Below are 54905 nucleotides of genomic sequence, written 5' to 3' on the forward strand. Positions count from 1 at the left end.
ATGGGATCTGCCCTTGGGGTTGGTAAAACGGGTCAAGCAGCAGCAGCACTCTTGAAAGAACAACCTGAAAAATTTGCCCAAGCCCTGATTCTGCAATTGTTGCCAGGTACACAAGGTTTGTACGGTTTCGTTATTGGGATCTTGATCTGGTTGCAAATTAAGCCAGATATGCCACTTGAAACAGGGGTTGCATACTTCTTTACAGCTCTTCCAGTAGCGATCGTTGGTTATTTCTCAGCAAAACACCAAGGAAATGTTGCGACAGCAGGGATGCAAATCTTGGCTAAACGCCCTGAAGACATGATGAAAGGGGTTATCCTTGCGGCCATGGTTGAAACTTATGCCATCTTGGCCTTCGTTGTGTCCTTCCTATTGACCCTACGCGTCGGCTAAGAACTAGCTTTGATGAATTCGTCTCGCGAGACGAAAAACAAAAGACGCATGCAATAGGAGAAATAACGAATGGATGAACAAACCCAATTAAAGGATTCGATCTTGGCCCAAGCCCACGAAAAAGGGCGTAAACTCTTAGAAGAGGCCAAGGAAACCATCCTAAAAGAAGAGACGGCGCAAGAAGATCGTTTGATCCAAGATAAACTCAATCAACGTGCTGAGCAGCTCAAGCGGATTCAACGTCAATTGCAACGTGAAACCCAACAAATCGAAAATAAAAAACGCCAATCAACCCTTGTCACCAAGCAACGAGTCTTAAAGGATCTCTTTTCAGATGCTTATGAAGCAATGGCGGCTTGGCCCCTTGACAAGGAAATGCAGTTTGTAGATGCGATTTTAGACCGCTATCAAGGGCAAGTTGTGACTCTGACCTTTGGGGCGGTGAGTGCTAGCAAATTTGATTCAGCAGCTCTCGATAGATTGAAGCAGACTCATCAGAATGTGACAGTTGCAGATGCGACGATCCCAGCTCAAGCAGGTTTTGTCTTGTCGGTTGGGAAGATTGATGACAACTATCTCTACCGTGATTTGGTGGATTCCATTTGGGAGCAAGAAAGCTACCAGATGGCAGCCAGCATTTTCACAGATGAAGAGAACTAGGAGGTTGCAATGAGCGAACGGACCTATTCTCAAGTCAATACAGGAATCAGCGTACGTGAGGCTAGTTTTGTCAGTCCCAGTCAGTTCGAGCAGTTGCTTGCAAGTCCCTCCAGTGAGAGTCGAGAAGGCTTGCTGCAAGGAACGTCCTATGCTCTAGATAGCCAGGAGATCAAGGATTTAGCAGCCCTTGAAGCCCGCCTGATGGCAGCCTTGTTGGCAGAATACCAATGGGCTTTTGAGGTAAGCCCTCAGTCAGACCTGGTTAGCCTTTTTACCTTGAAGTACACCTATCACAATCTCAAGGTTTATCTAAAACACAAGGCGACAGAGCGCAAGTTGGGACATTTATTGATCCCTATCGGTCCTTATTCTCTCGATGTGCTCGAGCATTTGGTGGCGACCTTTTCTGCGGAGCATTGTCCAGCCTTTATGGCGGAAGAAGTGGCTGCAACCTGGCAAGAATTCCAAGACTATCAGGACTTGCGGGTTCTCGAAATCGGGATGGACTTAGCTTATTTTAAACACCTGAGATACTTAGGGGACAGCCTAGATCATCCGATTCTGAAGCAGTTAGTGGACGTGACCATTGACTTTTACAATGCGATTACGGTCAAGCGGGCCTTGGATCAGCAAAAACCGCATAGTTTCATGCACCAATTGCTCTCAGATGAAGGGAGTCTCAGTGCCCATCAGGTGATCGACCTGCTAGAATCGGGTCAGTGGTTGACCTGGTTTTATCAAATCAATCCGCTGGACTACGATCTTGCCTTAGAGACTTATGAAGAAAAGATGCGCACCGGTCAACTAAGGACCGTAGAGTTGGAGTATTTAGAAAGTTTGGTGAAATTCAGTCTTCTAGACGCTGGCCGTTTTGAAGTCGATGGACCCCTACCCCTTGTCCGTTACCTTTACGGAAAAGAGTTAGAAGTGACCAACCTTCGTTTGGTCCTCTCTGGTTTGGACAATGGTTTTCCGCTAGCAGACATCAAAGAAAGGATGAGACCGATTTATGGACAAACAGACCTATAAGATCGCCGTTGTGGGCAATCGGGACGCCATCCTTCCTTTTCGCCTGATTGGCTTTCAAACCTATCCGGTCACAGAGCCGCAAGAAGCGATCAATACCTTGCGAAAACTCAGTCGGGAAAACTTCGGGATTATCTACCTGACAGAGGATATAGCTCAGGCCATTCCAGATACAGTGGCTTTTTACGACCAGCAGCTGACACCGGCTCTGATCCTTATACCGACCCATAGAGGAACTACAGGACTGGGCCAACAGCGAATTCGGGACAATGTCGAAAAGGCAGTAGGACAGGATATTTTATGAGAACAAATGAATTTGGCCAAGCGATTGGCGATGCACTGCCGGATTTTACACCGGGTCGTCTGCCAGCTATTGATCGGATCGAGGGTCGCTATACCGTGATCGAGCGCCTCTCAAAAGAAAAACATGGAGCAGATCTTTATCAGGTCTACGGGCCGGACTCTCCAGCAGCGATGTGGACCTTTCTGTTCAAAGGTCCTGCCCGCAATGAAGAGGAGTGGGACCGCTTATTAGATGATCTCATGACAGATCAAGGTCGCTTTTACTATGCGATTGTAGACAAAGATTCAGGCAAGGCTTTGGGGACTTTCTCTCTCATGCGGATCGATCAAGCTAATCGGGTAATCGAAGTCGGAGCAGTCACCTACTCACCAGCGCTCCAAAAAACACGCATGGCTACGGAAGCCCAGTATCTGTTAGCGCGCTACGTGTTTGAAGATTTAGGCTACCGCCGCTATGAGTGGAAATTCGATGCCTTAAACCAAGCATCTCGCAAAGCAGCTGAGCGCTTAGGGTTCACCTATGAAGGCTGTTTCCGTCAGGCCGTTGTTTATAAAGGTCGGACTCGAGATACAGATTGGTTGTCTATCATTGACCAAGAATGGCCAGCAATCAAAGAGCGCTTCGAAGCCTGGTTGGATCCAACTAATTTCGATGCCAATGGCCAACAAAAGCAAGCTCTAAGAGAGATAGCACAAAAGTAAAACAAAGAAACAAAGGATTCCCAGGAGGAATACATGACTCAAGGAAAAATTATCAAAGTTTCCGGTCCCTTGGTGGTTGCATCAGGGATGCAGGAGGCCAATATCCAAGACATTTGCCGGGTCGGCGATCTTGGTTTGATTGGCGAAATTATTGAGATGCGGCGGGATGAAGCCTCTATCCAAGTATACGAAGAAACATCTGGAGTCGGTCCAGGAGAACCAGTGGTAACAACTGGAGCTCCCCTTTCTGTCGAGTTGGGACCAGGCTTGATCTCTCAGATGTTTGACGGGATCCAACGCCCCTTGGAACGTTTCCAAGAAGTCACCGCCAGCGATTTTTTGGTTCGTGGGGTGCAAGTTCCTAATCTAGATCGTGACACCAAATGGACCTTCGAACCAAGCGTAGCAGAAGGAACTGAGGTAGTCGCAGGAGACATCGTCGGTACGGTCCAGGAAACCAATATGGTGGAACACCGCATCATGGTACCGTTTGGTGTGAGTGGACGTGTGACCAAGATCGCAGCAGGTTCTTACACAGTGGAAGAGCCGGTCTATGAGATCGAGCAGGCAGATGGTAGCCTCTTTACCGGAACCTTGATGCAAAAATGGCCGGTTCGTCGAGGCCGTCCCTTTGCACAAAAACTGATTCCGGTAGAGCCTTTGGTCACAGGTCAACGGGTCATTGATACCTTCTTCCCTGTAACAAAAGGTGGAGCTGCAGCTGTACCCGGTCCTTTCGGAGCTGGGAAAACAGTTGTGCAACACCAGGTGGCTAAGTTTGCCAATGTGGATATCGTGATTTACGTTGGTTGTGGGGAACGTGGGAATGAAATGACGGACGTTCTGAATGAATTTCCTGAATTGATTGATCCAACGACTGGTCAATCCATTATGCAACGGACCGTTCTGATCGCCAACACTTCGAACATGCCAGTAGCGGCGCGGGAAGCGTCCATCTATACAGGGATCACCATTGCGGAATATTTCCGTGATATGGGCTATTCCGTTGCCATCATGGCCGATTCGACATCGCGCTGGGCAGAAGCTCTTCGTGAAATGTCTGGTCGTCTAGAAGAAATGCCAGGGGATGAAGGCTACCCGGCCTACCTTGGTAGCCGGATTGCTGAGTACTACGAACGGGCCGGTCGAGTCAAGACACTTGGAACCACTGCGCGTGAAGGCTCTATTACAGCGATCGGTGCCGTTTCCCCTCCAGGTGGAGATATTTCAGAGCCGGTAACGCAAAATACCTTGCGGATCGTTAAGGTTTTCTGGGGACTGGATGCTCAATTGGCCCAACGCCGCCATTTCCCAGCCATCAACTGGTTGAGTTCTTATTCCCTTTACCAAGATGAAGTTGGTCGCTATATCGATCTACATGAACAAATCAGCTGGTCTGAAAAAGTGACCCGTGCCATGAACTTGCTTCAAAAGGAAAGTGAACTGCAAGAAATTGTGCGTTTGGTTGGTCTGGATTCCTTGTCTGAAAAAGACCGCTTAACCATGAATGCGGCCAAGATGATCCGCGAAGACTACCTGCAACAAAATGCCTTTGATGAGGTCGATACCTATACCTCTTTCAGCAAGCAGGTAGCCTTGTTGACCAACATTTTAACCTTTGACCAAGAAAGTCAAAAAGCACTAGAATTGGGGGCTTACTTCACAGAAATCATGGAAGGAACCGTAACTCTTCGAGACCGTATTGCCCGGAGTAAGTTCATCCATGAGGACCAGTTGGAAACCATTAAAGCCTTGAAAGAAGAAATCGTAGAAACCCTACACCAAATCGTAGCCCAAGGAGGAGTAGACAATGAGCGTGATTAAAGAATACCGTACTGTCAGCGAAGTTGTTGGCCCCTTGATGATTGTCGATCAGGTCGAGGGGGTTCACTACAATGAACTCGTAGAAATCAAGCTCCATGACGGAACAACCCGTCAGGGACAAGTCCTCGAAGTCCAAGAAGACAAGGCCATGGTCCAGCTCTTTGAAGGATCTAGCGGGATCAACTTGGAAAAAGCCAAGGTTCGTTTTACCGGACGTCCCCTAGAACTTCCTGTATCTGAAGACATGGTGGGACGCATCTTTAACGGGATGGGCAAACCCATCGATGGCGGTCCAGAGATTATCCCAGAGAAGTACTTGGACATTGATGGTCAAGCCATCAACCCTGTTTCACGGGACTATCCGGATGAATTTATCCAGACAGGGATCTCAGCTATTGACCATTTGAATACCTTGGTTCGGGGTCAAAAACTCCCAGTCTTCTCAGGTTCTGGTCTTCCTCACAAGGAGTTGGCGGCTCAGATTGCTCGTCAAGCGACGGTGCTTAATTCGGAGGAAAACTTCGCCGTGGTCTTTGCGGCCATGGGAATTACCTTTGAAGAAGCCGAGTTCTTTATGAACGACCTGCGGGAGACAGGTGCGATTGACCGCTCTGTTCTCTTCATCAACCTAGCCAATGACCCAGCTATCGAGCGGATTGCGACCCCTCGGATCGCCTTGACCGCTGCCGAATATTTGGCTTATGAAAAAGATATGCACGTCTTGGTTATTATGACCGACATGACCAACTACTGTGAAGCCCTTCGGGAAGTATCTGCTGCCCGCCGGGAAGTTCCAGGACGTCGGGGCTATCCAGGCTACCTTTATACCAACCTCTCAACCCTCTACGAACGTGCAGGACGCTTGGTTGGAAAGAAAGGATCTGTGACCCAAATTCCGATCCTATCCATGCCAGAAGATGACATCACCCACCCCATCCCTGACTTGACAGGCTACATCACCGAAGGTCAGATTATTCTGTCCCGCGATCTCTACAATAGTGGTTACCGCCCACCGATTAATGTTCTTCCATCCCTTTCTCGTTTGAAGGACAAGGGTTCTGGTGAAGGCAAAACTCGGGAAGACCATGCGGCGACCATGAACCAGCTCTTTGCGGCCTACGCCCAAGGAAAACAAGCCAAAGAACTGGCTGTAGTACTGGGGGAGTCTGCCTTGTCCGATACCGACAAGCTCTATGTCAAATTTACCGATCGCTTTGAGCAAGAATACATCAATCAAGGTTTCACTACCAATCGGACGATTGAGGAAAGTTTGGATCTCGGTTGGGAACTCTTATCCATCCTTCCACGAACAGAGCTTAAACGGATAAAGGATGAGATGATTGACAAGTATCTGCCAAACAAAGAGGACTAGCCTATGGCACGATTAAATGTAAAACCAACTCGGATGGAGCTTAATATTCTCAAAGAGCGCCTCAAGACAGCAACCCGGGGGCACAAGTTGCTCAAGGATAAGCGGGATGAACTCATGCGTCGTTTTATAGAAGCTGTGCGTGAGAATAATCGTCTGCGCCAAAAGGTGGAGGCAGCACTTGTGGGCAATATGCAAGATTTCGTCATGGCCAAGTCCTTAGAGAGCGACCTCATGGTGGAAGAAATCTTTGCTGTGCCAACCCGTGAAGTCTCTCTTCATATCGAAGAAGAAAATGTCATGAGTGTGCGCGTGCCCAAGCTTCATGCTCGTATCGATAATCCATACGGAGATGATGAAGGAGATGTGGTCTATAGCTACCTAGCATCCAACAGTCAAATGGATAGTACCATTCAAGAAATGGGAGCACTCCTCCCAGATTTGCTTAAATTAGCGGAAATCGAAAAAAGTTGCCAACTCATGGCAGACGAAATCGAGAAAACCCGTCGTCGAGTGAATGGACTCGAGTATGCGACGATCCCAGACCTCAAAGAGACCATCTACTATATCGAAATGAAACTCGAAGAAGCCGAACGCGCCAACCTCGTCAGAATCATGAAGGTGAAGTAAGATACAAAGCCGTTAAGCAACTCAAAGGAAAATAGGAAATCCAACGACGAAGCACCAGCTTCGTCGTTGGATTTATCTTTTTCCAAAGAGTTGTAGGCGTGTTCAATTGCTTTATACATACAAGAACCTCATCTAGGAACCGCTCCTGGATGAGGCTTTTTTTGCACCCTGGAACTCTTCTTCCAGCACCTTATTTTTATGTTACTAGTTTGTAACAATGTGACAAGAAAGACGAAATGTTACAAGAAAAATACAGTTTTGTTAAATAGCCAAAAAAGGCCTTTAATTATTTTTAAATTGTGATAAGATAGTATAGTAGTTCATTTGCCCAAGATAATCTTGAGCAAAATACAAAGAAAAAAGAGGATAAAAGATGAAATTAAAAGTTAATACGAAAGCCTTGATCGCTTCAACAGTAGCTCTTGCAGTGATTCCATTTACAAAAGCCACTGCAGAAACACTCGAAGATTGGGTAGCTCGTTCAGTAGATGAAATCAAACATGATATCCAACAAAGTGGTGAAAACCAACAAACCTATACTGTTAAATACGGTGATACATTGAGCTCTATCGCAGAAGCGCTTGGAATCGATGTTCATGTGTTGGCAAACTTGAACAACATCAGTAACATGGATTTGATCTACCCAGGTACTGTTTTGAAAACAACAGTAAATGATCAAAAAGAAGTAACTTCAGTTGAAATCCAAACTCCTCAAGTAGGTTCGACAGACACAACAGTTGCAAGTGCTGACTTGACAACGAATCAAGTGACAGTTGCTGATCAAACAGTCGCTGTAAACGATCTGTCAAAACCAGTGAATGAAGATAACAAAGCTGTACCAGTTGCGCCAGCAGCAGAAACTCCAGCAGCTCCTGCAGTAGAAGAAGCCCCAGCACAACCAGCTGAAGCTCCTGTTGTTGAAGTTCCAGCAGCAGAAACTCCAGCACAACCAGTTGTTCCAGAAACACCAAGCTACGGTGCTCCAGCTGTGAATGTTGAAATTCAAAATCAAGAAGCGCCAGCAGCTCCTCAAGCAGCCCCAGTGGCAGAAACTCCAGCAGAAGCGCCAGCAGCTCCTGCAGTAGAAGAAGCCCCAGCACAACCAGCAGCAGAAACTCCAGCCACACCTGAAGTGCAACCATTAGCATCAACTCCAACAAGTGGAAATACTATTCCAACTGATCCAAACCTTCAACCACAGGCTGAAGCTTTCCGTCAAGAAGTTGCAGCGAAATTCGGCATCACCAACATCGGTGGTTACCGTGCAGGAGATCCAGATGATCATGGTAAAGGACTTGCAGTAGACGTTATGGTTCCTACAAATTCAGAACTTGGAGATCAAGTTGCGCAATATGCGATTGATAACATGGACCGTGCAGGTATCTCATATATTATCTGGAAACAACAATTCTATATGCCAGTAAATAATATTTACGGACCAGCTAACACTTGGAATCAAATGCCAGACCGTGGTGATGACACAGCAAACCACAACGACCACGTGCATATCTCATTTAACGGATAATAAACCATTGAACTAGGCCTAGTGCCTAGTTCTTTTTTGTATTTTTTAAAAAAGAAAGGCTGGAACACGAATGCTCCAACCAGAATGAAATTATAAAATGTGATCGACCTTTTCAACCTGATAAAGGGCAATTGCCATGATGATGGTTAAGACCAGCAACATGAGGACCGCTGGTGTCCATGAGTGGAAGATCGATTTACTATACCCAAAGAGGATAGGACCAAAGGCCGCAAAGACATAGCCTCCTGTTTGAGCAAGGCCAGAAAGTTGGGCCGTTTTTTCAGGTGTGCTCGATTTCATGGAGAAAGCAACCATGAGGTAAGGGAAAAGCGAGCTAACGGAACTTCCGATAAGGACGTTTAGAAGGAGCCAGTAGAAAAAGTTGCTCGTCGGAATTAAGAGCATGGCTACTCCTAGAATCCCTGCTCCGACAACAATCGTAAGCATCAAGCGTCGATTACGATCTGACAACCGTGTGGTTAAACTTGGGATAGTCAGAGAGAAAGGTAGACTAATGAGAGTAAAAACTGTAGCAAGAAGACCAGATTCAACCTGTGAAACACCAGCTTGAACAGCCATAGTTGGAAGCCAGGTCATGCTTGTATAGAAAAGTAGAGACTGAAGTCCACCAAAAATCATGATAGCCCAAACGTATTTATTGGTATACCATTTACTACTAGATTCACTAGTAGTCGTCTTTTTAAGGTGGTGGTTGTAGCGAAGGTTGGGGATCCAGATGAGTAAAGCCAGTGCACAGACGACAGTCAAGATGTTGACTAGCCCTTGCCAAGAAGTAGCTTGGGTGATGGGAACAGCCACAGAAGCTGCGATCGCTGTAGACATCCCCATAGAAGTGATGTATAAAGTGGTTAAAATACCGAGTTGCTTCGGTCGATTTGCTTGGATAAGACTGGGAAGCAGAACATTGAGAAAAGCAATACTTGCTCCAATCAAGATGGTTCCCAGATAGAGAAAGGGGAGGTTGATCGTTCGAATGGCAGATCCAATCGTCATTACGATCAAGACAAGAAAGAAGAGACGCTCAATCCCTAATTTTTGAGCAAATTGAATCGCAAAAGGTGAGAAAATGGCAAAAGTCAGAAGTGGCAAGCTAGTCAATAGTCCCAGAGAGCTCACATCAACCCCCAAACCAGCTGCGATGTCAGACAAGACTGTCGGAAGCGTTGTAAATGGTGTTCGTAAAACAATCCCAAGCATAATGATGCCTGGGATGAATAACATAGAATGTGTTTTTTTCATAAATCCTCCTCAGACAAAAAATTCTCTTCATTATAACATAGATTAAGCAACAATTGGAGTATTTATACAAATGAAGGGTTAGGATCGTAGTTCTCACTGTCATTCGAACTGCATCAATGTACCTAAGCTCGTCTACGCCCCTATTGGACTTGACTCACTAAAAAATAAGGATCGTAGTTCTCACTGGCGTTCGAACTGCATCAATATCTCTAAATTCGGTTGAACTCTCTGAGTTCACCTCATTAAGAGATATAGAAAAAGCCACCGGTTTTGGTGGCTCTTATAGGGAGATTATTATGAAAAAGTTTAGGATTTTCTATCAAACAAAGTTAGGAGGTCTTCATTTGATGATTTCATTATAAGGCATCTTGCTTAAAGAAAACTTAAGAAAAGTCTCTAATGGAAAGAATCGGTCTGAAGTCTGAGAAAATACATTAGCCAGCATCATAAACAGGATGCGTTTTTTATTTAAAATAATAAAGATCGTAGTTCTTACTAGCGTTCGAACTGCATCAACGTACCTAAGCTCATAAACGTTCGAAAAAGAGAATAAGGAACGTAGTTTTCGCTTCGCTCAAACTGCATCAATATCTCTAAATTCGGTTGAACTCTCTGAGTTCACCTCGTTAAGTATTATAAGGATCGTAGTTCTCACTGTCGTTCGAACTGCGTCAACGTACCTAAGTTCGTCTACGCCCCTATTGGACTTGACTCACTAAGGTACGTAGAAAAAAGCCACCGATTTTGGTGGCTCTTATAGGGAGATTATTATGAAAAAGTTTAGGATTTTCTATCAAACAAAGTTAGGAGGTCTTCATTTGATGGTTTTATTATAAGACTGATTTCTTAAAGAAAACTTAAGAAAAGACACTGTTTATAAGAATCGGTCTTAGGTCGGATAATTTTTTTACAATAGAAACTATTTAGATTTTTTTCTAAATAGAGTTGACAATTTTAGTTTAAAGTACTAGAATCTATTTAGAAAGATATCTAAATAGAATAGAGGAGATAGAGAATGAATTTTGCGCAAACATTTAAAGCTTTATCGAATCCGATAAGAAGAAGTATCTTAGAGTTGCTAAAGGCGGGGAAATTATCCGCGGGCGATATCGCTGGCCACTTTGATGTAGCAGGAGCGACCATTTCCCATCATTTAAGCCTCCTCAAGCAGGCAGATTTAATTCGAGAGGAAAAAGAGAAGAATTTTATCTACTATGAACTCAATACTTCTGTCTTGGAAGATTTGATGGTCTGGCTCGTTGATTTGAAAGGAGATTCTACTGATGAAAACAAATAAAACTCTATTGACTGTAACTTCTACCGTAACACTCTTCCCCATACTTTGGGGCTTGATCATTTGGTCACAATTGCCTAACCAAATCCCGATTCACTTTAATGTTGCCGGTCAGGCCAATAACTTCCAATCGAAAGCACTAGCTGTGTTTGGTCTTCCTTTTTTCCTTCTCTTGGTGCATCTGTTTGTGATCTTTATGATCGGACGTGATCCTAAGAACCGCACGATGAATGAGAAAATGGTCAAAGTGATCTACTGGTTGATTCCAATAGTCTCCTTAATCGTCTCCTATCTCATCTATAGTAAGGCGCTAGGTTCTACTACCAATCCATCTGTTTTTGTTTCGGCTTTGCTAGGGCTCATCTTTGTAATCATGGGCAACTACATGCCTAAGCTAAAAGTGAACCATACGGTTGGGATCCGTCTGCCTTGGACCTTACAGAGTGAAGATAACTGGCACAAAACCCATCGCTTGGCAGGGAAGTTGTGGGTCCTCGGAGGCTTGATCCTCCTACTGGAAGCTGGCCTTCAATTCGCGCTTTCTTATGTATTGGTGCTGGTCATCCTCGCCATTGTGTTTATCCCTATGATGTACTCTTATCAATTAAGTCGGAAAAATCGTTAGTATAAAAAACAACCAGAGAAGAAGCAGTCGTGAACTGTTTCTTTTCTGGTTGTTTTTGCATATTCATCGTTTCAAATTCCAAATTTTCAGGGAAAGATTTTTTTCTGAAAGTCGAAGGTCTATCCTTTGTATGAGGAAGGTTTTATGTCTTTGGATAAGTAGAGTGGATGACTAGGGGTTCCATTTTTATTTCTCTTTAAGCAATGTAAGTTAGGTATCAATGAAATAACTTCTTTATCACGACTAAAAAGGATTTTTCCTTTGGCTTCAATTCCTAATTAATCAATGAACCTAATACTAGGTCTCGAAAAGAATTATGCTTCCTCTTTCTGTCTGAGTTCAAAGAGGTCTTCTATTTTCAGATTAAAAACTTGAGCAATTTTAAGAGCCATTTCCAGCGAAGGATTGTAACGGTTATTTTCTAAGTGCAGAATTGTCTCGCGTCGCATGCCGATGAGGTCGGCTAACTCCTGCTGGGTCATGCCTGTGGACTCACGAACAGATTTGAGATTAGTAATAATCTTGCTTTCTTTGGCCATGCTTATCCTCTCCGTTCCAAGATAAGATAGACAACCGCAAAGATGAAAATCAAGGCAGATATGCTAATAAAGATCTGGCCCATGTGAAGAGTGAGAGACCCTATATACCCAATGATAACTGCTAGAATCATCAGTGCGCCTAGTATAAAAACAAACATCAAGCTAGCTGCCTTGGCTAAATTAGCATAAAAGCGTTCGTCCGGAGTTTCCTTGACATTTTTCAAACAGAAAAAACCAAATACAATCACTTCAATAACGAGACCAATTCCCAAAATCCATTCTTTAATACCAGAACTTTCGCTTGGGGTCGCAACCCAAATCCCTACTGTATAAAAAATGCTTGCTGCAAAAAAAAGTATCGTGTAAAGCTTAGCAGACAAGTCAAAAATAGTCTTCCCCTCACCTTTCTGAATCTTATGAGGCCGTGGTTTCATATGTAGCCAGCTCCATATAGCTATAATTTGACCTGACACTGAAATACCAGTAATAACTAACTTGGACCCCCAACTAAGATTAGAACCAAATAAAACAATAAAATCAATAAAGAGAGCTACGGCAATCATTGCAATGAGGCCACGCATTTTTTGACTTTTTTTCACGATAGACTCCTTTTTTATGTTATAAATATATAACATTTAAATTTTATGTTATAAATATATCACACTTAAATTTAGAAAGCAAGAATTTATGTGTCAATGTGGCAATTATTTGAAAAAATTTTTTAATTAAAGACCTCGCTAGTCAAACAACTAAAGAATTTTTTGAAGCAATGCATCGGATTTGGTTTGGATGGTTTCGTTAATAATATTTGATGATAAAGAATTTTTGGAAAATCTAGATACTGTATGAATCTCTGCTTTTTTCTTAGACAGTTATAAAGTCGATCAGAATGAACCTTGTAAATGTATAAGCTAATTCTTACAGACCTAAACTATTCCCCTGTTTAAAAAATACTGATTCAAATTTTATGAAATTAAACAGTATATCCCGTTCTGAAAAGCCTTGATATTACGCTATTTTTAATCCAACTGAAACCCAAACTTTCCAAACCAGGTCTTAAGAAAGCTCGTAAAGCATCACAATTATCAAAACGTTAATCAACACGCTTATATCAACGTTTACAGACATTTAAGAAATTTCTCTTGGATGTCTTTTTTTGTCTAGCTAAATTTTACAAATTGGGCAATTTAGGTTACTCAATAATATAAAAAAGATAAAAATTTAAAGTTCGAATTTTAATTTTAAAAAAAGTAATTATTATTGAATATCTGTTCAAACATTTTTTCTTTTCTAAGGTTAATATAAGTATATATACTTTAAAAAAGGAAGTCAAACATCTTGCTCATAGATTTTTGCATTTTTAAAAAATACATTTTGTCATATAATAATGTGGAAAATTGACGGATTCCTTAAATAATCATACAATATGAATATGTAAACCCTTACATACTATTCTACTTATACTTGATAAAATGCAAGTTCTTGAGGATCTATAAATATATAGACACTCTTCTATTTATAAAGTGAAATAAAGAATCACGGAGAAAGTTTATGGATATTAAAGAGACATTCAACCAGCTAGACAATACAAAATTTAATGATTTCAATAATCGCCTTGAAGGTTTTGAGAAACTTTTTAAAGACAAATATTATTTTACCCATCCCGAAGATTTTAGCTCAATCTTTAGCATTTTGGTAAAGTATGGAAAAAGTACAAGTAAATATATTTTATCGAAAGGAGAGATATATGAGTGAAATAGTTATTAATGCTCAGAATTTATCTAAAAATTTTTATAATTTTGATTCAAGACTCCCATTTATCAAGAGATTTTTGAAACGTAATCAAATAACGATTCGAGCTGTTCAAGATATTAGTTTTACGATTAAGAGAGGGAGTATAGTTGGCTTTATTGGGAGTAATGGAGCTGGTAAATCCACAACGATTAAAATGTTGACTGGGACTCTTTATCCTAGTTCCGGAAAATTAGAAGTGAATGGAGAAATTCCATTTAAAAGAAGTATAAATTTTAGAAAAAAAATTTCAATAGTAGTAGGAAATAAATTACAGTTATTTCAAGATGTTTCGGCTATGGATTATTTTCAATTGATTGGTACTTTATATGAGGTAGAACCGGCGATTTTACAAGAACGAATTCAGGAATTAAGCAATTTGTTGAATGTAAAAGATCAGCTTTACCAGCAGGTCCGGACCCTCTCTCTTGGACAAAAAATGAAAATGGAGTTTATCGCGGCATCTTTAACAAGTCCGGAAATATTATTTTTAGACGAGCCTACTATAGGGTTAGATATACAGTCTAAAAAAGATATCAGAACATTTTTAAAGAAAATGAATGAAGAATGTCATACTACTATTATTTTAACGAGTCATGATATGGATGATATTTCGTCTGTTTGTGACGAATTAATCGTCATTGACAAAGGAAAAATTATTTTGCAGGAGTCAATGGATGTTATTTTATCTAAATTTTCTGATTTTAAATATTTAAAGATAAAAATGACATTAGATTTGGTACCAGAGTTATGCTCTGTTAAAGGAGTAGTAGTCATTTCTCAAACAAAATCGGAATGTATACTAAAAATACCTAGAGATTTTGTCTTTGAGACATTAGAATCAATCAATAAGCTTGTAGATATAGAAGATTTTGAAATATCAAATCTTTCTTTAGAAGAAATTATTTTACAAAACTATTTTACAAAAAAGGAGCACAATTGAAAAAAGAAATGTCTATTATTCTGATATCATTTCGATCTATTTTGAACTATAAATCAAGTGTACTATTGTTAATGTTACAGGCAAGTATACAAATTATGATATCAGTATTTTTATGGACGTATATATATCAGAGTAACCAGATAAATATAGCAGGATATGATTTTACCTCAATGGTTCAATACTATTTGGGGACTATAATTTTTTCATATTTTGTTTTTTATCCAGTTGATTGGGAAATCAATGACGATGTTCATTCAGGAAATTTTTTTAGCATATTAATAAAACCTGTTACTTTTTATAAGTATTATTTTTGTAAAATGCTTGGAGATAGGCTTGCTCATTTATTATTTATCATCATTCCTGTCATTTTATTCTCCAGTGTTTATTACAAGAATGAGTTATTAACCATTGAAATTCTTATTTTAGGAAGTATTGCAATTATTCTATCTATGGTTCTATGGTTTTTAATATCATGTTGTGTAGGTATGCTTTCTTTTTGGTTAGAAAATATATTTTTTGTCCTTACTGTTAAAGAAATAGTAATTCAGTTTTTATCAGGAATATTATTGCCTTTAAGTTTTTTTTCAAATAATTTTCGTCTGTTTTTAGATGTATTACCTTTTAAATACTTAGTATATGAACCGCTTCAGATGTTTAGTAATGATACATATAAATTAATAGACTATTTGAGAATTATTTGTATTCAATTGATTTGGTGCATCATTTTTTATATTATATCAAGATTCATATTGAGAAAAGGAGTGGAGCACTTCTCAAATGTGGGAGGATAAAATGTTTAGAATAAAAGTAATTTTTAGGCTACTTCATTTTGGTTTTAAATCTGATATGAATTTTCATTTTGACTTCTTTTGTGGTCTATTTTCGTCGATACTGTGGATTGGTTTACCTATTGTATTTTTTAGATTGATTTTCTTAAACATAGACTCTTTTAATGGTTGGGACTATTATCAAATTTTATTTTTGGTAGGTTCCTACACTATTGTAGATGGAGTTATGATGGGATTGTTAATTAGAAGTATGGGAATTTTAGAATCAGATATTTTGAGTGGTAACTTGGATCAAATTTTATTGAGGCCGTTTGATACTCAGTTGTTCTATATTTTTAGATCATTTAATTTAGTTCAATTCGTGAATACTTTTTTTGGACTTGCGATCATTTTTATAAGTTATGGAAATTTAAATGTACATTTAAATTCATTAAAAATATTATTTTATATCCTTTCTTTAATGTGTGGTTGTATTATATATTATTCAATTTGGTTTCTAATAACGATTAGTTCATTTTGGTTCCCAACTAAATTTTCAAAAGTAGATGTATTTTTGAATTATATTGGAATTTCTAAGTATCCATATAATATTTTTACAGGTATTAACAGATTGATCACTATGTTATTTGTTCCCAATTTATTAATTGCCAATCCTGCAGTATTAATATTTTTAGGGAAAGATACATTGAACCTATTTTTCTATCAAATAGTTTTTACAGTTTTTTTGATTATTATCAGTCGTACAATTTTTAGAAAAGGATTGAAAAAATATGAAAGTGCAGGAAGATAAACAATGTTGTTCAGTTATATGTTTGACTAAAGGAAGTGATTCGCTGTACTTTGTTTTGTGGTCATTGAAACATCAGATAATTATAAACTATAATTTAAAGAATAGTATTATTAACTTATAGGTGCTAAGAAAAAATTTAAAGAAATTCCCTCATTCAATCAAACTTATTCATATTTTTTAAAATAAGAAAATAGTTGGATTTTGATGATGGTTGATATAAAGCTAAACTGAAAGTACCTGAAATCCAACTGTGTCAAACCAGGTCATACGATCTGTGAGAAAAAGAACACATAACAAAAAGAGGAGCTTCACAATAAAGTTCCTCTTCTTTTATATATCCGAATCATTATTCTTATTTCAAAAAAGGTAGTGAAAAAGGTAGTGATTCGGTTGATTTATATTGCAATGTAGTGAAATTTAGAATTTCAAGAATCGCTTAAAATCAAGGTTTCTAACATCTATTGACGTGTAGTGAACCCCTATTTCACCTCTGTAAACACTACGTGTTTGCGGAGTTTTGGTGAGTATTTCTTCAATTGAAGACGGTCTGGAGTGTTACGTTTGTTTTTAGAAGTAAGGTACAAGCGTTCACCAGATTCTTTGTGTTCAAGTGTAATATTTACGCGCATGGTATCTCCCTTCTATTATTCAGCTGATGCAGCTTTAGCGATCTTACGTCCTTTGTAGTATCCTTTAAGTGATACACGGTGTGAACGTGAGTAATCTCCAGTTGCTTCGTCAAAGTTTACAGATGGAGCTGTTACTTTGTAGTGCGTACGACGTTTGTTTTTCTTCGCTTTTGATGTGCGACGTGCAGGTACTGCCATTTCGTTTTTCTCCTTTTAAGATATAAATTCAATTAGGTTTGATTTTCATCAACTTTAACAGTATAACAAAACTTTTTTGTAAAGTAAAGTTACTTGACAAAAAATTATTAAAAAAAATCTCCTGCCTCATCAAATGGGACAGGAGTTCTCCTTAAAGATCTATTTCAAATGGCTCATCAATCGTTTCCGAAACGTATTTGCCATCCTTTTTTCGTTGCTTGACACATTCTGTCAGCAGGTACTCGATCTGACCATTGACCGATCGAAAGTCATCTTCTGCCCATGATGCGATAGCAGCATATAACTTGGCTGACAGTCTAAGTGGAATTTGCTTTTTCTTTTGATCAGCCATTTTTAATAGAGACTTCCTGTGTTGACAATTGGTTGTGCATCATGATTGCCACATAGAACGACTAGAAGGTTCGATACCATGGCAGCCTTCCGTTCTTCGTCTAGCTCTACAATCTCTCCTTCGCTCAAGCGTTCAAGGGCCATTTCAACCATCCCAACTGCTCCATCGACAATCATCTTCCGCGCATCGATAATGGCAGACGCTTGTTGGCGTTGAAGCATCACAGCTGCGATTTCTGGAGCATAGGCCAAGTAAGTAATGCGAGCCTCTAGAATTTCGAGCCCAGCATCTTTAACACGTGCTTGAATCTCTTCTCGAATGCGACTGGCCACGATTTCACTAGAGCCTCGGAGGCTACCCTCATCAGCCTGGCCGTCCCCTGTCGTATCGACATTAGGAGCTACATCATAAGGATAGATGCGGACAATATTACGAAGGGCACTATCACACTGCAATGAGAGATATTCTTTGTAGTTATCCACATTGAAGACTGCTTTAGCCGTATCCACTACGCGCCAAGTAACTGCAATACCAATTTCTACAGGATTCCCTAAGCAGTCATTGATCTTCTGGCGAGAGTTGTTCAAGGTCATCACTTTTAAGGAAATATTCTTTTTACCTGTCTCGATGGAAATATTGTTGCCTTCTGCTGTTTTACTGACAGACATGGGGGACTTGGTGGTGACATCACCACTTTGGCCCAAGCGGGTGTTATTGGCAGGATTGACAGCGACACAGAAGGGATTGACAAAGTAAATACCCGCTTCTCGAATGGTTCCAATATAATTCCCAAACAAGGTCAAAACCAAGGCTTCTTGCGGTTTAATAATTTTGATCCCCGCATAGCACACCAGACTAGCAATAAAGAGAAAAATACAGGTAATAACTGCAATCGCAAGTGGAAAACCTTCTGGTAGACTAGCAATCGCACTAATAAAGGCTAAAACTAAGACAAGATCCCCAACTAGCAAGCCTATAAGGGCAGCTAAGCCGTTTTTCTTTTGGGTTAAAATTTTTTCTTCCATGGGACGAACCCTTCTTTCTTTGTGATATCTAAATGATATCACTTTGCTTACAAAAGTCAAGATATAACTGTAAATTATTTTAGCAAGAAACCGAGCAAGCTGAATTGTCTGAAAATTCAAGAATTTTCTTCTGTCGTTGGGCCGTAAATTGTGCTATAATAATAAAAAATACGATGAGAGGGAATCAGATGACAGAATTAGATACACGCCATCGCAGTAGCGTCTACGACAGCATGGTCAAATCCCCTAACCGGGCCATGCTTCGAGCAACTGGGATGACAGATGAAAACTTTGAAAAACCAATCGTAGGGGTAATCTCTACCTGGGCTGAAAACACGCCTTGTAACATGCACCTTCATGATTTTGGAAAATTGGCCAAAGAAGGTGTCAAAGATGCGGGAGCTTGGCCGGTTCAATTCGGAACCATTACGGTTGCGGATGGGATTGCTATGGGAACGCCTGGGATGCGCTTCTCCTTGACTTCTCGTGATATCATAGCAGACTCTATCGAAGCGGCTATGGGCGGTCACAACGTGGATGCCTTTGTAGCGATCGGGGGCTGTGATAAGAACATGCCTGGTTCGATGATCGCCATTGCCAATATGGATATCCCAGCGATCTTTGCTTATGGTGGGACCATTGCCCCTGGTAATCTGAACGGCAAGGATATCGACTTGGTTTCTGTTTTCGAAGGGATCGGGAAATGGAACCATGGTGACATGACTGCTGAAGAAGTGAAGCAACTGGAATGTAATGCCTGCCCTGGCCCTGGTGGCTGTGGTGGTATGTATACGGCCAACACCATGGCGACAGCGATCGAAGTCCTTGGGTTGAGCTTGCCAGGTTCCTCTTCTCACCCTGCTGAATCAGCTGATAAAAAAGCCGATATCGAAGAAGCAGGCCGTGCAGTTGTCAAAATGCTTGAAATGGGACTGAAGCCATCTGACATCTTGACCCGTGAAGCCTTTGAAGATGCGATTACAGTCACAATGGCCCTTGGTGGTTCAACAAATGCGACCCTTCACTTGCTTGCGATCGCTCATGCGGCCAATGTGGATTTGACACTTGAAGACTTCAATGATTTCCAAGAGCGTGTGCCTCACTTGGCTGACTTGAAACCTTCTGGTCAATACGTCTTCCAAGACCTTTACAATGTCGGTGGTGTGCCAGCCGTCATGAAATACCTTCTTAAGAATGGTTTCCTTCATGGGGATCGCATCACATGTACTGGTAAAACAGTATCTGAGAACTTGGAAGCCTTTGCTGATTTGACACCAGGTCAAAAAGTCATCATGCCACTTGAAAATCCAAAACGTGCGGATGGTCCATTGATCATCTTGAAAGGGAACTTGGCTCCAGAAGGGGCGGTTGCCAAAGTATCAGGTGTGAAAGTTCGTAACATCACTGGTCCTGCTAAGGTCTTTGACTCAGAAGAAGCAGCCATTGAAGCGGTTCTTTCGGATGAAATCGTGGATGGCGACGTTGTTGTTGTTCGTTTCGTAGGACCTAAGGGTGGTCCTGGTATGCCGGAAATGCTGTCCTTGTCATCCATGATCGTTGGTAAAGGCCAAGGAGACAAGGTGGCCCTCTTGACAGACGGACGCTTCTCTGGTGGTACGTATGGTCTCGTTGTTGGACACATCGCGCCTGAAGCTCAGGTCGGCGGTCCAATCGCCTACCTCCACACAGGGGATCTGGTAACAGTTGACCAAGATACCAAAGAAATCACCATGCACGTCTCAGACGAAGAGTTGGCCAAACGGAAGGCTGAAACAACCTTGCCACCACTGTATAGCCGTGGGGTTCTCGGTAAGTATGCCCACACGGTATCCTCTGCTTCTCGTGGTGCCGTGACCGACTTCTGGAATATGGAACAGTCTGGTAAACAATAAATAAGGATAAAAAGACCCCAAAAGCTAGATTTTTTCTGTCTAACTTTTGGGGTCTGTTTAAAAAAGTAGTGTGAAATTCATAGAAAATTAGGAGAATGAAATGGGAAGAGACATTATTGATACTATAAATAGTGAAAAAGAATCATATTCGGATGATTCTTTATTTAACATTACATCATTTGGAACGGATTTATCTTATAGAGAGATAGTTACTATGTATGAAGATGGAGATTTGGAAAAACCGGAACTACAAAGGAAGTATGTATGGACAAAAAAGGAAGCAAGCAGATTTATCGATTCAGTCCTACTAGGATTACCTGTACCAAGCATTTTTTTAGCCAAAACAGAAGATGATAAAAGGCTAATTGTAGATGGATATCAGAGAATAATGACAATGTATGATTACATGAATGGTATATTCTCTGGAGACAATAAAGTATTTAAATTGGCAAATACAAAAGAAATAAATTCTAACTGGCGTGGGAAGGCATTTTCAGAGTTAACTGATGAACAGAAGCGTAGAATACGTACTTCACCTATTCACGCAATTATTTTCGAGCAAAAAATTCCTAAAAATGATACTGGTATGTATCAAATTTTCGAAAGGATAAATACAGGGGGTAGAACCTTAAAACCCCAAGAAATTAGAAACTGTGTTTATCATGGTAGCTTTAATAAACTTCTATTTGAATTAAATAGAGAAGAGGTATGGAGAAATGTTCTTGGTTCTAATCAAGAAGACAGTAGGATGGCTGATGTAGAGCTTGTATTAAGATTCTTTGCATTCTCCGATATTATATCAAGAGATGAAATTCATCAAAATCAAATAATACTAAGCAAATTTTTGAATGATTACATGAATGATTTTAGAAATTTGACTGAATTGGAATATAATCGTAAAAAAGAAATATTCATTAATACAATTAACTTTTTGCATACAACAATCGGATTAAATGTTTTCCGAACATTAAAACGGAAAGAACAAGATATAATTTGGGCAAAAAAAGTTAATCCGGTAGTATTTGATGCTGTATGTTCAGCTAGTGTTTACGTGAATGAAAAACATTCTGATAAATTGACAACTACATTAGACAAATATATTGAGTTGCTAGAAGATGAGACTTTTAAAGAGGCAACAACTAATAGAACTACAAACACCAAGCATATAAAAAATAGAGTGAGTAGAGCTGCAATAATTTTATATGGAGTTGAGATTTGTTATGAATGATGATGAAAAAAGAGTTTTAGAAGATTGTAATTTGGAGATTCAGAGAATAAAAAATTGGATAAATAATAATAAGTTAGATTCAAATGTAAAATTCTTAGTTTCATATGCGGTAATTAAAGCATCAGGTAGTATAGAATTAGTATTTAAGTCTATGATTAATACTTTTTTATCCCAAAATTGTATCGATGAAACTAAAGTATTTTTAACAAAAAATATTATTGATAATTCCGCAAATCCATCACCGGGTAACATAGAGAAACATCTGGAACAATTTGACGGTAGAAGAAAAGAAAAGTTCTCAAACTTATTAAAAGATTCTCAAGACAAAGGTAACTTAAAAAGTTTAGTTGCTCTAAGAAACGATATTGCACATGGACGGACGATTAATTCATCGATTAATATTGTTGAGTCATATTTCAAATCAGGAAAAAAAATTTTGGAAACATTGGAAGTCGTTATAAACGATTCGGCGGACATACTCTAATAGCTTATCTTAGCAATTTCATCAAACTTTCTATTCTGAAAATAAGAGTATATATCAGTAATTTAACATATTAATAAGCAGCTACTAAGTGTAAACACTGTTTCTTAGTAGCTTTTTGTATTTTCTATTAAAGGCTTTCAGGTAAACCATCTATTTTAACACCCTCAATTGCTCCTTGATTGTTCGCTTTCTTTTTAACGTGGTGGAAGTCCTAGTGCGATGCGCCCATAACGACTGATCCGTGTAATTTTCCAAGCGGGTGACCAGGTCACTTCGACCTTGACATCCTCAATCCCATCAATTTCTTTTAGGCGAGCGACGATTTCGATCGGAAGACTCTCAGCGCAGCTACAAGCAGTATCCGTAAAGGTCATGACTACCTTGCAGGTTCCCTCTTCATCCAGATCCAACTCATAAATCAAACCGAGGTTGTAGACGTCCAACTCAACATCTGTATCAAATACAAGCTCTAACTTCTCAATCAATTGTTTCTCTAGTGCTAGGGCACGGTCGTTAATCTTGATATCCTCTCTCATCTCGCTATCCTTTCCCTCTGTATGATGAAAACTATTTTCTCACAATTCCGATCATAAAGCAAGAATAGATCCGTCATTTGACCGATTGAGCCGAACGAAAAACAGTCCAGCCTCCATTTCTCTTCGAATTTGTGGTAAAATAGAGGCAAAAGTAAGACAAAGGATGAAGGCTATGAAATTACAAAAACCAAAAGGGACCCAGGATATTCTTCCTGGCGATTCAGCTAAATGGCAATACGTAGAAGGTTTTGCACGCAAGGTCTTTGCGAGATACAATTATGAAGAGATCCGTACGCCGATCTTCGAACATTATGAAGTCATCAGCCGTTCAGTAGGAGATACGACGGATATTGTCACTAAGGAAATGTATGACTTCTATGACAAGGGAGACCGTCATATCACACTTCGTCCAGAAGGAACAGCCCCTGTTGTTCGTTCGTATGTAGAAAATAAACTCTTTGCGCCTGAGGTACAAAAGCCTAGTAAATTTTATTACATCGGTCCAATGTTCCGCTATGAACGTCCTCAAGCAGGGCGCTTACGTCAATTCCACCAAATTGGGATAGAATGCTTTGGATCGAGCAATCCTGCAACGGATGTTGAAACGATCGCGATGGCGGCACAATTCCTTAAAGAATTGGGAATTGACAATGTAACCTTGCACTTGAACACTTTGGGAAGTCCAGCCAGTCGTCAGGCATATCGTCAAGCCTTGATCGACTACCTCTTGCCAATGAAGGATCAATTGTCTAAGGATAGTCAACGCCGTTTAGAAGAAAATCCTCTTCGTGTCTTGGATTCAAAAGAAAAAGAAGACAAGGTGGCTGTTGAACAAGCTCCTTCCATCTTAGACTATCTAGATGAAGAAAGCCAAGCACATTTTAATGCGGTTCGTCGAATGTTGGAAGACTTGGGGGTGGCCTATGTCATTGATACCAACATGGTGCGTGGCTTAGATTACTACAACCACACAATTTTTGAGTTTATTACAGAAATTGAAGGCAATGAATTAACTGTCTGTGCGGGTGGTCGCTATGATGCTTTGGTCGAATACTTCGGTGGCCCTGCGACAGCTGGTTTTGGATTTGGGATTGGTCTGGAACGGATTCTTCTCGTCCTTGAAAAGAAAGGCATCGAATTACCGATCGAAACAGGTCTAGATGCCTATATCGCCGTCCTAGGAGATGAGGTCAATGAAGCAGCCCTTAGCTTGGTTCAAGCTCTTCGAATCCAAGGTTTCAAAGTAGAGCGTGACTATCTTGGACGTAAGCTCAAGGCACAATTTAAGTCAGCCGATGTCTTTGCGGCCAAGGCCTTAATTACCTTAGGAGGTAGTGAGGTTGAGAGCGGTCAAGTAACCGTGAAAAACAATCAAACCCGTCAAGAAGTAACAGTTGCTCTTGAAAGCTTGAAGCAGGACTTCCAAGCCGTTTTAGTTGAATTAGGATTAGCATAAAAAAGAGCAAGCCCAGAGCTTGCTCTTTCTGTGTGTTTAGAAAAGATCCGGATTTTCTGCTTTCTAAGAGCATCAATTCCGAATATTTGGTGAAAAGCCAATAAATTTCCAAGCCTTTTATGATATAATGAGAAGATAACAAGTAAAGGAATGAATCAGTCATGACACTAGTTTACCAATCAACACGAGATGAAAAAAATACCGTAACAGCCAGTCAAGCTATCCTTCAAGGTTTAGCGACGGATGGTGGCTTGTTTACCCCCATTGCATACCCTCAAGTAGAGTTAGATTTTGACACCCTCAAAGATGCTTCTTACCAAGAAGTGGCCAAGCTTGTCTTGTCAGCATTTTTGGACGACTTTACAGCAGAAGAGTTGGACTACTGTATCACCAACGCCTATGACAGCAAGTTTGATACACCAGTCATTGCGCCTCTTGTCAAACTTGATGGCCAATACAACTTGGAACTCTTTCACGGTTCAACCATTGCCTTTAAAGACATGGCCTTGTCTATCTTGCCTTACTTTATGACGACAGCTGCCAAGAAGCACGGTTTGGAAAACAAGATTGTCATCTTAACCGCGACTTCTGGAGACACAGGTAAAGCTGCCATGGCAGGTTTTGCCGATGTTCCAGGTACGGAAATTATCGTCTTTTATCCAAAAGACGGTGTCAGCAAGGTACAAGAGTTGCAAATGACCACTCAAACTGGGGACAATACCCATGTGATCGCCATTGATGGAAACTTTGACGATGCCCAAACCAATGTCAAACACATGTTCAATGATGTGGCCCTTCGTGAAAAATTAGCAGCCAACAAGATGCAGTTTTCATCAGCTAACTCGATGAACATTGGCCGTTTGGTACCTCAGGTTGTCTATTACGTATACGCCTATGCTCAATTGGTGAAGACAGGTCAAATCACAGCGGGAGAAAAAGTCAATTTCACTGTTCCAACAGGAAACTTTGGAAATATCTTGGCTGCTTTCTATGCCAAACAAATCGGTCTTCCAGTTGGAAAATTGATCTGTGCATCAAACGAAAACAATGTTCTGACAGACTTCTTTAAAACACGCGTCTATGATAAGAAACGTAGCTTCAAGGTGACCACTAGTCCATCGATGGATATCTTAGTGTCTTCAAACTTGGAACGCTTGATTTTCCACTTGGTTGGCAATGATGCCACAAAGACCAAAGAATTGATGGAAAGCCTTGTTGCAACAGGTCAGTACCAATTGTCCAATTTTGATGCAGACATCTTAGATTTGTTTGCGGCTGCATACGCAGATGAAGCAGAAACTGCCGCAGAGATCAAGCGGGTCTATGAAGCGTCTGATTACATCGAAGACCCTCATACAGCTGTTGCATCAGCCGTTTATCAAAAATACCTTAGCCAAACAGGGGATGCTGCTAAAACAGTCATTGCCTCTACAGCTAGTCCTTATAAGTTTCCAGTTGTAGCGGTAGAAGCCGTAACAGGTGAGACAGGCCTAAGTGATTTCGAAGCCTTGGCCAAATTACACACCCTCTCAGGAGTCCCTGTACCACCTGCTGTAGACAGTCTTGAAACTGCACCGGTTCGCCATCGTACAAGCGTTGCAGCCCAAGATATGCAAACAGCTGTCGAAGACTACTTGGGACTGTAATTCTCCCTATTAGAAAGATCAAAAGAGCCGTTTGGCTCTTTTCTATACGCATGAATTCATACAAAAAAATATTAAACATCGCCCTTCCTGCCATGGGTGAAAATTTCTTACAAATGCTGATGGGCATGGTGGACTCTTATTTAGTGGCTCACCTGGGCTTGATTGCCATTTCAGGTGTTTCCGTCGCAGGAAACATCATCACCATCTATCAGGCCATCTTTTTGGCACTGGGTGCGGCAGTTGCCAGTGTCATGTCTAAAAGCTTGGGCGAAAAAAATCAAGACACCATTGCCTACCATGCGACAGAGTCGCTGAAGGTGACCTTGTTGTTGAGTGCTCTCTTAGGAGGGGCATCTCTGTTATTTGGACGGCAGATGATTTCGCTGTTGGGGACTGAAGCTGCAGTCGCCGAAAGTGGGGGGATTTACCTTTCCTTGGTCGGTGGGACTATTGTTCTCTTAGGCTTGATGACGACCCTGGGCTCCTTGGTTCGGGTGGCAAACAATCCACGTCTTCCTATGTATGTCAGCTTGTTGACCAATGTTTTGAATGCTCTATTCTCCTCTGTGGCTATTTTCCTTTTTGGTTGGGGCATTGTCGGAGCAGCTTTGGGGACTGTGCTAGCCCGTCTGGTTGGGGTTGTCCTCTTGTGGCAAAAGGTCCGGCTACCCTTTGCCTCCCTTCGTTGGGGATTGGATCGTAAGCTCTTGAACTTAGCACTTCCAGCGGCCGGAGAGCGGCTGATGATGCGGGCTGGAGATGTGGTGATTATTGCGATTGTGGTTGCGTTTGGGACTGAGGCAGTCGCAGGAAATGCCATCGGAGAGACCTTGACCCAGTTTAACTATATGCCTGTATTTGGAGTGGCCACAGCGACGGTCATGCTCGTAGCAAGGAGCCTGGGTGAAGGGGATCTTGAGCAGATTGATCGCCTTCGAAAGCAGTCTTACTGCTTGTCCTTCGTGTTAATGTTACCTATTGCCTTGGGAATCTTTTTTGGGGGCACCCTTCTGACCCATCTCTACACACAAGATACAAAAGCAGTAGAAGCTAGCCTTTCGGTTGTCCTCTTTTCTTTGTTAGGAACACCCTTTACAGCAGGAACGGTCATCTATACAGCTGTTTGGCAAGGCTTGGGAAATGGGAAGCTTCCATTTTATGCAACGACGATTGGCATGTGGGTCATTCGAATTGGAGCCGGTTATCTGCTTGGAGTAACTCTTGGCTTGGGTCTTCCAGGAGTCTGGACGGGGACCTTGCTGGACAATGGCTTTCGTTGGCTATTTTTGAGTCAGCTTTATAGACGAAAAGTAGGAGAGAAGAAAAAATGACAAAACGAGCCTTTATTTGGGATTTGGATGGGACCTTGCTGGATTCCTATGATGCTATTTTAGCAGGTCTTGAGGAGACCTATGCATCTTATCAGCTTCCGTTTGACCGAGCCAGCATTAAAGACTACATCTTGAAGCATTCGGTTCAAGATCTTTTAGTAGCGGTGGCAGCAGAGTATCAACTGGATGTGACGGACTTGAATCATCGCCGAGCAGAAAGTCTATCAGAGAAAAATGCCCAGGTCCTTCTGATGGATGGAGCGCGTGATGTCTTATCTTGGGCGAAGGATGCTGGGATAGAACAATTTGTCTATACCCATAAGGGAGAGAATGCCTTGGTCATCCTGCGGGACTTGGGCTTGGAATCTTTTTTTACAGAGATTTTGACCAGTCAAAGTGGTTTTGCCCGCAAGCCTGACCCAGAAGCTGCCATGTATCTGATAGAGAAGTATGGGTTGCATCCGGAAAAGATCTACTATATAGGGGATCGGAGCCTGGATATTGACTTTGCAAGAAATAGCCAGATTCAGAGTATCAATTTCTTGACGTCTGACTATGAAGGTAATCATCAGATGGAAAGTTTATTAGATATTCCAGCTATTTTAAACGTTGAAAAGAATCTGTAAAGAATTTGTTTTCATTTTGAAATAAAGTCGTAAGCTTTCTTTAAGAAATGTCCGCTATAATAGAATCATAAACAAAGACCTCCTAACTTTGTTTAGAAAAATCCTAAAACTTTTCTTTTTCATAATAATCTCCCTAAGAGTCGCCCAATCAGGCGGCTTTTTTTGTGCGAAAAAACAGTGCAAGCTCTTTTCCTTGCAAGAGGATATGAAATATTTTACAATTGATTAGTCAATTATTGATTTATCAAAAATGAATAGAGGAAGGAATATGGAAGAAATGAATGATTTGCTCTACCAACTACGCTTGGCGGATCAATCAACTACGCAACTTTTTGAAAAGCGCCTAGGGATTAGCCTAACACGCTATCAAATTTTGCAGGATTTATTAGAACAAGCACCTTGCAATCAGATCGCGGTTCAGGAACGCTTGCAGATTGATCCAGCGGCTTTAACCCGACATTTCAAAATATTGGAAAAGGAAGGGTTTGTCCATCGGAGTCGAAATCCAAAAAACCAGCGGGAAATCTTAATTCATTTGACGGATACGGCCTATAATCGGTTGGTCAAACATCCCCCTCGCCATCATGTGGCGGTGAAAGAACAGATGAGTCGGATTTTGACTGCTCAAGAACAAGAGCAATTTTCTTACCTGCTGGACAAATTAGTATCTGGCATTGAACAAATAACAGTCGAATAAAAAGGAGAATCTACGATGTCATTACTGACGATTATTTTAGCAAGTCTTGCTGCACTGGAGCATTTGTATATTTTTTATTTGGAGAGCATCAGAACTACATCTGATACCACCAGTCGGGTTTTCAACATGGATAAAGAAGAACTCGCTCGCCCATCTGTGACCTCTTTATTTAAGAATCAAGGAATCTACAATGCCTTGATTGGTGTCTTCCTCTTGTATGGATTGTTTGTCTCTAAAAATATTGAAATTGTTACGATTTTTGTACTTTTTATTATTGGAGCCGCGGCCTACGGTGCGATGACAGCTAATAAAAAGATTATCTTGACCCAAGGCGGTCCTGCAATTTTAGCATTGTTGAGTATCCTATTTTTAGGATAAAAAGTACGAACCACTAGGGATCTTTGAGCTGATTGTATTAAATTAGTGTAGAAAAAGTATAAAAAAAGACTAAAAATTTTATTGACTTTCTAAGAAAAAGGGTTATAATGGTAGCAACAGAAAAGTAATGAGTCAGCTATTTTCAGGGAGCTTGTGGGAATTGTGAACAAGCAATAGTGACTGATGAAAATTGGACTGTTATGATCAATGAATTCTAACCCATGTGAATTCGGTTGGCACCCCTTACCGTGCAACTCCTTGATAGAGGAGATCGAGATGTAGGGAAAGACCAGCTATTTTTCCCTATAAAAGAGGTGGCACCGCGGACACTACGCCCTCACACAGTTTTTGTGTGAGGGCTTTTCTATGTGCCTTAGCAAGCGAAGCGAGCTTAGGCACATAGATCCCAAAGCGCAAACAGAGCGTGGGATATCCTTGATAGCCTTAGCAAGCGAAGCGAGCTTAGGCACATTGATCCCAAAGCGAAATAGAGCGATGGGATAACCTTGATAGCCTTAGCCAGCCAGGGTACAGCTGAATTCATTAGAATAAAAAAGTTCTAGAAGAGAGGTTTTTGATATGAAAAAAGTTTTATCTGCGGATGTTTTGAGTCCAATTTTGGCTTATATGCGTTTGGATGCGCCCCATAAAATGATCTTGGAGTCGATCCCTCGTGAAAAAGAGAATGCGCGTTTTTCAATTGTGGCCTATCGGCCAGTCAGTGAAATCAAGTTTGAACATGGCATTCTCTATTACAATGATCAGATTGTCGAAGAGGATCCTTTGGACTTTTTGAATCACATCACGGTCAAAACGAAAACTTCCGAAGAGCTTCCTTTTAACGGAGGAGCGATTGGATTTGTCGGCTATGACTTGATTGGCCTCTATGAGAACATCGGTTCTATTCCTGAGGATACGATCGGCACTCCAGATCTTCACTTTTTCTTATATGAAAGCTATGTGATTTTTGATCACAAAAAGGAAAAGGTCTATGTGGTGGAAGAGAACCTCTATAGTGGACGAAGTGAAGCAGAACAAGTGTCGAGTCTGGAGCAAGTGTTAGAGCAGTTGGCGACACCTGCAAAGGAAGAGTTTCAGGACAAGGATCTGCATGCTCTTCATTTCCACAATCATTTGGAGCAAAAAGAGTTTGAGGAAATGGTGGCTTTAGCGCGGGACTATATTCGAAAAGGAGATATGTTCCAATGTGTGCTCAGTCAACGTTTTTCAGCTGATTTTTCGGGGAAACCGCTAGATTATTACCGCAATTTGCGCGTGACCAATCCTTCGAATTATCTCTACTTTTATGATTTTGGGGAGTACCAAATTATCGGTGCTAGTCCAGAAAGTCTGGTATCGGTCAAGGATCGAGTGGTGACGACCAACCCTATTGCCGGCACGCGTCCAAGAGGGATCGATGAAGAGGCAGATCGGCAATTGGTGGCTGAGTTGACAGGGGATCCAAAAGAAGTTGCAGAACACCGGATGTTGGTGGATCTAGGACGAAATGATATTGGTCGTATCGCTCAAAATGGATCAGTTGAAGTAACCAAATATATGGAAGTGGAATTCTTCCGTTATGTCATGCACCTGACGAGTGTGGTCAAGGGGCAATTACTTCCTGGACTAGCCTCCATTGAGGCTCTGAAGGCAACTCTTCCAGCAGGGACCGTTTCGGGTGCTCCCAAGATTCGAGCCATGAAGCGGATCTATGAGGCTGAAAAAGAGAAACGAGGGGTCTATGCGGGGGCTATTGGCTATCTCTCTGTGACGGGGGATCTCGATTTTGCTATTGCGATTCGGACCATGATCCTCAAAAATAAGAAGGCTTATGTGCAGGCCGGAGCAGGAATTGTTTATGATTCGATTGCTGAAAATGAATACCAAGAAACCGTCAATAAGGCAAAATCGATGACAAGGATTGGAGAAGAAGGATGATTTTATTAGTCGATAATTACGATTCATTTACCTACAATTTAGCGCAGTATATCGGGAAATTTGATGAGGTTCAGGTGCTTCGAAATGATGATCCGGATCTGTACCAAGTTGCCCAAGAAGCAGATGCCTTAGTCTTTTCTCCAGGTCCAGGTTGGCCAAAGGATGCGGGCAAGATGGAGGAGATGATCCGAGATTTCGCGGGGGTCAAACCAATCTTGGGGATCTGCTTGGGACATCAAGCGATTGCAGAAGTTTTTGGAGGACGCTTGGGATTGGCCCCTCAGGTCATGCATGGCAAACAAAGCCAGATCCAGCTAGAAGCTCCCTCTCCGCTATATGCGGGTGTCGCAAAAGAAGTTCCGGTCATGCGCTACCATTCGCTGACGATTGAAGACATGCCAGAGGAGTTTGTCATTACCTCTCGGACGACGGATGATCAAGCAATTATGGGAATTCAACACCGCAGCTTACCGATTTATGGTTTTCAATACCATCCAGAAAGTATCGGGACGCCAGATGGGCTCAAGACCATCGAAAATTTTGTCAAACTAGTTAAGGAGCGGAAGATGAAACAAGTGCTTGCAAAGGTAGCGGAAGGAATAGATCTAACCGGCGCAGAATTAGAAGCGGCTATGGAGGAAGTTGTCGCTGGTCGTGCTTCAGAAGCACAGGTGACGGCCCTTCTTCTAGGTCTCAAAATGAAGGGAGAAACGGTTGAAGAGCGGACGGCTATTGCAAAAGTGATGCAGGCCCATGCGGTCGCTATTCCTACAGAAGTTCAAGGAGCGATGGACAATTGTGGAACGGGGGGCGATCGTTCTTATAGTTTTAATATTTCAACAACAGCTGCCTTCGTCCTTGCTGGTGGCGGTGTCAAGATGGCGAAACACGGGAATCGCTCGATCTCTTCCAAATCCGGTTCTGCTGATGTCTTAGAAGCTCTAGGGATAAACCTTGATTTGGGTCCAGAAGATTTAGGTCGAGTGTTTGAAAAAGCGGGCATTGTCTTTCTATTTGCCAAAAATCTGCATCCTGGCATGCGCTATATTATGCCAGCTCGCTTGGCGCTAGGAGTTCCAACAGTGATGAATTTGACCGGTCCTCTGATCAATCCGATTCCTCTAGAAACCCAGCTATTGGGAACCAGTCGTCCGGACATGCTAGAAAGTACAGCGGAGATTCTAAAAAATTTGGGTCGCAAACGCGCAGTGGTAGTGAGTGGCCCACAAGGTTTGGACGAGGCAGGCCTTGATGGAGAAACCCAGCTCGCTATTTTGGAAAATGGACAGGTTGCCTTATCCAGCTTTCAACCAGAAGACATGGGAATGGAGCGCATCGGAATTGACCAAGTACGTGGTGGAGACGCTAAATGCAATGCAGAAATTTTGCTCAGTGTCTTGAAGAATGAAGCGAGTCCATTCTTAGAGGTGACGGTCTTAAATGCAGGCCTTGGTTTTTATGCCAACGGCAAGGTAGATTCTATCAAGGAGGGGATTGCCTTGGCACGGGAAGTGATTGCCAGTGGGGCTGCCCTTGAGAAATTGAGATTATTACAGGAGTATCAAAAATGAGTCAAGAATTCTTGCCAAAGATTCTAAAGGAAAAAGCGCGTGAAGTGGCTGTGATGAAAGAAGAGGAGCTCCAACCTTTGCGCGAGACTTACCGCTTGTATGATTACTTAAAGAGTCATCTAGATAAGCTTCAGGTCATCGCAGAGGTGAAAAAGGCTAGTCCGAGTCTGGGAGATATTCATGTCGATGTGGATATCGTCGCGCAGGCTAAGACTTACGAAGAAAATGGGGCCGTGATGATTTCTGTCTTGACTGATGAAGTGTTTTTCAAGGGCAGTATCGAGTATCTCCGGGAAATATCTAGTCAAGTACGTATCCCCACCCTCAATAAAGATTTTATTGTGGATGAAAAGCAAGTGATTCGGGCGCGAAACGCAGGGGCGACTGTGATCTTGTTGATTGTCGCAACCTTATCAGAGGCTCGTCTGAAGGAGCTCTATGGGTTTGCGACCCATCTTGGCCTAGAGGTTTTGGTGGAGACCCATAATCTGACAGAACTAGAGGTAGCTCACCGGATTGGGGCTCAGATCATCGGGGTCAATAATCGCAACTTGGTGACCTTTGAGACAGATCTCCATACTAGCCTTGAATTGGCGACCAATTTTGAACAAGAACCGGTTTACATCTCTGAGTCTGCTATTTTTACAGCAGCAGACGTGCGCATGCTGGCTCCTTATTTTAATGGTATTCTCGTTGGGACAGCCCTCATGAAGGCAGACAATGTGGCTGAAAAAGTAAAGGAGTTGCAGATTGACAAAGGTTAAAATTTGCGGATTATCCACCCCAGAAGCTATCCAGACCGCTGTTGAAGCTGGTGCAGATTACATTGGTTTTGTCTTTGCGCCGAGCAAACGGCAGGTGACACTGGAGCAAGCCCGGCAGTTGGCTACAGGGATTCCAAAGGGGGTTCAAAAAGTCGGAGTTTTTGTATCGCCACAGAAAGAAGAAGTGGAGCAAGCTTGCCAAGTTGTGGGCTTGGATCTGATACAAGTGCATGGACCGATGGATGATGCCATCTTGCAAGAGTTTCCCCAACAAACGATTCGCGCTGTTCAAGTGGGGAAAGATGCAGCACTTCCTGAGACCGGTGCCGATTATCTGCTCTTTGATGCTCCTGTAGCAGGAAGTGGAGAGACTTTTAACTGGCAAAAGCTCGAAAGTCAAAACGTTACAAAGCCCTTCTTTGTTGCAGGAGGCTTGACGGAAGATAATGTAGCAAATGCTATTTGCTTCTTTCATCCTTATGCGGTGGATGTATCCAGTGGGGTCGAGACAAATGGAAAAAAAGATCAAGAAAAGATAAAACGATTTATAGAAAGGGTCAAGCATGGCATATAAACAACCAGATAAAAACGGATTTTATGGGCGGTTCGGGGGACGATTTGTCCCTGAAACCTTGATGACAGCAGTTTTAGAATTAGAAGAAGCCTACAGAGAAAGTCAAGCAGATCCTTCTTTTCAAGAAGAATTGGATCAGCTTCTGAAACAATATGTCGGTCGGGAAACACCGCTTTATTACGCTAAGAATCTAACCAAGTATGTCGGTGGAACCAAGATCTTTCTAAAAAGAGAAGATCTCAACCACACAGGGGCTCATAAAATTAATAATGCTTTAGGACAGGTTTTGCTGGCACACCGAATGGGTAAAAAGAAGGTCATCGCAGAAACAGGGGCCGGACAGCACGGTGTTGCAACGGCAACGGCCGCTGCCTTATTTGATATGGAATGTACCATCTACATGGGGGAAGAAGATGTCAGACGCCAAGCCCTTAATGTCTTTCGGATGGAGTTGTTGGGGGCAAAGGTTCAATCGGTAACAGATGGGTCGCGTGTCCTCAAGGATGCAGTTAATGCTGCCCTTAGAGCCTGGGTAGCAAACGTGGAGGATACCCACTATATCATGGGATCTGCTCTAGGGCCTCATCCATTCCCAGAGATTGTCCGTGATTTTCAAAGTGTCATTGGCAGGGAAGCTAAACGCCAATTTGCAGAGCAAAATGACGGGGCTCTGCCAGATGCCGTCCTAGCCTGTGTAGGAGGCGGATCGAACGCCATTGGTCTCTTCTATCCTTTTGTAGAGGATACATCTGTTGCCATGTATGGTGCGGAAGCAGCTGGACTTGGGGTAGATACAGACCAGCATGCAGCAACCTTGACCAAGGGACGTCCAGGAGTCCTTCACGGCGCCTTGATGGATGTTTTACAGGATGCCCATGGACAGATTTTAGAAGCCTTCTCGATTTCAGCAGGTCTCGATTATCCAGGGATTGGGCCAGAGCATTCTTATTTCCATGACATCAAGCGGGCAACCTATGTGCCTGTGACAGACCAAGAAGCCCTAGAAGCTTTTCAATTGCTTTCAAAAGTGGAAGGAATCATTCCAGCCCTGGAATCGAGCCATGCTATCGCCTATGCGGTGAAATTGGCCAAGGAGATGGGTCCTGAAAAATCCATGATCGTTTGCTTATCAGGTCGTGGGGACAAAGATGTGGTACAAGTCAAAGACCGCCTAGAACAAGAGAGAGGGGAGTAAGATGGGAAAGACCTTAACAGAGCATTTACAAAAGCTGAAAGATCAGCAACGAGGGATCTTTGTTCCGTATATCATGGCAGGAGATCATGAAAAAGGCTTAGCAGGTTTGCAGGAAACCATCCAATTTTTGGAAGATCTTGGTGTCTCAGCCATTGAAGTTGGTATTCCTTTTTCGGATCCGGTGGCAGATGGCCCTGTGATTGAAGAGGCAGGACTACGAAGTTTAGCCCATGGGACGAAGACAGAGGAACTGGTGCAAACGATCCAGCGCCTGAAGACAAGTGTTCCTTTGGTCATTATGACTTATTTCAATCCCTTGTTCCAATATGGGCTCGAAAACTTCTTTAGAGATTTAGAAGGAACAGCGGTCAAAGGGGTGATTATTCCAGATCTTCCTCATGAGCATGCGGATCTGGTGGAGCCTCTGTTAGCGGATAAAGACATCGCCTTGGTGCCACTGGTGAGTTTAACTACAGGAATCGAGCGTCAGAAGAAATTGATCCAAGATGCAGAAGGTTTTATCTATGCTGTAGCGGTTAACGGAGTGACGGGCAAAGCTGGTAGCTATCGAGATGATTTGGACCACCACTTGGCCCAATTACACGAAATAGCCTCCATTCCCGTTTTAACAGGTTTTGGAGTTTCCAGCATGGAGGATGTTCATCGTTTCAACAAGGTCTCAGATGGGGTTATTGTGGGGTCCAAAATCGTTAAGGCTCTCCACCAAGGGGAGACAGAAGCCATCTCTCATTTTATTTCTCAAGCAGTGAAGGGCTAACAGGTCTATTCTATTTGTAATTGGCTCGATTCTCCTAGATCAAGCTCTTTGTCTACTATTTTAAACATTGCCCTCGTTTGTCTTTACAAACGAGGGTTTCTCGATACAATAGAGATAGTAATAAGAAAAGAGGAGAAGAGAATGATAAGCCTTGAAGAGATTGATCAAGTCGTCCAGTCAGGCCCTTTTGAACCAAGCTGGGACTCTCTTAGCCATCAAGTTTGTCCAGACTGGTATCGGGATGCTAAATTTGGAATATTTATCCACTGGGGGGTCTACAGTGTACCTGCCTTCGGTTCAGAGTGGTATTCACGAAATATGTATATCCAAGGGAATCCTTGCTATGACTACCATCGAGAGTATTTTGGAGACCAGGCTAGCTTGGGCTACAAGGATCTCATTCCTCTCTTTACAGCAGATCGATTTGATCCGGCATCTTGGCTGGATCTCTTTCAAAAAGCAGGCGCTCAGTATTTTTTCCCAGTTGCGGAGCACCACGATGGTTTTCAGATGTATGCCTCTACTCTCTCGCCTTATAATAGCTTAGAAATGGGGCCAAGACGAGATGTTTTAGGAGAACTGAGGGCGGAAGCAGAAAAACGTGGTCTACACTTCTGTACATCTTCTCACCGGGCAGAGCACCAGTTTTTCTTTTCACATGGCAAGGAGTTTGCTAGTGACATTCCGCAAGAAGTCCCAAGAGACAGCCTTTATTGGCCAGCCGAGCCAGAGCCAAAGGATCATTTTGATCTGACTTCCAAGCCTTATCCAAGTAAAGAATTCTTGGAAGATTGGCTGTCGCGAACCTGTGAACTGGTGCGGGACTACCAGCCAGAGCTCCTTTATTTTGACTGGTGGATCCAGCATGAGAGTTTCCGTCCTTACTTGATGCGCTTTTTGGCGTATTATTACAATCTAGCAGCACAAGAGGATCGCAAGGTGGCTGTTTGTTACAAACAGGATGCCCTACCTTTTGGTTCAGGAATCGTCGAGATGGAGCGGGGAGGATACGGAGAGACGCAAGCCTTTCCGTGGCAAATGGATACCGCGATCGCCCGTAATTCTTGGTGTTATACCCAGGATCTAGCCTACAAGACCAGTAAGGAATTGCTACAAAATTTAGTTGATGTTGTGGCAAAAAATGGCAATCTTCTGCTCAATATTGGACCCAAGGCAGATGGCACTATCCCTGAGCAAGACCAAGACATTCTCACAGAGATCGGGGAGTGGCTGGCGGTAAACGGAGAAGCCATTTATCAGAGCCGGCCTTGGCGGGTGTCGTCGGACGGACCGACCGAGGCCCAGGAAGGTTCCTTCTCAGATGGGAAAGCGCCACTCTATACCAACCAAGATTTCCGCTATACCATGCGTGAAGGCCTACTTTATGCTATTCAGCTGGAACCAAGTGGACGGACAGAAGAGCTGACCTTGCCGTCTCTCGCCTATGATCTCAAGCAACCGAGAATCCTTCATGCGCGTATTCGGCAGGTAGAGCTCCTTGGAGAAAGCCAGCTCCTTTCTTGGAGTCAAGATGACCAAGGGCTCCACCTTCGATTACCAGCTTGCAGCAAAAAACAACCGCGTGTTTTGCGTCTCAGTTTTTAGTTTTCTTGAAGCTTTCTATAAGGAATGGTTTAGGTTTCTCTTGTATACTGTACTCATCCAATAAGAAATGAGGTACAGAAAATGAAAATCTCAGTCAATTATCCAAAACGCTTTAAGAAATTGCCACAACAAGGGTCTTGTTACGGCGAATAAACGCTTCTCTTCATTTTTCATAAGAAACTCCTAAAGAAGGCTCTACCCGAAAGGGTAGAGTTTTTATGTACCAGAGACCTTGTGATTCGTGGTATAATAGGCCTATGGAAAAAAAGAACAAATTACTACTCATCGACGGGTCTTCCGTCGCTTTTCGTGCCTTTTTTGCACTCTACAATCAAATTGATCGCTTCAAAAATGCCAATGGGTTGCATACCAATGCGGTCTATGGCTTTAACCTTATGTTGAGCCATCTCTTGGAGCGCATCCAACCAACCCATGTCCTCGTAGCTTTTGATGCAGGAAAGACGACTTTTCGGACGGAGATGTATGCCGACTACAAAGGGGGCCGTGCAAAAACACCAGATGAGTTCCGCGAGCAGTTTCCTTTCATTCGTGAACAACTGGATCATATGGGAATCCGCCATTATGAGCTGACCCAGTATGAAGCAGATGATATTATTGGAACGCTGGACAAGTTGGCAGAATCAACTTCTGATCCTTTTGATGTGACCATTGTTTCAGGGGATAAGGATTTGATCCAGCTGACAGATGACAATACGGTGGTTGAAATCTCAAAAAAAGGAGTGGCGGAGTTTGAGGAATTCACTCCAGCCTATCTGAAAGAAAAGATGGGACTGACACCAGAGCAATTTATCGACCTCAAGGCCTTGATGGGAGATAAGTCGGATAACATCCCAGGTGTCACCAAGATTGGAGAAAAGACCGGGATTAAACTACTCCTAGAATACGGTTCTCTCGATGGCATTTATGAGCATATTGATGAGATGAAGGCTTCTAAGATGAAGGAAAACCTCATCAACGACAAGGAACAGGCCTATCTGTCTAAGACTTTGGCGACCATCGATACCAATGCGCCTATTGAAATTGGGCTGGACGATATCACCTATACGGGTCCTCATCTAGAAAATCTCGCCAAATTTTATGAGGAGATGGGCTTTAAGCAACTCCGTCAGGCCTTGGATTTGAGCGGAGAAGCGACAACTCCTGTAGCCCTTGACTACACAGAAGTCGAGCAAGTCACTTCCGATATGCTCACGGAAGATAGTTTCTTCCATTTTGAGATGTTTGGTGACAACTACCATACAGAACCCATCATTGGTTTTGCATGGGGGACAAAAGGTCAGCTCTACGCGAGTACAGATACTGGTCTTTTACAAACACCGATTTTCAAAGAATTTTTAGAAAAAACACCGCTCAAGGTCTATGACTTCAAACGGGCCAAAGTCTTGCTTACCCACTTGGGCATTACCCTTCAAAATCCCGCGTTTGACAGTCGATTGGCCAAGTATCTCTTATCGACCGTAGAGGACAATGAAATTTCAACCATTGCCAGTCTCTATAGCCAGATTGCACTACCGCTGGACGAAGTCGTTTATGGCAAGGGAGCAAAAAAAGCCATTCCAGAAAAGGCGGTCCTATTAGAGCATTTGGCCCGAAAAGTCGCTGTTTTGCTAGACACTGAAGAGCCTATGATGGAGCAACTAAAAGCTCACGACCAACTAGATCTGCTCTATGATATGGAGCAACCACTAGCAGCTGTTTTGGCCAAGATGGAAATCGCGGGGATTAAGGTGGAACGCCAGACCCTTCAAGATATGCAGGTGGAAAACGAAGCAGTCTTGGAGCGCTTGACTCAAGAAATCTATGAGCTTGCTGGAGAAGAATTTAATATCAATTCTCCAAAACAATTGGGTGTCATCCTCTTTGAAAAATTGAAACTCCCTCTTGAATACACCAAGAAGACCAAAACCGGCTATTCCACAGCTGTTGATGTCTTGGAACGCCTGGCTCCAATCGCCCCGATCGTGTCTAAGATTCTTGAATACCGCCAAATTGCTAAGATCCAATCGACCTATGTCATCGGTCTTCAAGACTGGATTTTGGAAGATGGAAAGATCCATACCCGCTATGTACAGGATTTAACGCAGACAGGACGCTTGTCCAGCGTGGATCCCAACCTGCAAAATATCCCTGTCCGTTTGGAGCAAGGCCGTCTTATTCGCAAGGCCTTTGTCCCAGAAGAGGAAAACAGTGTCTTGTTGAGTTCAGACTATTCACAGATCGAATTGCGCGTCTTAGCCCATATTTCGGGAGATGAGCATTTGATTGATGCCTTTAAACATGGGGCAGATATCCATACATCGACTGCGATGCGGGTCTTCAATATTGAAAAACCAGAAGACGTGACACCGAATGACCGTCGCAATGCCAAGGCAGTAAACTTCGGTGTGGTTTATGGAATTTCCGACTTTGGACTGTCTAACAACCTAGGGATCAGCCGAAAAGAAGCTAAGGCCTACATTGAGACCTACTTCGAACGCTACCCTGGCATCAAGGACTATATGGAGAGAGTGGTGCGGGAAGCGCGTGATAAAGGCTATGTGGAGACTCTCTTCAAGCGTCGTCGGGAGATTCCAGATATCAATTCTCGCAACTTCAATGTTCGAGGCTTTGCGGAGCGGACGGCTATCAACTCACCGATCCAAGGATCGGCAGCCGATATCTTGAAAATTGCTATGATCCACTTGGACCAAGCGCTAGAAAGAGGAGCATACAAGACCAAGATGCTTCTTCAGGTCCACGATGAAATCGTTCTGCAAGTACCAAGTGAGGAGCTGGCAGCGATCAAAGAACTCGTCAAAGAGACCATGGAATCCGCTATTGAGCTTGCGGTACCACTGGAAGCCGATGAGAATGAAGGCAAAACATGGTATGAAGCCAAATAAGATCGAGTTTGTTTAAAACAGAAAGCGGTAGGAGACTTTTCAGTTTTCTACCGCTTTTAACGACAAACACTTGCAATGCCCTTCGTATTGTTATACTATTTAAAGAAAGGAAACGCATACAAAAGGAGATTCATATGGCCTATTCATTTCGCAATCCTAGTGATGGCATTATCAAACATTACCTAGAAACCAGTAAAATCATTGCTGTAGTTGGATTATCTGACCGTGAAGATACGACCAGCCATCGTGTCAGCAAGGAGATGCAAGAGCGGGGCTATCGGATTATTCCCGTTAATCCTCGTGCAGCCGGTGGGCAAATCCTTGGAGAAACGGTATACGCTAGCTTGCAGGAAATTCCTTTCCCAGTAGATATCGTCGATGTTTACCGTCGCAGTGAGTTTTTGCCAGATGTAGCGCGTGACTTTATAGAATCGGATGCGAAGATTTTCTGGGCACAACTAGAGCTGGAAAATCAAGAAGCAGAAGAAATCCTTCGTGGAGCTGGACGAGGAGATATCGTCATGAACCGCTGTATTAAACGGGAACACACCCGACTGATCTTAGGAGACTCTCTATACGGTTTATAAATGACAAGAAATTAACAGTAGAACGATAGAAGAAAACCCCCAGCAGGAAACTGGGGTTTTCTTCTTACTCTTATTTCGTTTCATAGCTTGGATGGCCTGTGAAATGGCGCGGCCCTTGTTTGATCTGCTTGATTTGATCGTAAAATGCAATTTGGCAGTTGATAAAATAAGGCATAGTATAAAAACCAATGACATCGCGCGTGAAGTAATTCAGGAAGTACCATCCAAACAAGGTTAAATCGAGTACCAGGCGATTGCTGCGGAAGCCTTTCATGGTTTCACGACTTTGACGAAGGACTCCCAAAGCTCCCTTGTAGTCGCCGTCTCGTAGTTGTTCGTAGAGGATCAATTCGACAAGGCTGAGACTATAGTACTGTGGCAAGTAAAAGAGGAGACCAAGCAGGCCTAGAACGACACCTGCTGTCATCAGAGGCATTTGACGCATCATGGCCTGAAATTCAGGACTAGCAGCCGTCAAAGTGCTGGGATTGCTGACCTTGTCGTAAATAGCCAAGAATTGAGTGCTAGCATAGGTGCTAACGAGACTCCCGGCATAGAGGATGAGCCCCCATAAAAAGAGGATGACTTGCTTTAAGAACAATGTGATGAAGACAGGGGTGAAGCGATCCTGTTGAAAGATATCCAAGACCCGTGCTCGGTGTTCGATCTTGGGATTGAGCGCATCCAGATAGCTAAAAGTCGCACCAACCACTAAAATGGAGATGATGAAGGCAACAACAGAGGGAAAGAGCTGTAGCTGTATCATGTAGATACTTGCTTGCTGTAAGGTCATATCTGCTAGCAAATCAATCAGATTTTGCCCGCTTAAGAGAAAGTTAGCAAGAATGGTCAATAGGACTGGCAGGGCAAATAGGATAGCTAAGCCCGGTTGCTGGACTTGCATGGTGCGTGCTCGAAGGCGAATTAATTTAAGGTTCATAGATGATACTCTCTTCATAGTAATACTTTTTATTATAACATAAGTCCGTGACAGAGCTGGTAAAATTTGGTACAATCGTACAGGTGCTCACAGGAAAAATCCTGTGACAGGAAAAAAGAAGGCTGGGACTGTCTTTCCCAGTACGGAGGTAACCATGACAGATTCACCGATTCAATATCGATTAATCAAAAAAGAAAAGCATACAGGAGCGCGGTTAGGAGAAATCATCACCCCCCACGGGACTTTCCCAACCCCCATGTTTATGCCTGTAGGGACTCAGGCAACCGTTAAGACCCAATCGCCAGAAGAACTTAAAGAGATGGGCTCGGGCATTATCTTGGCTAATACTTACCATCTCTGGCTTCGTCCAGGGGATGACTTGGTCGCAAAAGCAGGAGGCCTGCACCAGTTCATGAACTGGGATCAGCCAATTTTGACGGATAGTGGAGGTTTCCAGGTCTATTCACTAGCGGATACCCGCAATATCACTGAAGAAGGGGTGACCTTTAAAAACCACCTCAACGGCTCGAAAATGTTCCTTTCTCCGGAAAAAGCCATCTCGATCCAAAACAATCTAGGTAGTGACATCATGATGTCCTTTGACGAATGTCCCCAGTTCTATCAGCCTTATGATTATGTGAAAAAATCAATCGAACGGACCAGTCGTTGGGCAGAACGTGGCCTTAAGGCTCACCGTCGCCCTCATGATCAAGGCCTTTTTGGGATTGTTCAAGGGGCTGGCTTTGAAGACTTGCGTCGTCAGTCTGCGAGTGATCTGGTCAGTATGGACTTCCCAGGCTATTCTATCGGTGGGTTAGCTGTTGGGGAAAGCCATGAAGAGATGAATGCGGTGCTGGATTTCACAACTCCGCTCTTGCCAGAGAACAAGCCTCGCTATCTCATGGGAGTAGGAGCTCCAGACAGTCTGATCGATGGCGTTATTCGTGGAGTGGACATGTTTGACTGTGTCTTGCCGACGCGGATTGCGCGAAATGGTACCTGTATGACTAGTCAAGGACGCCTGGTGGTGAAAAATGCACAATTTGCTGAAGACTTTACGCCACTAGATCACGAGTGTGATTGCTACACTTGTAAGAATTACACCAGGGCTTATCTTCGCCACCTCCTCAAGGCAGATGAGACCTTCGGCATTCGCTTGACTAGTTATCACAACCTCTATTTCTTGATTAACCTCATGAAGCAGGTCCGTCAAGCCATCATGGATGACAATCTCTTAGAATTCCGGGAGCATTTCGTCGAAAAATATGGCTATAACAAGTCAGGACGGAATTTCTAGGAAGAGCTAAATAGCAAGAACAAAGATTGCAGCCATCTGAGAATAATAGGAATAACTGCGAGACGCAGTGGTTGATTGGTATCTTTGGAGCTTGTTAAGCTCCAAAGATAACCTAATCAACTGTGCGGGGGCGAGACGACGAACAAATTGGATATAAATTTGTTCTGTCTCGCTCCCTTTTTTCTATATAATAGCAACTTTTTTTGCGCTCTTTTATTTACGAAAACACTTTCATTAAAAAAACGAAAAAAATCTATTCAAATCCCTTGCATTGAGGCTTTCATTGTGTTAAACTACTATGGTGCTGTGAAAAAACAGCTATTAGCTTTGATGCAAGAGGTTGCGACACGCTCGGTTGCATTGCCACGCAACGCGCGTCGGTTTTCTTGTGGAGCTAGCCTATTATCTTAAATAGACGAAAAGGAGAAAAAGATGGCAAACAAAAAAATCCGCATCCGTTTGAAAGCGTACGAACACCGTACACTCGACACAGCGGCTGCAAAAATCGTAGAATCAGCTACTCGTACAGGTGCACAAGTTGCGGGTCCAATCCCACTTCCAACTGAGCGTAGCCTCTACACAATTATTCGTGCGACTCACAAATACAAAGATTCTCGCGAACAATTCGAAATGCGTACACACAAACGTTTGATCGACATCATCAACCCAACTCAAAAAACAGTTGACGCTTTGATGAAATTGGATCTCCCAAGTGGTGTAAACGTAGAAATCAAACTTTAATCTAAAGCTTGATCAAGAGCATGAAAAACGCTCGTTAAAAACTTTTTGAATAAAAAACTATAGAAAAGGAACTATTTTCTCATGACAAAAGGAATCTTAGGGAAAAAAGTGGGAATGACTCAAATCTTCACTGAAGCTGGCGAATTGATCCCTGTAACAGTTATCGAAGCAACTCCAAACGTTGTTCTTCAAGTTAAAACTGTTGAAACAGATGGTTACAACGCTATCCAAGTTGGTTTCGATGACAAACGCGAAGTATTGAGCAACAAACCTGCTAAAGGACATGTAGCAAAAGCTAACACGGCTCCTAAGCGCTTCATTCGTGAATTCAAAAACGTTGAAGGCTTGGAAGTTGGTGCTGAAATCACAGTTGACACTTTCGAAGCTGGAGACATTGTTGATGTAACTGGTACTTCTAAAGGTAAAGGTTTCCAAGGTGTTATCAAACGCCACGGACAATCACGTGGACCTATGGCTCACGGTTCTCGTTACCACCGTCGTCCAGGTTCTATGGGACCTGTTGCACCTAACCGCGTATTCAAAGGTAAAAACCTTGCAGGACGCATGGGTGGCGATCGTGTAACAATTCAAAACCTTGAAGTTGTACAAGTTGTTCCAGAAAAGAACGTTATCCTTATCAAAGGTAACGTACCAGGTGCTAAGAAATCTCTTATCACTATCAAGTCAGCAGTTAAAGCTGGTAAATAATAAGGAAAGGGGAATACAGTCAAAATGGCAAATGTAACATTATTCGACCAAACTGGTAAACAAGCGGGCGAAGTTGTTCTTAACGATGCGATCTTTGGTATCGAACCAAACCAAGCAGTTGTATTTGATGTGATCATCAGCCAACGTGCTAGTCTTCGTCAAGGAACTCACGCAGTTAAAAACCGCTCAGCCGTTTCAGGTGGCGGACGCAAACCATGGCGTCAAAAAGGAACTGGACGTGCTCGTCAAGGTTCTATCCGCTCTCCACAATGGCGTGGTGGTGGAATCGTCTTCGGACCAACTCCACGTAGCTATGCGTACAAACTTCCTCAAAAAGTTCGTCGCCTTGCACTTAAATCTGTTTACTCAGAAAAAGTTGCTGAAAACAAATTTGTAGCCGTTGATTCTCTTGAATTTACAGCTCCAAAAACTGCTGAATTTGCAAAAGTTCTTGCAGCTTTGAGCATCGATTCTAAAGTCCTTGTTATTCTTGAAGAAGGAAACGAATTCGCAGCTCTTTCAGCTCGTAACCTTCCAAACGTGAAAGTTGCGACTGCTACAACTGCAAGTGTTCTTGACATCGCAAATAGTGACAAACTTCTTGTTACTCAAGCAGCTATCTCTAAAATCGAGGAGGTTCTTGCATAATGAATTTGTATGATGTTATCAAAAAACCTGTTATCACTGAAAAGTCAATGGCTCAACTTGAAGCAGGCAAATATGTATTCGAAGTTGACACTCGCGCTCACAAACTTTTGATCAAACAAGCTGTTGAAGCTGCGTTTGAAGGTGTAAAAGTTGCGAATGTGAACACTGTAAACGTAAAACCTAAAGCAAAACGCGTTGGACGTTACACTGGTTTTACTTCAAAAACTAAAAAAGCTATCATCACGCTTGCAGCTGATTCTAAAGCAATCGAGTTGTTTGCTACTGAAGCTGAATAATCTAAGGAGGAAATATCGTGGGAATTCGTGTTTATAAACCAACAACAAACGGTCGCCGTAATATGACTTCTTTGGATTTCGCTGAAATCACAACAAACACACCTGAGAAAACTTTGCTTGTTTCTCTTAAAAACAAAGCAGGTCGTAACAACAACGGTCGTATCACTGTTCGTCACCAAGGTGGTGGACACAAACGTCATTACCGTTTGATCGATTTCAAACGTAACAAAGATGGAGTTGAAGCAGTCGTTAAAACGATCGAATACGATCCAAACCGCTCAGCTAACATCGCGCTTGTACACTATACTGACGGTGTGAAAGCTTACATCATTGCCCCTAAAGGTCTTGAAGTAGGTCAACGTATCGTATCAGGACCAGAAGCAGATATCAAAGTCGGAAACGCTCTTCCACTTGCTAACATCCCAGTTGGTACTTTGATCCACAACATTGAATTGAAACCTGGTAAAGGTGGAGAATTGGTACGTGCTGCTGGAGCTTCTGCTCAAGTATTGGGTTCTGAAGGTAAATATGTACTTGTTCGTCTTCAATCAGGCGAAGTTCGTATGATTCTTGGAACTTGCCGTGCTACAGTTGGTGTTGTCGGAAACGAACAACATGGACTTGTAAACCTTGGTAAAGCGGGACGTAACCGCTGGAAAGGTGTTCGCCCTACAGTTCGTGGTTCTGTAATGAACCCGAATGATCACCCACACGGTGGTGGTGAAGGTAAAGCACCAGTTGGACGTAAAGCGCCATCTACTCCTTGGGGTAAACCTGCGCTTGGTCTTAAAACTCGTAACAAGAAAGCGAAATCTGACAAACTTATCGTTCGTCGTCGCAACCAAAAATAATCATAAGCAACTAGCTTACACTTTCCGCCAGCTCGGTAGCGCTGCATAGCAGCGCAAGCCGCTGTGGTACTAAATTTTAAAGGAGAAAATTACAAAATGGGACGTAGTCTTAAAAAAGGGCCTTTCGTCGATGAGCATTTGATGAAAAAAGTTGAAGCTCAAGCAAACGACGAAAAGAAAAAAGTAATTAAAACTTGGTCACGTCGTTCAACGATCTTCCCAAGTTTCATCGGATACACTATCGCAGTTTATGATGGACGTAAACATGTACCTGTTTACATCCAAGAAGACATGGTAGGTCACAAGCTTGGTGAATTTGCACCAACTCGTACTTACAAAGGTCACGCGGCAGACGACAAGAAGACACGTAGAAAATAAGGAGAACATAAATGGCAGAAATTACTTCAGCTAAAGCAATGGCTCGTACAGTGCGTGTTTCACCTCGTAAATCACGTCTTGTTCTTGACAACATCCGTGGTAAAAGCGTAGCCGATGCCATCGCTATTTTGACATTCACACCAAACAAAGCTGCAGGGATCATCCTTAAAGTGTTGAACTCAGCAGTAGCAAACGCTGAAAACAACTTTGGTTTGGAAAAAGCTAACTTGGTAGTATCTGAAGCATTCGCAAACGAAGGACCAACTATGAAACGTTTCCGTCCACGTGCGAAAGGTTCAGCTTCACCAATCAACAAACGTACAGCTCACATCACAGTAGCTGTTGCAGAAAAATAAGGAGGTAAACTCGTGGGTCAAAAAGTACATCCAATTGGTATGCGTGTTGGTATCATCCGTGATTGGGATGCCAAATGGTATGCTGAAAAAGAATACGCGGATTACCTTCATGAAGATCTTGCAATCCGTAAATTCATTCAAAAAGAATTGGCTGACGCAGCCGTTTCAACTATTGAAATCGAACGCGCAGTAAACAAAGTTAACGTTTCACTTCACACTGCTAAACCAGGTATGGTTATCGGTAAAGGTGGAGCAAACGTTGATGCACTTCGTGCAGCTCTTAACAAATTGACTGGTAAACAAGTACACATCAACATCATTGAGATCAAACGTCCTGACTTGGATGCTCACCTTGTTGGTGAAGGAATTGCTCGTCAATTGGAACAACGTGTTGCTTTCCGTCGTGCACAAAAACAAGCGATCCAACGTGCTATGCGTGCTGGAGCTAAAGGAATCAAAACTCAAGTATCAGGTCGTTTGAACGGTGCAGATATTGCCCGTGCAGAAGGATACTCTGAAGGAACTGTTCCACTTCACACACTTCGCGCTGATATCGATTACGCTTGGGAAGAAGCAGACACTACTTACGGTAAACTTGGTGTTAAAGTATGGATCTACCGTGGTGAAGTTCTTCCAGCTCGTAAAGACGCTAAAGGAGGTAAATAACCAATGTTAGTACCTAAACGTGTAAAACACCGTCGCGAATTCCGTGGTAAAATGCGCGGTGAAGCAAAAGGTGGAAAAGAAGTAGCATTCGGTGAATACGGTCTTCAAGCTACAACTAGCCACTGGATCACAAACCGTCAAATCGAAGCTGCTCGTATCGCCATGACTCGTTACATGAAACGTGGTGGTAAAGTTTGGATTAAGATTTTCCCACACAAATCATACACCGCTAAAGCTATCGGGGTACGTATGGGATCTGGTAAAGGGGCTCCTGAAGGTTGGGTAGCACCAGTTAAACGTGGTAAAGTGATGTTCGAAATTGCTGGTGTATCTGAAGAGATCGCACGCGAAGCGCTTCGTCTTGCTAGCCACAAATTGCCAGTTAAAACTAAATTTGTGAAACGTGAAGCAGAATAAGGAGAGGTCATGAAACTTACAGAAGTAAAAGAATTTGTTAAAGAACTTCGTGGTCTTTCTCAAGAAGAACTCGCGAAGCGTGAAAATGAATTGAAGAAAGAATTGTTTGAACTTCGTTTCCAAGCGGCTGCTGGTCAATTGGAACAAACTGGACGTTTGAAAGAAGTGAAAAAACAAATCGCTCGTATCAAAACTGTTCAATCAGAAGCTAAATAATAGACTAGGGAAGGAGAATTTCAATGGAACGCAATAATCGTAAAGTTCTTGTTGGACGCGTTGTGTCTGACAAAATGGACAAAACAATCACAGTTGTAGTTGAAACTAAACGTAACCACCCAGTCTATGGTAAACGTATCAACTATTCTAAAAAATACAAAGCTCATGATGAAAACAATGTTGCTAAAGAAGGCGATATCGTTCGTATCATGGAAACTCGTCCGCTTTCAGCTACAAAACGCTTCCGTCTTGTAGAAGTCGTTGAAGAAGCGGTCATCATCTAATCATACCTGAAAGGAGAAAACGTAAATGATTCAAACAGAAACTCGTTTGAAAGTCGCTGACAACAGTGGCGCACGCGAAATCTTGACCATCAAAGTTCTTGGTGGTTCAAAACGTAAATTCGCGAGCATCGGAGATGTAATCGTTGCATCTGTAAAACAAGCTACTCCTGGTGGTGCGGTTAAGAAAGGTGACGTTGTAAAAGCTGTTATCGTTCGTACTAAATCAGGTGCTCGTCGTAAAGATGGTTCATACATCAAGTTCGACGAAAATGCAGCAGTGATCATCCGTGACGATAAAACTCCTCGCGGAACTCGTATCTTTGGCCCAGTTGCACGTGAATTGCGTGACGGTGGTTTCATGAAGATCGTATCACTTGCTCCAGAAGTACTTTAATCAATAAATAACAAACACAGTCCCCTGGCTTAGCCAGGGTGCCCATCGGGCGTAAGAATAAAAGGAGAAAGAAATGTTTGTAAAAAAAGGCGACAAAGTTCGCGTTATCGCTGGTAAAGACAAAGGCGTAGAAGCTGTTGTTCTTACTGCTCTTCCAAAAGTAAATAAAGTTGTTGTAGAAGGTGTAAATATCATCAAGAAACACCAACGTCCAAATAACGAAAACCCTCAAGGTGCTATCGTTGAAAAAGAAGCTCCAATTCATGCTTCTAACGTTCAAGTGTTGGACAAAAACGGTGTTGCTGGACGTGTTGGCTACAAATTTGTAGACGGCAAAAAAGTTCGCTACAACAAAAAATCAGGCGAAGTGCTTGACTAATCACGAAGGAAAGGAGAAGTATAATGGCTAATCGTTTAAAAGAAAAATACCTTAATGAAGTAGTACCATCATTGACTGAACAGTTCAACTATTCATCTGTTATGGCTGTGCCAAAAGTTGATAAAATTGTCTTGAACATGGGTGTTGGTGATGCAGTATCAAATGCTAAAAACCTTGAAAAAGCTGCTGAAGAGCTTGCTTTGATCTCGGGTCAAAAACCATTGATCACTAAGGCTAAAAAATCAATCGCCGGCTTCCGTCTTCGTGAAGGTGTTGCGATCGGTGCAAAAGTTACCCTTCGTGGTGAACGTATGTACGAATTCTTGGATAAATTGGTAACAGTTTCACTTCCACGTGTACGTGACTTCCATGGTGTCCCAACAAAATCATTTGATGGACGTGGAAACTACACACTTGGTGTGAAAGAACAATTGATCTTCCCAGAAATCAACTTTGATGATGTTGATAAAACTCGTGGTTTGGATATCGTAATCGTAACTACAGCGAACACAGACGAAGAATCACGTGCATTGCTTACTGGCCTCGGTATGCCGTTTGCAAAATAATATAGGAGGTAAAACTAATGGCTAAAAAATCTATGATTGCTAAGAACAAACGCCCAGCGAAGTTCTCTACTCAAGCATACACTCGCTGTGAACGTTGTGGACGTCCACACTCAGTTTACCGCAAGTTTAAACTTTGCCGTGTTTGCTTCCGTGAATTGGCATACAAAGGTCAAATCCCAGGTGTCACAAAAGCATCTTGGTAATAGTATGATACAAAGAGCGTAACAACCTCAGCAAAAATAGGAGATTTGGTGACGGAGCGGAGTTCCGAATCAAACCTAGCTTTTTTGCCCAGATTGTGGCTCGTGTTCAAATGAGTATATTCTCGTTTGCATGTATCAAAATTTTCTGAGCCTAGCTCAATCATTAACTAGCAAGTGCAACTTGCAAACTACTAGTAAGAGGAGAAATAAAAAATGGTTATGACTGACCCAATCGCAGACTTCCTTACACGTATTCGTAACGCTAACCAAGCAAAACACGAAGTACTTGAAGTGCCTGCATCAAACATCAAAAAAGGAATTGCTGAAATCCTTAAACGCGAAGGTTTTGTAAAAAACGTTGAATTCATCGAAGATGACAAACAAGGCATCATCCGTGTATTCTTGAAATACGGACAAAACGGTGAAAAAGTTATCACAAACTTGAAACGTGTATCAAAACCAGGTTTGCGTGTTTACAAAAAACGTGAAGATCTTCCAAAAGTTCTTAACGGACTTGGAATTGCTATCCTTTCAACTTCTGAAGGTTTGCTTACTGATAAAGAAGCACGCCAAAAGAATGTTGGTGGTGAGGTTATCGCTTACGTTTGGTAAAATCAAGATACAAAGCTCGTAAAGAACAAAGCAAAATTAGGAAGTTGGGGCAGTTTGTTTACAAACGAGCCAACTTATCTATTTTGCACAGTTCTTAGAGCGTGTTCAGTTTAGCTATTGAACTAAATAAGTATCTTAACCCCGTGAAAACTGGCCTTCAAAGGCCTGACAATTTAACAGGAGAATAAAAACATGTCACGTATTGGTAATAAAGTTATCGTGTTGCCTGCTGGTGTTGAACTCACTAACAATGACAACGTAGTAACTGTAAAAGGACCTAAAGGAGAACTTACTCGTGAGTTCTCAAAAGATATTGAAATCCGTGTGGAAGGTACTGAAGTAACTCTTCACCGTCCAAACGATTCAAAAGAAATGAAAACTATCCACGGAACTACTCGTGCCCTTTTGAACAACATGGTTGTTGGTGTATCAGAAGGATTCAAGAAAGAACTTGAAATGCGCGGGGTTGGTTACCGTGCACAACTTCAAGGAAATAAACTTGTCTTGGCTGTAGGTAAATCTCATCCAGATGAAGTTGAAGCTCCAGAAGGAATTACTTTTGAACTTCCAAACCCAACGACTATCGTTATCAGTGGAATTTCAAAAGAAGTAGTTGGTCAAACAGCTGCTTACGTACGTAGCCTTCGTTCACCAGAACCTTACAAAGGTAAAGGGATCCGTTACGTTGGTGAATTCGTTCGCCGTAAAGAAGGTAAAACAGGTAAATAATGTTGAGTGGTTGCTTATCAACCACCCACCTATTTTCCAACTCAGTGCTTAGCACATGATTTTAAAATTAAGAGGTGAAAATTGTGATTTCGAAACCAGATAAAAATAAAATCCGTCAAAAACGCCACCGTCGCGTTCGCGGAAAACTCTCTGGAACTGCTGATCGCCCACGTTTGAACGTATTCCGTTCTAATACAGGCATCTACGCTCAAGTAATTGATGACGTAGCGGGTGTAACGCTCGCAAGCGCTTCAACTCTTGACAAAGAAGTTTCTAAAGGAACTAAAACTGAACAAGCCGTTGTTGTCGGCAAACTTGTTGCTGAACGTGCAGTTGCTAAAGGTATTTCTGAAGTGGTGTTCGACCGCGGTGGATATCTATATCACGGACGTGTTAAAGCTTTGGCTGATGCAGCTCGTGAAAACGGATTGAAATTCTAATAGGAGGACACTAGAAAATGGCATTTAAAGACAATGCAGTTGAACTTGAAGAACGCGTAGTTGCCATCAACCGTGTTACAAAAGTTGTTAAAGGTGGACGTCGTCTTCGCTTTGCAGCTCTTGTAGTTGTTGGTGACCGTAACGGACGTGTTGGTTTTGGTACAGGTAAAGCTCAAGAAGTACCAGAAGCAATCCGTAAAGCAGTAGAAGATGCTAAGAAAAACTTGATTGAAGTTCCTATGGTTGGAACAACAATTCCTCACGAAGTAACATCAGTATTTGGTGGAGCTCGTGTATTGTTGAAACCAGCTATCGAAGGGGCTGGGGTTGCTGCAGGTGGTGCAGTTCGTGCCGTTGTCGAATTGGCAGGTATTGCAGATGTAACATCTAAATCACTTGGATCAAACACTCCAATCAACATTGTTCGTGCAACAGTGGAAGGATTAGCTCAATTGAAACGCGCTGAAGAAGTTGCTGCCCTTCGTGGTATTTCAGTTTCTGACTTGGCTTAAGAAAGGAGATTCAAATGGCTCAAATTAAAATTACTTTGACTAAGTCTCCAATCGGACGCATCCCGTCACAACGTAAAACTGTTGTAGCACTTGGACTTGGCAAATTGAACAGCTCTGTTATTAAAGAAGATAACCCAGCAGTACGTGGAATGATCACTGCAGTATCTCACTTGGTAACAGTTGAAGAAGTAAAATAATCTATTTATAATAGAAAAAGGTTTTCAGGGGTATGGGAAGTTTCTCATCCCCTAAAACTAAATATAAGTATAGGCGAGTTTGTAGTCGGGACACCTTTTCCTGATTGCATGCGTTAGCAATTTACAAAAGAGGAGAAAATAAATAATGAAACTTCATGAATTACAACCTGCTACAGGTTCACGTAAAGTCCGCAACCGTGTTGGTCGTGGTACTTCATCTGGTAATGGTAAAACTTCTGGCCGTGGTCAAAAAGGTCAAAAAGCTCGTAGCGGTGGCGGTGTACGTCTTGGTTTTGAAGGTGGACAAACTCCATTGTTCCGTCGTCTTCCAAAACGTGGATTTACAAACATCAACGCTAAAGAATATGCGATTGTAAACCTTGATCAATTGAACGCCTTTGACGATGGTGCCGAAGTAACTCCAGTAGTACTTGTTGAATCAGGAATTGTAAAAGCTGAAAAATCAGGTATCAAAATTCTTGGTAACGGAGAATTGACTAAGAAGTTGACTGTAAAAGCAGCTAAATTCTCTAAATCAGCTGAAGAAGCTATCACTGCTAAAGGTGGTTCAGTTGAAGTCATCTAAGTGAGGTGACCTATGTTTTTAAAATTATTAAAAGATGCATTTAAAGTAAAACAAGTACGTTCAAAGATCTTATTTACAATCTTTATCATTCTTGTTTTCCGCATTGGAACCACGATTACAGTGCCTGGTGTAAATGCGAAAATTTTGAATAGCCTTCAAGATGTGTCCTTCTTGAACATGCTCAGTTTAGTTTCTGGGAATGCTATGAGGAACTTCTCAGTTTTCGCTTTAGGGGTTAGCCCATACATCACAGCTTCCATCGTTGTGCAACTTTTACAAATGGATCTGTTACCTAAGTTTGTCGAATGGGGCAAACAGGGGGAAGTTGGTCGAAGAAAGCTAAATCAAGCAACACGATACATCGCCTTGCTTTTAGCCTTTGTCCAATCCATTGGGATTACAGCGACTTTCCATACGTTGTCTCAAGCGAAATTGGTAGCTACTCCAAATACCAAGACCTATCTTTTGATCGGTGCCATTCTAACGACTGGTTCAATGATTGTCACTTGGCTCGGAGAGCAAATCTCCGATAAAGGATACGGAAATGGTGTTTCAATGATTATCTTTGCAGGGATTGTGTCATCGATTCCGGAGATGATCAAAGAAATCTATGAAAATGCATTTGTAAATGTTCGCTCTGGTCAATTGACCAATTCACTTATCTTTGTTGGAGTATTAATCCTTGCTATCTTGGTCATTGTTTACTTTACAACCTTTGTAGAGCAAGCTCAATACAAGATTCCAATCCAATATACAAAGATTGCCCAAGGAGCTCCATCAAGTTCTTACCTACCTTTAAAAGTTAACCCAGCGGGAGTTATCCCAGTTATCTTTGCTAGTTCGATTACAGCAGCACCTGCTGCAATTTTTCAAGTCATTAGCGCCATGGGTTATAATGCAGGATGGGTGAAAACAGCACAAGCCATGTTGGCTACAAACACACCTACGGGTGTTGCTATGTACGCCTTACTGATCATTCTATTTACATTCTTCTATACGTTTGTTCAGATCAATCCTGAAAAAACGGCAGAAAACCTTCAAAAGAGCGGTGCCTATATTCCAGGTGTTCGCCCAGGTAAGGGAACAGAAGAATTTATGTCTCGCTTGCTACGTCGTTTAGCATGTGTTGGATCAGTATTCCTTGGCTTTATTACCATCATTCCAATCTTAGCTCGTGATGTATTTGGTTTAACAGATGCGGTTGCTCTTGGAGGAACGAGTTTGTTAATCATTATTTCAACAGGTATTGAAGGAATGAAACAATTGGAAGGCTACTTATTAAAACGTAAGTATGTCGGATTTATGGACACAACAACAGAATAGAATAAGGTTGACTTTGTCAGCCTTCTATTTTGTTTTTAAATGGAAATAGGAATTTGCTCCTGCTTCCATTTAAAAACAAAATAAGGAGGATTCATCATGAATCTTTTAATTATGGGATTGCCTGGAGCAGGTAAGGGGACCCAAGCAGCGAAAATCGTGGAAGAGTTTCACGTAGCGCATATTTCTACCGGTGATATGTTCCGCGCAGCAATGGCTAACCAAACTGAAATGGGTGTATTGGCAAAATCATTCATCGACAAAGGTGAATTGGTGCCAGATGATGTGACAAACGGGATTGTAAAAGAACGTTT

At 42.3% G+C, this 54905-nt stretch carries 66 protein-coding genes and 1 pseudogene (2 of these 67 cut by a window edge); 58 read left to right on the forward strand and 9 right to left on the reverse strand.

Going from position 1 to position 54905, the window contains the following annotated elements; genetic code table 11:
- The 9 genes from HMPREF9186_RS06630 to HMPREF9186_RS06670 all read left to right on the forward strand — a co-directional run.
- Positions 1 to 393, forward strand: the 3' portion of a protein-coding gene (locus tag HMPREF9186_RS06630; RefSeq protein WP_003009435.1) for a V-type ATP synthase subunit K. It extends 87 nt beyond the left edge of the window; the window shows 393 of its 480 coding nt (coding positions 88-480); its start codon lies beyond the left edge, outside the window; it ends in the stop codon at positions 391 to 393.
- Between the two features lie 69 nt (positions 394 to 462).
- Positions 463 to 1053, forward strand: a complete 591-nt coding sequence (locus HMPREF9186_RS06635; protein WP_009731995.1) for a hypothetical protein — start codon at positions 463 to 465, stop codon at positions 1051 to 1053.
- A 9-nt stretch (positions 1054 to 1062) separates the two neighbouring features.
- On the forward strand, positions 1063 to 2082 hold the full coding sequence (locus tag HMPREF9186_RS06640) for a V-type ATPase subunit (RefSeq protein ID WP_009731996.1): 1020 nt from the start codon (positions 1063 to 1065) through the stop codon (positions 2080 to 2082).
- Positions 2063 to 2383, forward strand: a complete 321-nt coding sequence (locus HMPREF9186_RS06645) for a V-type ATP synthase subunit F (protein WP_003009443.1) — start codon at positions 2063 to 2065, stop codon at positions 2381 to 2383. The genes HMPREF9186_RS06640 and HMPREF9186_RS06645 overlap by 20 nt, the downstream gene beginning before the upstream one ends.
- Positions 2380 to 3084, forward strand: a complete 705-nt coding sequence (locus tag HMPREF9186_RS06650) for a GNAT family N-acetyltransferase (protein ID WP_009731997.1) — start codon at positions 2380 to 2382, stop codon at positions 3082 to 3084. Before HMPREF9186_RS06645 ends, HMPREF9186_RS06650 begins: the two co-directional genes overlap by 4 nt.
- 33 nt (positions 3085 to 3117) lie before the next feature.
- A complete protein-coding gene (locus HMPREF9186_RS06655; RefSeq protein ID WP_009731998.1) occupies positions 3118 to 4908 on the forward strand; it encodes a V-type ATP synthase subunit A in 1791 nt (596 codons plus the stop codon).
- Positions 4895 to 6280 (forward strand): V-type ATP synthase subunit B, encoded by a 1386-nt coding sequence (locus tag HMPREF9186_RS06660; protein ID WP_003002370.1) that lies wholly within the window; start codon positions 4895 to 4897, stop codon positions 6278 to 6280. The genes HMPREF9186_RS06655 and HMPREF9186_RS06660 overlap by 14 nt, the downstream gene beginning before the upstream one ends.
- Positions 6281 to 6283: 3 nt before the next feature.
- Positions 6284 to 6907: a V-type ATP synthase subunit D gene (locus HMPREF9186_RS06665; protein WP_009731999.1), complete on the forward strand. Its 624-nt coding sequence runs from the start codon at positions 6284 to 6286 to the stop codon at positions 6905 to 6907.
- A 373-nt stretch (positions 6908 to 7280) separates the two neighbouring features.
- Positions 7281 to 8432 (forward strand): LysM peptidoglycan-binding domain-containing protein, encoded by a 1152-nt coding sequence (locus tag HMPREF9186_RS06670; RefSeq protein ID WP_009732000.1) that lies wholly within the window; start codon positions 7281 to 7283, stop codon positions 8430 to 8432.
- A gap of 90 nt (positions 8433 to 8522) precedes the next feature.
- Here the strand turns inward: HMPREF9186_RS06670 and HMPREF9186_RS06675 are convergent, their stop codons facing one another.
- Positions 8523 to 9692, reverse strand: a complete 1170-nt coding sequence (locus HMPREF9186_RS06675) for a CynX/NimT family MFS transporter (protein ID WP_009732001.1) — start codon at positions 9690 to 9692, stop codon at positions 8523 to 8525.
- 1015 nt (positions 9693 to 10707) lie between these two features.
- Between HMPREF9186_RS06675 and HMPREF9186_RS06680 the strand changes: the two genes are divergently transcribed.
- Together HMPREF9186_RS06680 and HMPREF9186_RS06685 are read left to right on the forward strand one after the other, a co-directional pair.
- Positions 10708 to 10989: an autorepressor SdpR family transcription factor gene (locus HMPREF9186_RS06680; protein WP_009732002.1), complete on the forward strand. Its 282-nt coding sequence runs from the start codon at positions 10708 to 10710 to the stop codon at positions 10987 to 10989.
- Positions 10976 to 11611, forward strand: coding sequence for an SdpI family protein (locus HMPREF9186_RS06685; protein ID WP_009732003.1), 636 nt, complete (start codon positions 10976 to 10978; stop codon positions 11609 to 11611). The genes HMPREF9186_RS06680 and HMPREF9186_RS06685 overlap by 14 nt, the downstream gene beginning before the upstream one ends.
- A 314-nt stretch (positions 11612 to 11925) precedes the next feature.
- Here the strand turns inward: HMPREF9186_RS06685 and HMPREF9186_RS06690 are convergent, their stop codons facing one another.
- Together HMPREF9186_RS06690 and HMPREF9186_RS06695 are read right to left on the reverse strand one after the other, a co-directional pair.
- Positions 11926 to 12150: a helix-turn-helix transcriptional regulator gene (locus HMPREF9186_RS06690; RefSeq protein WP_009732004.1), complete on the reverse strand. Its 225-nt coding sequence runs from the start codon at positions 12148 to 12150 to the stop codon at positions 11926 to 11928.
- A gap of 2 nt (positions 12151 to 12152) precedes the next feature.
- Positions 12153 to 12749 (reverse strand): hypothetical protein, encoded by a 597-nt coding sequence (locus HMPREF9186_RS06695; protein ID WP_009732005.1) that lies wholly within the window; start codon positions 12747 to 12749, stop codon positions 12153 to 12155.
- Positions 12750 to 13701: 952 nt separating this feature from the next.
- Between HMPREF9186_RS06695 and HMPREF9186_RS06700 the strand changes: the two genes are divergently transcribed.
- Genes HMPREF9186_RS06700 through HMPREF9186_RS06715 form a run of 4 tightly spaced genes read left to right on the forward strand, consistent with a single transcriptional unit; the run spans position 13702 to position 16462 of the window.
- Complete coding sequence (locus tag HMPREF9186_RS06700) at positions 13702 to 13905, forward strand: hypothetical protein (protein ID WP_003010127.1); 204 nt, start codon at positions 13702 to 13704, stop codon at positions 13903 to 13905.
- Positions 13898 to 14884, forward strand: coding sequence for an ABC transporter ATP-binding protein (locus HMPREF9186_RS06705; protein WP_003010129.1), 987 nt, complete (start codon positions 13898 to 13900; stop codon positions 14882 to 14884). Before HMPREF9186_RS06700 ends, HMPREF9186_RS06705 begins: the two co-directional genes overlap by 8 nt.
- Positions 14881 to 15675 carry an ABC transporter permease gene (locus tag HMPREF9186_RS06710; RefSeq protein WP_003013825.1) on the forward strand — a complete coding sequence of 265 codons (795 nt, stop codon included), beginning with the start codon at positions 14881 to 14883 and terminating at the stop codon, positions 15673 to 15675. The genes HMPREF9186_RS06705 and HMPREF9186_RS06710 overlap by 4 nt, the downstream gene beginning before the upstream one ends.
- A gap of 1 nt (position 15676) precedes the next feature.
- Positions 15677 to 16462 carry an ABC transporter permease gene (locus tag HMPREF9186_RS06715; RefSeq protein WP_003013947.1) on the forward strand — a complete coding sequence of 262 codons (786 nt, stop codon included), beginning with the start codon at positions 15677 to 15679 and terminating at the stop codon, positions 16460 to 16462.
- A 479-nt stretch (positions 16463 to 16941) separates the two neighbouring features.
- Here HMPREF9186_RS06715 and rpmG read toward each other — a convergent pair whose 3' ends face one another.
- The 4 genes from rpmG to HMPREF9186_RS06735 form a co-directional block, all read right to left on the reverse strand.
- Entirely contained in the window at positions 16942 to 17091 is a 150-nt protein-coding gene (gene rpmG, locus HMPREF9186_RS06720; protein WP_001265622.1) for a 50S ribosomal protein L33, read from the reverse strand.
- Positions 17092 to 17106: 15 nt separating this feature from the next.
- Positions 17107 to 17289 (reverse strand): 50S ribosomal protein L32, encoded by a 183-nt coding sequence (rpmF, locus tag HMPREF9186_RS06725; protein WP_003009516.1) that lies wholly within the window; start codon positions 17287 to 17289, stop codon positions 17107 to 17109.
- A gap of 151 nt (positions 17290 to 17440) precedes the next feature.
- On the reverse strand, positions 17441 to 17641 hold the full coding sequence (locus HMPREF9186_RS06730; RefSeq protein WP_003011522.1) for a PTS ascorbate transporter subunit IIC: 201 nt from the start codon (positions 17639 to 17641) through the stop codon (positions 17441 to 17443).
- A 2-nt stretch (positions 17642 to 17643) separates the two neighbouring features.
- The gene (locus HMPREF9186_RS06735; RefSeq protein ID WP_006595243.1) at positions 17644 to 18666 is read right to left on the reverse strand and encodes an SPFH domain-containing protein; all 1023 of its coding nucleotides are present in this window, start codon (positions 18664 to 18666) and stop codon (positions 17644 to 17646) included.
- Positions 18667 to 18854: 188 nt separating this feature from the next.
- On the opposite strand from HMPREF9186_RS06735, the gene ilvD reads away from it, so the two are divergent.
- From ilvD to HMPREF9186_RS06750, 3 genes are all read left to right on the forward strand, one after another.
- Positions 18855 to 20558 (forward strand): dihydroxy-acid dehydratase, encoded by a 1704-nt coding sequence (gene ilvD, locus HMPREF9186_RS06740; RefSeq protein WP_009732006.1) that lies wholly within the window; start codon positions 18855 to 18857, stop codon positions 20556 to 20558.
- A gap of 100 nt (positions 20559 to 20658) precedes the next feature.
- Positions 20659 to 21786 carry a GmrSD restriction endonuclease domain-containing protein gene (locus HMPREF9186_RS06745; RefSeq protein WP_009732007.1) on the forward strand — a complete coding sequence of 376 codons (1128 nt, stop codon included), beginning with the start codon at positions 20659 to 20661 and terminating at the stop codon, positions 21784 to 21786.
- Complete coding sequence (locus HMPREF9186_RS06750) at positions 21779 to 22270, forward strand: HEPN domain-containing protein (protein ID WP_009732008.1); 492 nt, start codon at positions 21779 to 21781, stop codon at positions 22268 to 22270. Before HMPREF9186_RS06745 ends, HMPREF9186_RS06750 begins: the two co-directional genes overlap by 8 nt.
- 194 nt (positions 22271 to 22464) lie before the next feature.
- On the opposite strand, the gene HMPREF9186_RS06755 is transcribed toward HMPREF9186_RS06750, so the two are convergent.
- On the reverse strand, positions 22465 to 22806 hold the full coding sequence (locus HMPREF9186_RS06755) for a metal-sulfur cluster assembly factor (RefSeq protein ID WP_009732009.1): 342 nt from the start codon (positions 22804 to 22806) through the stop codon (positions 22465 to 22467).
- Between the two features lie 172 nt (positions 22807 to 22978).
- On the opposite strand from HMPREF9186_RS06755, the gene hisS reads away from it, so the two are divergent.
- From hisS to HMPREF9186_RS06830, 16 genes and pseudogenes are all read left to right on the forward strand, one after another.
- A complete protein-coding gene (hisS, locus tag HMPREF9186_RS06760) occupies positions 22979 to 24262 on the forward strand; it encodes a histidine--tRNA ligase (RefSeq protein WP_009732010.1) in 1284 nt (427 codons plus the stop codon).
- Between the two features lie 161 nt (positions 24263 to 24423).
- Complete coding sequence (gene thrC, locus HMPREF9186_RS06765; protein WP_009732011.1) at positions 24424 to 25908, forward strand: threonine synthase; 1485 nt, start codon at positions 24424 to 24426, stop codon at positions 25906 to 25908.
- A gap of 50 nt (positions 25909 to 25958) precedes the next feature.
- The gene (locus HMPREF9186_RS06770; protein WP_037614122.1) at positions 25959 to 27239 is read left to right on the forward strand and encodes an MATE family efflux transporter; all 1281 of its coding nucleotides are present in this window, start codon (positions 25959 to 25961) and stop codon (positions 27237 to 27239) included.
- Positions 27236 to 27865, forward strand: coding sequence for an HAD-IA family hydrolase (locus tag HMPREF9186_RS06775; protein ID WP_009732013.1), 630 nt, complete (start codon positions 27236 to 27238; stop codon positions 27863 to 27865). Before HMPREF9186_RS06770 ends, HMPREF9186_RS06775 begins: the two co-directional genes overlap by 4 nt.
- A 268-nt stretch (positions 27866 to 28133) precedes the next feature.
- Entirely contained in the window at positions 28134 to 28562 is a 429-nt protein-coding gene (locus tag HMPREF9186_RS06780) for a MarR family winged helix-turn-helix transcriptional regulator (RefSeq protein WP_009732014.1), read from the forward strand.
- 15 nt (positions 28563 to 28577) lie between these two features.
- Complete coding sequence (locus HMPREF9186_RS06785; RefSeq protein ID WP_009732015.1) at positions 28578 to 28940, forward strand: DUF1304 domain-containing protein; 363 nt, start codon at positions 28578 to 28580, stop codon at positions 28938 to 28940.
- 579 nt (positions 28941 to 29519) lie between these two features.
- On the forward strand, positions 29520 to 30878 hold the full coding sequence (gene trpE, locus HMPREF9186_RS06790) for an anthranilate synthase component I (RefSeq protein WP_009732016.1): 1359 nt from the start codon (positions 29520 to 29522) through the stop codon (positions 30876 to 30878).
- Positions 30875 to 31435: pseudogene (locus HMPREF9186_RS11650) on the forward strand (aminodeoxychorismate/anthranilate synthase component II); the annotation flags it as partial. The gene trpE and the pseudogene HMPREF9186_RS11650, both read left to right, overlap by 4 nt.
- 9 nt (positions 31436 to 31444) lie before the next feature.
- Entirely contained in the window at positions 31445 to 32449 is a 1005-nt protein-coding gene (trpD, locus tag HMPREF9186_RS11655) for an anthranilate phosphoribosyltransferase (RefSeq protein ID WP_037614169.1), read from the forward strand.
- On the forward strand, positions 32446 to 33213 hold the full coding sequence (trpC, locus tag HMPREF9186_RS06800; protein ID WP_009732018.1) for an indole-3-glycerol phosphate synthase TrpC: 768 nt from the start codon (positions 32446 to 32448) through the stop codon (positions 33211 to 33213). Before trpD ends, trpC begins: the two co-directional genes overlap by 4 nt.
- The gene (locus HMPREF9186_RS06805) at positions 33200 to 33787 is read left to right on the forward strand and encodes a phosphoribosylanthranilate isomerase (protein ID WP_009732019.1); all 588 of its coding nucleotides are present in this window, start codon (positions 33200 to 33202) and stop codon (positions 33785 to 33787) included. The genes trpC and HMPREF9186_RS06805 overlap by 14 nt, the downstream gene beginning before the upstream one ends.
- Entirely contained in the window at positions 33777 to 34982 is a 1206-nt protein-coding gene (trpB, locus tag HMPREF9186_RS06810) for a tryptophan synthase subunit beta (RefSeq protein ID WP_009732020.1), read from the forward strand. Before HMPREF9186_RS06805 ends, trpB begins: the two co-directional genes overlap by 11 nt.
- A gap of 1 nt (position 34983) precedes the next feature.
- On the forward strand, positions 34984 to 35760 hold the full coding sequence (gene trpA / locus HMPREF9186_RS06815) for a tryptophan synthase subunit alpha (protein ID WP_009732021.1): 777 nt from the start codon (positions 34984 to 34986) through the stop codon (positions 35758 to 35760).
- 141 nt (positions 35761 to 35901) lie between these two features.
- Positions 35902 to 37365 carry an alpha-L-fucosidase gene (locus HMPREF9186_RS06820; RefSeq protein WP_009732022.1) on the forward strand — a complete coding sequence of 488 codons (1464 nt, stop codon included), beginning with the start codon at positions 35902 to 35904 and terminating at the stop codon, positions 37363 to 37365.
- Positions 37366 to 37622: 257 nt separating this feature from the next.
- Positions 37623 to 40268 carry a DNA polymerase I gene (gene polA / locus HMPREF9186_RS06825; protein WP_037614125.1) on the forward strand — a complete coding sequence of 882 codons (2646 nt, stop codon included), beginning with the start codon at positions 37623 to 37625 and terminating at the stop codon, positions 40266 to 40268.
- A 134-nt stretch (positions 40269 to 40402) separates the two neighbouring features.
- The gene (locus HMPREF9186_RS06830; protein WP_009732024.1) at positions 40403 to 40855 is read left to right on the forward strand and encodes a CoA-binding protein; all 453 of its coding nucleotides are present in this window, start codon (positions 40403 to 40405) and stop codon (positions 40853 to 40855) included.
- A gap of 70 nt (positions 40856 to 40925) precedes the next feature.
- Here HMPREF9186_RS06830 and HMPREF9186_RS06835 read toward each other — a convergent pair whose 3' ends face one another.
- Positions 40926 to 41795 carry a DUF975 family protein gene (locus tag HMPREF9186_RS06835; RefSeq protein ID WP_009732025.1) on the reverse strand — a complete coding sequence of 290 codons (870 nt, stop codon included), beginning with the start codon at positions 41793 to 41795 and terminating at the stop codon, positions 40926 to 40928.
- Between the two features lie 154 nt (positions 41796 to 41949).
- On the opposite strand from HMPREF9186_RS06835, the gene tgt reads away from it, so the two are divergent.
- From tgt to HMPREF9186_RS06955, 24 genes are all read left to right on the forward strand, one after another.
- The gene (gene tgt, locus HMPREF9186_RS06840) at positions 41950 to 43092 is read left to right on the forward strand and encodes a tRNA guanosine(34) transglycosylase Tgt (RefSeq protein ID WP_009732026.1); all 1143 of its coding nucleotides are present in this window, start codon (positions 41950 to 41952) and stop codon (positions 43090 to 43092) included.
- A 432-nt stretch (positions 43093 to 43524) separates the two neighbouring features.
- Positions 43525 to 43833 (forward strand): 30S ribosomal protein S10, encoded by a 309-nt coding sequence (gene rpsJ / locus HMPREF9186_RS06845; protein ID WP_003009585.1) that lies wholly within the window; start codon positions 43525 to 43527, stop codon positions 43831 to 43833.
- Between the two features lie 81 nt (positions 43834 to 43914).
- Positions 43915 to 44541: a 50S ribosomal protein L3 gene (rplC, locus tag HMPREF9186_RS06850; protein WP_003010846.1), complete on the forward strand. Its 627-nt coding sequence runs from the start codon at positions 43915 to 43917 to the stop codon at positions 44539 to 44541.
- A gap of 24 nt (positions 44542 to 44565) precedes the next feature.
- Positions 44566 to 45189: a 50S ribosomal protein L4 gene (rplD, locus tag HMPREF9186_RS06855; RefSeq protein ID WP_003009591.1), complete on the forward strand. Its 624-nt coding sequence runs from the start codon at positions 44566 to 44568 to the stop codon at positions 45187 to 45189.
- On the forward strand, positions 45189 to 45485 hold the full coding sequence (locus HMPREF9186_RS06860; protein WP_003009593.1) for a 50S ribosomal protein L23: 297 nt from the start codon (positions 45189 to 45191) through the stop codon (positions 45483 to 45485). Before rplD ends, HMPREF9186_RS06860 begins: the two co-directional genes overlap by 1 nt.
- A gap of 17 nt (positions 45486 to 45502) precedes the next feature.
- Positions 45503 to 46336, forward strand: a complete 834-nt coding sequence (rplB, locus tag HMPREF9186_RS06865) for a 50S ribosomal protein L2 (protein WP_000512900.1) — start codon at positions 45503 to 45505, stop codon at positions 46334 to 46336.
- Between the two features lie 96 nt (positions 46337 to 46432).
- The gene (gene rpsS / locus HMPREF9186_RS06870; RefSeq protein ID WP_000533766.1) at positions 46433 to 46714 is read left to right on the forward strand and encodes a 30S ribosomal protein S19; all 282 of its coding nucleotides are present in this window, start codon (positions 46433 to 46435) and stop codon (positions 46712 to 46714) included.
- Between the two features lie 11 nt (positions 46715 to 46725).
- Positions 46726 to 47070 carry a 50S ribosomal protein L22 gene (rplV, locus tag HMPREF9186_RS06875; protein WP_000818139.1) on the forward strand — a complete coding sequence of 115 codons (345 nt, stop codon included), beginning with the start codon at positions 46726 to 46728 and terminating at the stop codon, positions 47068 to 47070.
- 12 nt (positions 47071 to 47082) lie between these two features.
- Positions 47083 to 47736 carry a 30S ribosomal protein S3 gene (gene rpsC / locus HMPREF9186_RS06880; protein WP_003002336.1) on the forward strand — a complete coding sequence of 218 codons (654 nt, stop codon included), beginning with the start codon at positions 47083 to 47085 and terminating at the stop codon, positions 47734 to 47736.
- A 3-nt stretch (positions 47737 to 47739) separates the two neighbouring features.
- The gene (gene rplP / locus HMPREF9186_RS06885) at positions 47740 to 48153 is read left to right on the forward strand and encodes a 50S ribosomal protein L16 (RefSeq protein WP_000960947.1); all 414 of its coding nucleotides are present in this window, start codon (positions 47740 to 47742) and stop codon (positions 48151 to 48153) included.
- Positions 48154 to 48162: 9 nt separating this feature from the next.
- Entirely contained in the window at positions 48163 to 48369 is a 207-nt protein-coding gene (rpmC, locus tag HMPREF9186_RS06890) for a 50S ribosomal protein L29 (RefSeq protein ID WP_003002350.1), read from the forward strand.
- Between the two features lie 23 nt (positions 48370 to 48392).
- The gene (gene rpsQ / locus HMPREF9186_RS06895; RefSeq protein ID WP_000440801.1) at positions 48393 to 48653 is read left to right on the forward strand and encodes a 30S ribosomal protein S17; all 261 of its coding nucleotides are present in this window, start codon (positions 48393 to 48395) and stop codon (positions 48651 to 48653) included.
- Between the two features lie 25 nt (positions 48654 to 48678).
- A complete protein-coding gene (gene rplN, locus HMPREF9186_RS06900) occupies positions 48679 to 49047 on the forward strand; it encodes a 50S ribosomal protein L14 (RefSeq protein ID WP_003002384.1) in 369 nt (122 codons plus the stop codon).
- Between the two features lie 73 nt (positions 49048 to 49120).
- A complete protein-coding gene (gene rplX, locus HMPREF9186_RS06905; RefSeq protein ID WP_003002315.1) occupies positions 49121 to 49426 on the forward strand; it encodes a 50S ribosomal protein L24 in 306 nt (101 codons plus the stop codon).
- A 23-nt stretch (positions 49427 to 49449) separates the two neighbouring features.
- A complete protein-coding gene (gene rplE / locus HMPREF9186_RS06910; protein WP_003009606.1) occupies positions 49450 to 49992 on the forward strand; it encodes a 50S ribosomal protein L5 in 543 nt (180 codons plus the stop codon).
- Between the two features lie 17 nt (positions 49993 to 50009).
- On the forward strand, positions 50010 to 50195 hold the full coding sequence (locus HMPREF9186_RS06915) for a type Z 30S ribosomal protein S14 (protein ID WP_001085699.1): 186 nt from the start codon (positions 50010 to 50012) through the stop codon (positions 50193 to 50195).
- 213 nt (positions 50196 to 50408) lie between these two features.
- Positions 50409 to 50807, forward strand: a complete 399-nt coding sequence (rpsH, locus tag HMPREF9186_RS06920) for a 30S ribosomal protein S8 (protein ID WP_003010897.1) — start codon at positions 50409 to 50411, stop codon at positions 50805 to 50807.
- Positions 50808 to 50999: 192 nt separating this feature from the next.
- Positions 51000 to 51536: a 50S ribosomal protein L6 gene (gene rplF, locus HMPREF9186_RS06925; protein WP_009732027.1), complete on the forward strand. Its 537-nt coding sequence runs from the start codon at positions 51000 to 51002 to the stop codon at positions 51534 to 51536.
- 83 nt (positions 51537 to 51619) lie between these two features.
- Complete coding sequence (rplR, locus tag HMPREF9186_RS06930) at positions 51620 to 51976, forward strand: 50S ribosomal protein L18 (RefSeq protein WP_003010871.1); 357 nt, start codon at positions 51620 to 51622, stop codon at positions 51974 to 51976.
- A gap of 17 nt (positions 51977 to 51993) precedes the next feature.
- Positions 51994 to 52488: a 30S ribosomal protein S5 gene (gene rpsE, locus HMPREF9186_RS06935; RefSeq protein WP_006595182.1), complete on the forward strand. Its 495-nt coding sequence runs from the start codon at positions 51994 to 51996 to the stop codon at positions 52486 to 52488.
- Between the two features lie 14 nt (positions 52489 to 52502).
- Complete coding sequence (gene rpmD, locus HMPREF9186_RS06940) at positions 52503 to 52685, forward strand: 50S ribosomal protein L30 (RefSeq protein WP_002894509.1); 183 nt, start codon at positions 52503 to 52505, stop codon at positions 52683 to 52685.
- A gap of 145 nt (positions 52686 to 52830) precedes the next feature.
- Complete coding sequence (gene rplO / locus HMPREF9186_RS06945) at positions 52831 to 53271, forward strand: 50S ribosomal protein L15 (RefSeq protein WP_009732028.1); 441 nt, start codon at positions 52831 to 52833, stop codon at positions 53269 to 53271.
- A gap of 12 nt (positions 53272 to 53283) precedes the next feature.
- Positions 53284 to 54594 carry a preprotein translocase subunit SecY gene (gene secY, locus HMPREF9186_RS06950; protein WP_009732029.1) on the forward strand — a complete coding sequence of 437 codons (1311 nt, stop codon included), beginning with the start codon at positions 53284 to 53286 and terminating at the stop codon, positions 54592 to 54594.
- Positions 54595 to 54690: 96 nt separating this feature from the next.
- On the forward strand, positions 54691 to 54905 hold the 5' end (the start) of the coding sequence (locus tag HMPREF9186_RS06955) for an adenylate kinase (protein ID WP_009732030.1). It continues 424 nt past the right edge of the window; 215 of the gene's 639 nt are visible here — the first part of the coding sequence; it begins with the start codon at positions 54691 to 54693; the stop codon falls past the right edge of the window.

Source organism: Streptococcus sp. F0442, from assembly GCF_000314795.2.
Lineage (GTDB): Bacteria > Bacillota > Bacilli > Lactobacillales > Streptococcaceae > Streptococcus.

What these genes read in the sequence shown, in the direction of transcription:
- HMPREF9186_RS06635 (WP_009731995.1), top strand. Translation starts at nt 463, where the DNA reads ATGGATGAACAAACCCAATTAAAGGATTCGATCTTGGCCCAAGCCCAC.
- HMPREF9186_RS06640 (WP_009731996.1), top strand. Translation starts at nt 1,063, where the DNA reads ATGAGCGAACGGACCTATTCTCAAGTCAATACAGGAATCAGCGTACGT.
- HMPREF9186_RS06645 (WP_003009443.1), top strand. Translation starts at nt 2,063, where the DNA reads ATGGACAAACAGACCTATAAGATCGCCGTTGTGGGCAATCGGGACGCC.
- HMPREF9186_RS06650 (WP_009731997.1), top strand. Translation starts at nt 2,380, where the DNA reads ATGAGAACAAATGAATTTGGCCAAGCGATTGGCGATGCACTGCCGGAT.
- HMPREF9186_RS06655 (WP_009731998.1), top strand. Translation starts at nt 3,118, where the DNA reads ATGACTCAAGGAAAAATTATCAAAGTTTCCGGTCCCTTGGTGGTTGCA.
- HMPREF9186_RS06660 (WP_003002370.1), top strand. Translation starts at nt 4,895, where the DNA reads ATGAGCGTGATTAAAGAATACCGTACTGTCAGCGAAGTTGTTGGCCCC.
- HMPREF9186_RS06665 (WP_009731999.1), top strand. Translation starts at nt 6,284, where the DNA reads ATGGCACGATTAAATGTAAAACCAACTCGGATGGAGCTTAATATTCTC.
- HMPREF9186_RS06670 (WP_009732000.1), top strand. Translation starts at nt 7,281, where the DNA reads ATGAAATTAAAAGTTAATACGAAAGCCTTGATCGCTTCAACAGTAGCT.
- HMPREF9186_RS06675 (WP_009732001.1), bottom strand. Translation starts at nt 9,692, where the DNA reads ATGAAAAAAACACATTCTATGTTATTCATCCCAGGCATCATTATGCTT.
- HMPREF9186_RS06680 (WP_009732002.1), top strand. Translation starts at nt 10,708, where the DNA reads ATGAATTTTGCGCAAACATTTAAAGCTTTATCGAATCCGATAAGAAGA.
- HMPREF9186_RS06685 (WP_009732003.1), top strand. Translation starts at nt 10,976, where the DNA reads ATGAAAACAAATAAAACTCTATTGACTGTAACTTCTACCGTAACACTC.
- HMPREF9186_RS06690 (WP_009732004.1), bottom strand. Translation starts at nt 12,150, where the DNA reads ATGGCCAAAGAAAGCAAGATTATTACTAATCTCAAATCTGTTCGTGAG.
- HMPREF9186_RS06700 (WP_003010127.1), top strand. Translation starts at nt 13,702, where the DNA reads ATGGATATTAAAGAGACATTCAACCAGCTAGACAATACAAAATTTAAT.
- HMPREF9186_RS06705 (WP_003010129.1), top strand. Translation starts at nt 13,898, where the DNA reads ATGAGTGAAATAGTTATTAATGCTCAGAATTTATCTAAAAATTTTTAT.
- HMPREF9186_RS06715 (WP_003013947.1), top strand. Translation starts at nt 15,677, where the DNA reads ATGTTTAGAATAAAAGTAATTTTTAGGCTACTTCATTTTGGTTTTAAA.
- rpmG (WP_001265622.1), bottom strand. Translation starts at nt 17,091, where the DNA reads ATGCGCGTAAATATTACACTTGAACACAAAGAATCTGGTGAACGCTTG.
- rpmF (WP_003009516.1), bottom strand. Translation starts at nt 17,289, where the DNA reads ATGGCAGTACCTGCACGTCGCACATCAAAAGCGAAGAAAAACAAACGT.
- HMPREF9186_RS06730 (WP_003011522.1), bottom strand. Translation starts at nt 17,641, where the DNA reads ATGGCTGATCAAAAGAAAAAGCAAATTCCACTTAGACTGTCAGCCAAG.
- HMPREF9186_RS06735 (WP_006595243.1), bottom strand. Translation starts at nt 18,666, where the DNA reads ATGGAAGAAAAAATTTTAACCCAAAAGAAAAACGGCTTAGCTGCCCTT.
- ilvD (WP_009732006.1), top strand. Translation starts at nt 18,855, where the DNA reads ATGACAGAATTAGATACACGCCATCGCAGTAGCGTCTACGACAGCATG.
- HMPREF9186_RS06745 (WP_009732007.1), top strand. Translation starts at nt 20,659, where the DNA reads ATGGGAAGAGACATTATTGATACTATAAATAGTGAAAAAGAATCATAT.
- HMPREF9186_RS06750 (WP_009732008.1), top strand. Translation starts at nt 21,779, where the DNA reads ATGAATGATGATGAAAAAAGAGTTTTAGAAGATTGTAATTTGGAGATT.
- HMPREF9186_RS06755 (WP_009732009.1), bottom strand. Translation starts at nt 22,806, where the DNA reads ATGAGAGAGGATATCAAGATTAACGACCGTGCCCTAGCACTAGAGAAA.
- hisS (WP_009732010.1), top strand. Translation starts at nt 22,979, where the DNA reads ATGAAATTACAAAAACCAAAAGGGACCCAGGATATTCTTCCTGGCGAT.
- thrC (WP_009732011.1), top strand. Translation starts at nt 24,424, where the DNA reads ATGACACTAGTTTACCAATCAACACGAGATGAAAAAAATACCGTAACA.
- HMPREF9186_RS06770 (WP_037614122.1), top strand. Translation starts at nt 25,959, where the DNA reads ATGAATTCATACAAAAAAATATTAAACATCGCCCTTCCTGCCATGGGT.
- HMPREF9186_RS06775 (WP_009732013.1), top strand. Translation starts at nt 27,236, where the DNA reads ATGACAAAACGAGCCTTTATTTGGGATTTGGATGGGACCTTGCTGGAT.
- HMPREF9186_RS06780 (WP_009732014.1), top strand. Translation starts at nt 28,134, where the DNA reads ATGGAAGAAATGAATGATTTGCTCTACCAACTACGCTTGGCGGATCAA.
- HMPREF9186_RS06785 (WP_009732015.1), top strand. Translation starts at nt 28,578, where the DNA reads ATGTCATTACTGACGATTATTTTAGCAAGTCTTGCTGCACTGGAGCAT.
- trpE (WP_009732016.1), top strand. Translation starts at nt 29,520, where the DNA reads ATGAAAAAAGTTTTATCTGCGGATGTTTTGAGTCCAATTTTGGCTTAT.
- trpD (WP_037614169.1), top strand. Translation starts at nt 31,445, where the DNA reads ATGAAACAAGTGCTTGCAAAGGTAGCGGAAGGAATAGATCTAACCGGC.
- trpC (WP_009732018.1), top strand. Translation starts at nt 32,446, where the DNA reads ATGAGTCAAGAATTCTTGCCAAAGATTCTAAAGGAAAAAGCGCGTGAA.
- trpB (WP_009732020.1), top strand. Translation starts at nt 33,777, where the DNA reads ATGGCATATAAACAACCAGATAAAAACGGATTTTATGGGCGGTTCGGG.
- trpA (WP_009732021.1), top strand. Translation starts at nt 34,984, where the DNA reads ATGGGAAAGACCTTAACAGAGCATTTACAAAAGCTGAAAGATCAGCAA.
- HMPREF9186_RS06820 (WP_009732022.1), top strand. Translation starts at nt 35,902, where the DNA reads ATGATAAGCCTTGAAGAGATTGATCAAGTCGTCCAGTCAGGCCCTTTT.
- polA (WP_037614125.1), top strand. Translation starts at nt 37,623, where the DNA reads ATGGAAAAAAAGAACAAATTACTACTCATCGACGGGTCTTCCGTCGCT.
- HMPREF9186_RS06830 (WP_009732024.1), top strand. Translation starts at nt 40,403, where the DNA reads ATGGCCTATTCATTTCGCAATCCTAGTGATGGCATTATCAAACATTAC.
- HMPREF9186_RS06835 (WP_009732025.1), bottom strand. Translation starts at nt 41,795, where the DNA reads ATGAACCTTAAATTAATTCGCCTTCGAGCACGCACCATGCAAGTCCAG.
- tgt (WP_009732026.1), top strand. Translation starts at nt 41,950, where the DNA reads ATGACAGATTCACCGATTCAATATCGATTAATCAAAAAAGAAAAGCAT.
- rpsJ (WP_003009585.1), top strand. Translation starts at nt 43,525, where the DNA reads ATGGCAAACAAAAAAATCCGCATCCGTTTGAAAGCGTACGAACACCGT.
- rplC (WP_003010846.1), top strand. Translation starts at nt 43,915, where the DNA reads ATGACAAAAGGAATCTTAGGGAAAAAAGTGGGAATGACTCAAATCTTC.
- rplD (WP_003009591.1), top strand. Translation starts at nt 44,566, where the DNA reads ATGGCAAATGTAACATTATTCGACCAAACTGGTAAACAAGCGGGCGAA.
- HMPREF9186_RS06860 (WP_003009593.1), top strand. Translation starts at nt 45,189, where the DNA reads ATGAATTTGTATGATGTTATCAAAAAACCTGTTATCACTGAAAAGTCA.
- rpsS (WP_000533766.1), top strand. Translation starts at nt 46,433, where the DNA reads ATGGGACGTAGTCTTAAAAAAGGGCCTTTCGTCGATGAGCATTTGATG.
- rplV (WP_000818139.1), top strand. Translation starts at nt 46,726, where the DNA reads ATGGCAGAAATTACTTCAGCTAAAGCAATGGCTCGTACAGTGCGTGTT.
- rplP (WP_000960947.1), top strand. Translation starts at nt 47,740, where the DNA reads ATGTTAGTACCTAAACGTGTAAAACACCGTCGCGAATTCCGTGGTAAA.
- rpmC (WP_003002350.1), top strand. Translation starts at nt 48,163, where the DNA reads ATGAAACTTACAGAAGTAAAAGAATTTGTTAAAGAACTTCGTGGTCTT.
- rpsQ (WP_000440801.1), top strand. Translation starts at nt 48,393, where the DNA reads ATGGAACGCAATAATCGTAAAGTTCTTGTTGGACGCGTTGTGTCTGAC.
- rplN (WP_003002384.1), top strand. Translation starts at nt 48,679, where the DNA reads ATGATTCAAACAGAAACTCGTTTGAAAGTCGCTGACAACAGTGGCGCA.
- rplX (WP_003002315.1), top strand. Translation starts at nt 49,121, where the DNA reads ATGTTTGTAAAAAAAGGCGACAAAGTTCGCGTTATCGCTGGTAAAGAC.
- rplE (WP_003009606.1), top strand. Translation starts at nt 49,450, where the DNA reads ATGGCTAATCGTTTAAAAGAAAAATACCTTAATGAAGTAGTACCATCA.
- HMPREF9186_RS06915 (WP_001085699.1), top strand. Translation starts at nt 50,010, where the DNA reads ATGGCTAAAAAATCTATGATTGCTAAGAACAAACGCCCAGCGAAGTTC.
- rpsH (WP_003010897.1), top strand. Translation starts at nt 50,409, where the DNA reads ATGGTTATGACTGACCCAATCGCAGACTTCCTTACACGTATTCGTAAC.
- rplF (WP_009732027.1), top strand. Translation starts at nt 51,000, where the DNA reads ATGTCACGTATTGGTAATAAAGTTATCGTGTTGCCTGCTGGTGTTGAA.
- rpsE (WP_006595182.1), top strand. Translation starts at nt 51,994, where the DNA reads ATGGCATTTAAAGACAATGCAGTTGAACTTGAAGAACGCGTAGTTGCC.
- rpmD (WP_002894509.1), top strand. Translation starts at nt 52,503, where the DNA reads ATGGCTCAAATTAAAATTACTTTGACTAAGTCTCCAATCGGACGCATC.
- rplO (WP_009732028.1), top strand. Translation starts at nt 52,831, where the DNA reads ATGAAACTTCATGAATTACAACCTGCTACAGGTTCACGTAAAGTCCGC.
- secY (WP_009732029.1), top strand. Translation starts at nt 53,284, where the DNA reads ATGTTTTTAAAATTATTAAAAGATGCATTTAAAGTAAAACAAGTACGT.